This is a genomic window from Candidatus Polarisedimenticolia bacterium, assembly GCA_035764505.1.
Taxonomy (GTDB): Bacteria; Acidobacteriota; Polarisedimenticolia; order Gp22-AA2; family AA152; genus AA152.
This window is the reverse complement of record DASTZC010000281.1, coordinates 1-57,344: the sequence shown is the minus strand read 5'-3', so window position 1 is coordinate 57,344 and position 57,344 is coordinate 1. Positions and strand designations below refer to the sequence as shown.

The 57,344-nt window shown below is 67.4% G+C and carries 54 protein-coding genes (1 of these 54 running past the window's edge); 15 read left to right on the top strand and 39 right to left on the bottom strand.

The window, feature by feature from the left end; genetic code table 11:
• The 30 genes from VFW45_18450 to VFW45_18305 all read right to left on the bottom strand — a co-directional run.
• Positions 1–837, bottom strand: partial view of a radical SAM protein gene (locus VFW45_18450; protein ID HEU5182775.1) — the 5' portion only. The gene continues 654 nt to the left of window position 1, outside the view; only the first 837 of its 1,491 coding nucleotides appear in the window; its start codon is at positions 835–837; the stop codon falls past the left edge of the window.
• Between the two features lie 47 nt (positions 838–884).
• Positions 885–2,015: an NAD-dependent epimerase/dehydratase family protein gene (locus VFW45_18445; protein ID HEU5182774.1), complete on the bottom strand. Its 1,131-nt coding sequence runs from the start codon at positions 2,013–2,015 to the stop codon at positions 885–887.
• Complete coding sequence (locus tag VFW45_18440) at positions 2,012–3,028, bottom strand: glycosyltransferase family 2 protein (GenBank protein HEU5182773.1); 1,017 nt, start codon at positions 3,026–3,028, stop codon at positions 2,012–2,014. The genes VFW45_18445 and VFW45_18440 overlap by 4 nt, the downstream gene beginning before the upstream one ends.
• Entirely contained in the window at positions 3,025–5,247 is a 2,223-nt protein-coding gene (locus tag VFW45_18435) for a polysaccharide biosynthesis tyrosine autokinase (protein HEU5182772.1), read from the bottom strand. The genes VFW45_18440 and VFW45_18435 overlap by 4 nt, the downstream gene beginning before the upstream one ends.
• Positions 5,248–5,269: 22 nt before the next feature.
• Positions 5,270–7,006, bottom strand: a complete 1,737-nt coding sequence (locus VFW45_18430; GenBank protein HEU5182771.1) for a sugar transferase — start codon at positions 7,004–7,006, stop codon at positions 5,270–5,272.
• Positions 7,003–8,205, bottom strand: a complete 1,203-nt coding sequence (locus VFW45_18425; GenBank protein HEU5182770.1) for a glycosyltransferase family 4 protein — start codon at positions 8,203–8,205, stop codon at positions 7,003–7,005. The genes VFW45_18430 and VFW45_18425 overlap by 4 nt, the downstream gene beginning before the upstream one ends.
• Positions 8,202–9,683 (bottom strand): radical SAM protein, encoded by a 1,482-nt coding sequence (locus tag VFW45_18420; GenBank protein HEU5182769.1) that lies wholly within the window; start codon positions 9,681–9,683, stop codon positions 8,202–8,204. Before VFW45_18420 ends, VFW45_18425 begins: the two co-directional genes overlap by 4 nt.
• Positions 9,684–9,717: 34 nt before the next feature.
• The gene (locus tag VFW45_18415) at positions 9,718–10,668 is read right to left on the bottom strand and encodes a glycosyltransferase family 2 protein (protein HEU5182768.1); all 951 of its coding nucleotides are present in this window, start codon (positions 10,666–10,668) and stop codon (positions 9,718–9,720) included.
• A complete protein-coding gene (locus tag VFW45_18410) occupies positions 10,665–12,662 on the bottom strand; it encodes a hypothetical protein (protein HEU5182767.1) in 1,998 nt (665 codons plus the stop codon). Before VFW45_18410 ends, VFW45_18415 begins: the two co-directional genes overlap by 4 nt.
• Positions 12,659–14,332 (bottom strand): glycosyltransferase family 39 protein, encoded by a 1,674-nt coding sequence (locus VFW45_18405; GenBank protein HEU5182766.1) that lies wholly within the window; start codon positions 14,330–14,332, stop codon positions 12,659–12,661. Before VFW45_18405 ends, VFW45_18410 begins: the two co-directional genes overlap by 4 nt.
• Positions 14,329–15,813, bottom strand: a complete 1,485-nt coding sequence (locus tag VFW45_18400; protein ID HEU5182765.1) for a hypothetical protein — start codon at positions 15,811–15,813, stop codon at positions 14,329–14,331. Before VFW45_18400 ends, VFW45_18405 begins: the two co-directional genes overlap by 4 nt.
• Entirely contained in the window at positions 15,810–16,727 is a 918-nt protein-coding gene (locus tag VFW45_18395; protein HEU5182764.1) for a glycosyltransferase, read from the bottom strand. Before VFW45_18395 ends, VFW45_18400 begins: the two co-directional genes overlap by 4 nt.
• Before the next feature lie 10 nt (positions 16,728–16,737).
• On the bottom strand, positions 16,738–17,838 hold the full coding sequence (locus VFW45_18390; GenBank protein HEU5182763.1) for a radical SAM protein: 1,101 nt from the start codon (positions 17,836–17,838) through the stop codon (positions 16,738–16,740).
• An 11-nt stretch (positions 17,839–17,849) separates the two neighbouring features.
• Positions 17,850–18,653 (bottom strand): class I SAM-dependent methyltransferase, encoded by an 804-nt coding sequence (locus VFW45_18385; GenBank protein ID HEU5182762.1) that lies wholly within the window; start codon positions 18,651–18,653, stop codon positions 17,850–17,852.
• Positions 18,650–19,567, bottom strand: coding sequence for a glycosyltransferase (locus VFW45_18380; GenBank protein HEU5182761.1), 918 nt, complete (start codon positions 19,565–19,567; stop codon positions 18,650–18,652). The genes VFW45_18385 and VFW45_18380 overlap by 4 nt, the downstream gene beginning before the upstream one ends.
• Positions 19,564–20,565 carry a glycosyltransferase gene (locus VFW45_18375; GenBank protein HEU5182760.1) on the bottom strand — a complete coding sequence of 334 codons (1,002 nt, stop codon included), beginning with the start codon at positions 20,563–20,565 and terminating at the stop codon, positions 19,564–19,566. Before VFW45_18375 ends, VFW45_18380 begins: the two co-directional genes overlap by 4 nt.
• The gene (locus VFW45_18370) at positions 20,562–21,356 is read right to left on the bottom strand and encodes a polysaccharide deacetylase family protein (protein HEU5182759.1); all 795 of its coding nucleotides are present in this window, start codon (positions 21,354–21,356) and stop codon (positions 20,562–20,564) included. The genes VFW45_18375 and VFW45_18370 overlap by 4 nt, the downstream gene beginning before the upstream one ends.
• Positions 21,349–22,287: a glycosyltransferase family A protein gene (locus tag VFW45_18365; GenBank protein ID HEU5182758.1), complete on the bottom strand. Its 939-nt coding sequence runs from the start codon at positions 22,285–22,287 to the stop codon at positions 21,349–21,351. Before VFW45_18365 ends, VFW45_18370 begins: the two co-directional genes overlap by 8 nt.
• A complete protein-coding gene (locus tag VFW45_18360) occupies positions 22,284–24,038 on the bottom strand; it encodes a hypothetical protein (GenBank protein HEU5182757.1) in 1,755 nt (584 codons plus the stop codon). The genes VFW45_18365 and VFW45_18360 overlap by 4 nt, the downstream gene beginning before the upstream one ends.
• Positions 24,035–25,537 carry a lipopolysaccharide biosynthesis protein gene (locus VFW45_18355; GenBank protein HEU5182756.1) on the bottom strand — a complete coding sequence of 501 codons (1,503 nt, stop codon included), beginning with the start codon at positions 25,535–25,537 and terminating at the stop codon, positions 24,035–24,037. The genes VFW45_18360 and VFW45_18355 overlap by 4 nt, the downstream gene beginning before the upstream one ends.
• Positions 25,534–26,553, bottom strand: coding sequence for an aminoglycoside phosphotransferase family protein (locus VFW45_18350; GenBank protein ID HEU5182755.1), 1,020 nt, complete (start codon positions 26,551–26,553; stop codon positions 25,534–25,536). The genes VFW45_18355 and VFW45_18350 overlap by 4 nt, the downstream gene beginning before the upstream one ends.
• Entirely contained in the window at positions 26,550–27,071 is a 522-nt protein-coding gene (locus tag VFW45_18345; GenBank protein ID HEU5182754.1) for a hypothetical protein, read from the bottom strand. Before VFW45_18345 ends, VFW45_18350 begins: the two co-directional genes overlap by 4 nt.
• A 167-nt stretch (positions 27,072–27,238) precedes the next feature.
• Positions 27,239–27,757 (bottom strand): transcription termination/antitermination NusG family protein, encoded by a 519-nt coding sequence (locus tag VFW45_18340; GenBank protein ID HEU5182753.1) that lies wholly within the window; start codon positions 27,755–27,757, stop codon positions 27,239–27,241.
• A gap of 17 nt (positions 27,758–27,774) precedes the next feature.
• The gene (locus VFW45_18335; protein ID HEU5182752.1) at positions 27,775–28,008 is read right to left on the bottom strand and encodes a helix-turn-helix domain-containing protein; all 234 of its coding nucleotides are present in this window, start codon (positions 28,006–28,008) and stop codon (positions 27,775–27,777) included.
• 42 nt (positions 28,009–28,050) lie between these two features.
• Positions 28,051–29,316 carry a hypothetical protein gene (locus VFW45_18330; GenBank protein HEU5182751.1) on the bottom strand — a complete coding sequence of 422 codons (1,266 nt, stop codon included), beginning with the start codon at positions 29,314–29,316 and terminating at the stop codon, positions 28,051–28,053.
• Positions 29,313–29,915 (bottom strand): polysaccharide biosynthesis/export family protein, encoded by a 603-nt coding sequence (locus VFW45_18325; GenBank protein HEU5182750.1) that lies wholly within the window; start codon positions 29,913–29,915, stop codon positions 29,313–29,315. The genes VFW45_18330 and VFW45_18325 overlap by 4 nt, the downstream gene beginning before the upstream one ends.
• 691 nt (positions 29,916–30,606) lie before the next feature.
• Positions 30,607–32,640: an ATP-dependent DNA helicase RecG gene (gene recG, locus VFW45_18320; GenBank protein ID HEU5182749.1), complete on the bottom strand. Its 2,034-nt coding sequence runs from the start codon at positions 32,638–32,640 to the stop codon at positions 30,607–30,609.
• Entirely contained in the window at positions 32,637–33,527 is an 891-nt protein-coding gene (locus VFW45_18315; GenBank protein ID HEU5182748.1) for a DMT family transporter, read from the bottom strand. Before VFW45_18315 ends, recG begins: the two co-directional genes overlap by 4 nt.
• Before the next feature lie 34 nt (positions 33,528–33,561).
• Positions 33,562–34,710, bottom strand: coding sequence for a DUF362 domain-containing protein (locus VFW45_18310; protein ID HEU5182747.1), 1,149 nt, complete (start codon positions 34,708–34,710; stop codon positions 33,562–33,564).
• 100 nt (positions 34,711–34,810) lie between these two features.
• A complete protein-coding gene (locus VFW45_18305) occupies positions 34,811–35,722 on the bottom strand; it encodes a decaprenyl-phosphate phosphoribosyltransferase (GenBank protein HEU5182746.1) in 912 nt (303 codons plus the stop codon).
• A 97-nt stretch (positions 35,723–35,819) separates the two neighbouring features.
• Here VFW45_18305 and VFW45_18300 point away from each other — a divergent pair, with 97 nt between their 5' ends.
• Complete coding sequence (locus VFW45_18300) at positions 35,820–36,554, top strand: glycosyltransferase family 2 protein (GenBank protein ID HEU5182745.1); 735 nt, start codon at positions 35,820–35,822, stop codon at positions 36,552–36,554.
• 8 nt (positions 36,555–36,562) lie between these two features.
• On the opposite strand, the gene VFW45_18295 is transcribed toward VFW45_18300, so the two are convergent.
• The 3 genes from VFW45_18295 to greA are packed head-to-tail and all read right to left on the bottom strand — an operon-like array spanning position 36,563 to position 38,909.
• Positions 36,563–37,414, bottom strand: coding sequence for an XdhC family protein (locus VFW45_18295; GenBank protein HEU5182744.1), 852 nt, complete (start codon positions 37,412–37,414; stop codon positions 36,563–36,565).
• Between the two features lie 4 nt (positions 37,415–37,418).
• Positions 37,419–38,402, bottom strand: coding sequence for a HEAT repeat domain-containing protein (locus VFW45_18290; protein HEU5182743.1), 984 nt, complete (start codon positions 38,400–38,402; stop codon positions 37,419–37,421).
• A gap of 6 nt (positions 38,403–38,408) precedes the next feature.
• Positions 38,409–38,909: a transcription elongation factor GreA gene (gene greA / locus VFW45_18285; GenBank protein ID HEU5182742.1), complete on the bottom strand. Its 501-nt coding sequence runs from the start codon at positions 38,907–38,909 to the stop codon at positions 38,409–38,411.
• A gap of 398 nt (positions 38,910–39,307) precedes the next feature.
• Between greA and VFW45_18280 the strand changes: the two genes are divergently transcribed.
• From VFW45_18280 to lepB, 10 genes are all read left to right on the top strand, one after another.
• Positions 39,308–39,724, top strand: coding sequence for a cytochrome c maturation protein CcmE (locus VFW45_18280; GenBank protein HEU5182741.1), 417 nt, complete (start codon positions 39,308–39,310; stop codon positions 39,722–39,724).
• Between the two features lie 63 nt (positions 39,725–39,787).
• Positions 39,788–41,776, top strand: coding sequence for a heme lyase CcmF/NrfE family subunit (locus tag VFW45_18275; GenBank protein ID HEU5182740.1), 1,989 nt, complete (start codon positions 39,788–39,790; stop codon positions 41,774–41,776).
• Entirely contained in the window at positions 41,769–42,257 is a 489-nt protein-coding gene (locus tag VFW45_18270) for a cytochrome c-type biogenesis protein CcmH (protein ID HEU5182739.1), read from the top strand. Before VFW45_18275 ends, VFW45_18270 begins: the two co-directional genes overlap by 8 nt.
• Positions 42,257–42,595 carry a hypothetical protein gene (locus VFW45_18265; GenBank protein ID HEU5182738.1) on the top strand — a complete coding sequence of 113 codons (339 nt, stop codon included), beginning with the start codon at positions 42,257–42,259 and terminating at the stop codon, positions 42,593–42,595. The genes VFW45_18270 and VFW45_18265 overlap by 1 nt, the downstream gene beginning before the upstream one ends.
• On the top strand, positions 42,592–43,314 hold the full coding sequence (gene ccmA, locus VFW45_18260; protein HEU5182737.1) for a heme ABC exporter ATP-binding protein CcmA: 723 nt from the start codon (positions 42,592–42,594) through the stop codon (positions 43,312–43,314). The genes VFW45_18265 and ccmA overlap by 4 nt, the downstream gene beginning before the upstream one ends.
• An 11-nt stretch (positions 43,315–43,325) precedes the next feature.
• The gene (locus tag VFW45_18255; protein ID HEU5182736.1) at positions 43,326–44,009 is read left to right on the top strand and encodes a heme exporter protein CcmB; all 684 of its coding nucleotides are present in this window, start codon (positions 43,326–43,328) and stop codon (positions 44,007–44,009) included.
• Between the two features lie 6 nt (positions 44,010–44,015).
• A complete protein-coding gene (gene ccsA, locus VFW45_18250; protein ID HEU5182735.1) occupies positions 44,016–44,720 on the top strand; it encodes a cytochrome c biogenesis protein CcsA in 705 nt (234 codons plus the stop codon).
• 1 nt (position 44,721) lies between these two features.
• On the top strand, positions 44,722–44,862 hold the full coding sequence (locus VFW45_18245) for a CcmD family protein (GenBank protein ID HEU5182734.1): 141 nt from the start codon (positions 44,722–44,724) through the stop codon (positions 44,860–44,862).
• Positions 44,863–44,881: 19 nt separating this feature from the next.
• Complete coding sequence (locus tag VFW45_18240) at positions 44,882–45,409, top strand: LOG family protein (GenBank protein ID HEU5182733.1); 528 nt, start codon at positions 44,882–44,884, stop codon at positions 45,407–45,409.
• A complete protein-coding gene (lepB, locus tag VFW45_18235; GenBank protein ID HEU5182732.1) occupies positions 45,406–46,113 on the top strand; it encodes a signal peptidase I in 708 nt (235 codons plus the stop codon). The genes VFW45_18240 and lepB overlap by 4 nt, the downstream gene beginning before the upstream one ends.
• A 133-nt stretch (positions 46,114–46,246) precedes the next feature.
• On the opposite strand, the gene nadB is transcribed toward lepB, so the two are convergent.
• Positions 46,247–47,821 carry an L-aspartate oxidase gene (nadB, locus tag VFW45_18230; GenBank protein HEU5182731.1) on the bottom strand — a complete coding sequence of 525 codons (1,575 nt, stop codon included), beginning with the start codon at positions 47,819–47,821 and terminating at the stop codon, positions 46,247–46,249.
• A gap of 219 nt (positions 47,822–48,040) precedes the next feature.
• Here nadB and VFW45_18225 point away from each other — a divergent pair, with 219 nt between their 5' ends.
• The 4 genes from VFW45_18225 to VFW45_18210 all read left to right on the top strand — a co-directional run bounded on the left by VFW45_18225 (position 48,041) and on the right by VFW45_18210 (position 54,778).
• Positions 48,041–49,996, top strand: a complete 1,956-nt coding sequence (locus tag VFW45_18225; GenBank protein HEU5182730.1) for a DUF4388 domain-containing protein — start codon at positions 48,041–48,043, stop codon at positions 49,994–49,996.
• Positions 49,997–50,043: 47 nt separating this feature from the next.
• A complete protein-coding gene (locus tag VFW45_18220) occupies positions 50,044–51,537 on the top strand; it encodes a hypothetical protein (protein ID HEU5182729.1) in 1,494 nt (497 codons plus the stop codon).
• Between the two features lies 1 nt (position 51,538).
• Positions 51,539–53,032 (top strand): DnaJ domain-containing protein, encoded by a 1,494-nt coding sequence (locus VFW45_18215; GenBank protein ID HEU5182728.1) that lies wholly within the window; start codon positions 51,539–51,541, stop codon positions 53,030–53,032.
• 111 nt (positions 53,033–53,143) lie between these two features.
• The gene (locus VFW45_18210; GenBank protein ID HEU5182727.1) at positions 53,144–54,778 is read left to right on the top strand and encodes a serine/threonine-protein kinase; all 1,635 of its coding nucleotides are present in this window, start codon (positions 53,144–53,146) and stop codon (positions 54,776–54,778) included.
• A 24-nt stretch (positions 54,779–54,802) separates the two neighbouring features.
• On the opposite strand, the gene VFW45_18205 is transcribed toward VFW45_18210, so the two are convergent.
• From VFW45_18205 to VFW45_18185, 5 genes are all read right to left on the bottom strand, one after another.
• Positions 54,803–55,390: a CDP-alcohol phosphatidyltransferase family protein gene (locus VFW45_18205; GenBank protein ID HEU5182726.1), complete on the bottom strand. Its 588-nt coding sequence runs from the start codon at positions 55,388–55,390 to the stop codon at positions 54,803–54,805.
• A 21-nt stretch (positions 55,391–55,411) separates the two neighbouring features.
• A complete protein-coding gene (gene hfq, locus VFW45_18200) occupies positions 55,412–55,732 on the bottom strand; it encodes an RNA chaperone Hfq (protein ID HEU5182725.1) in 321 nt (106 codons plus the stop codon).
• A 29-nt stretch (positions 55,733–55,761) separates the two neighbouring features.
• Positions 55,762–56,724 (bottom strand): tRNA (adenosine(37)-N6)-dimethylallyltransferase MiaA, encoded by a 963-nt coding sequence (miaA, locus tag VFW45_18195; protein ID HEU5182724.1) that lies wholly within the window; start codon positions 56,722–56,724, stop codon positions 55,762–55,764.
• Entirely contained in the window at positions 56,721–57,032 is a 312-nt protein-coding gene (locus tag VFW45_18190; GenBank protein HEU5182723.1) for a hypothetical protein, read from the bottom strand. Before VFW45_18190 ends, miaA begins: the two co-directional genes overlap by 4 nt.
• A gap of 3 nt (positions 57,033–57,035) precedes the next feature.
• Positions 57,036–57,344 (bottom strand): hypothetical protein (locus VFW45_18185; protein ID HEU5182722.1); only part of this gene is annotated, 309 nt, incomplete at its 5' end.

Sequence of the window (57,344 nt, the reverse complement as noted above, 5' to 3'; positions counted from 1 at the left end):
CTGGATCAGCCGGCAGATCCGCAGGAGCCGCTCCCGATCGATGGTCATGGTGTCGTCGTCGAAGTAGATGTCGTCGACGCCGTGCTGGCGCACGAGGTACTCCATCTCGTCGACCACCGACTCCGGGTCGCGGGCACGGAAGTCGCGCCCCACCATCGTCCCCGGCCACAGGCAGAAGGTGCAGCGATAGGGGCAGCCGCGGCTGGAGAGCATGAAGGTCCCCTTTTTCCCCTGGTACTGCGCCGTCTGGTACTTCTCCATCAGGATCGATTCGCGATCGGGATAGGGCCAGCGGTCGAGATCACCCTCGAAGGGGCGATCCGGATTGACGCGGATGCCGCCTTCGCCGCGCCAGGTCACTCCGGCGACTTTCTCCAGATTCGAGCCGGCGCGGAGCGCCAGGGCCACCTCGCGCACCGTGACCTCGAACTCGCCGCGGATGATGGCGCCGATCTCCGGGTGCTCCCGCAGCAGCTCCTGGTGATAGTAGGTCGCGTGCGAGCCCATCAGCGCCACGAAGGTCTGCGGCCGCAGCTCCTTGATTCGTCGGATCGACTGGAGGTCGTGATCGATGGAGGGAGTCGAGCACTCCATGGCGATGAAGTCGGGCGCGATGCGCGCCACCTCGGCGGCGTAGCGCTCGATGTCCAGCTCGTCGCAGACGCCGTCCAGGAAGACGGTCTCCACCCCCTTCTCTTTCAGGAGCGCGACGGTGTAGGCGAGGAAAATGGGGAATTCGAGCTTCTTGTCCTTGCGTTTGTGCGGCCAGCGCACGGAGGACCGGGCGCCGTAGCCGTCCCCTGGCCAGGGTGGGTTGGTCACGAGAGCCTTGAACATGGAACTGCGCACTCCTTTCGGTGAATGAGATTCCCGGGCGGCGCGGGTCAGGAGACCAGCCCGCGCGCCTCGAGCTCCGCGACCGCCTCGCGGGTGAAATCCTGCGGCTTCTGGGTCCTGGCCCACTCGGCCAGGTCCTCGTAGCCGCGCTCCAAGGGCATTGCCGCCTCGAATCCGAGGGCCTTGCCGATCTTCGTCACGTCCGCGAAGCAATGTCGGATGTCGCCTTCCCGGAAGGTCCCCGCCACCTGGGGCGCCGCGTCTCCCTGAGGGCGCAGCTTGGCCGCCAGCGAGGAGGCCATCTCCAGCAAGGTCGTGCGCCGGCCGGTCCCCACGTTGAACACCTCGCCGTCCGCCTGCGGCTTCTCCATCGCCAGCAGGTTGGCGCGCACGATATCGGAGACATGGATGAAATCGCGGCTCTGCATGCCGTCCTCGAAGAGGATCGGGGCCGCCCCATTGAGCAGGCGGCTGGCGAAAATCGCCGCCACGCCGGTGTAAGGGTTCGACAGCGCCTGGCCGGGGCCATAGACATTGAAGTAGCGCAAGGCGACGGCCGGAATGCCGTAGGCGCGCCCCATCACCAGCACCGTCTCCTCCTGGCAGCGCTTGGTGATGGCGTAGATCGATGTGGGCGCAGGTGGCACCGTCTCCGCCGTGGGTAGAGGCTCCAGCGGCGCCTTGCAGCGCGGGCAGGCCGGCTCCCATTCGCCCGGCGACAGGCTGCGCCGGCTGCGCGGCTGCGGATGGACCGGGCCGCAGGAGGGACAGGAGTAGTATCCCTCGCCGTAGAGCGACATCGACGAGGCGACGACGACCTTCTCCACCTTCGAGCCCGGCGCCGCCAGGCGCTGCATGAGCAGCGCCGTCCCCAGGCTGTTCACCCGCGTATAAGCGGCCGCCTCGTACATCGATTGGCCGACGCCCACGCTGGCGGCCTGATGAAACAGCACCTCGATGCCCTCCAGAGCACGGCCGAGCAGCTCCTCGTCCAGGATGTCGCCGCGCAGCATCTCGACGTCCTCGGGCGTGCCTCGGTGCCGGCCGTCGCGGCCGTGCACCTGCGGATCGAGGACATCCAGGACGCGCACGCGGTGCCCGCGCGCTCTCAGCGCGGCGACCAGGTGCGAGCCGATGAATCCGGCTCCTCCCGTGACGAGGACGCGCCGCATCGTCATGACGGCTTCCCTCCGCCGCCCCAGGAGGAAGTCTTCCGTCGCGAGGCGGCGTGCTCCGAGTCGCTCTCCAGATTCTCCAGCTCCATCTTGCGCAGCCGGTACTGCACGTCCTCGACCAGCTGCCGGTTGGCCGCCATCAGGTCGCTGACGACGCCGAAGAGGATGGTCACCGCCCCGAGGATGGAGAGCGCCGTCCCCGCCAGGAACGACTGGGTGTGGCCGCTGGACCCCTCGGCGGTGAAATAGAAGTAGAAGAACCGGGCGATCAGCAGCCCGCCGCCGGCCAGCAGCGTCAGGCCGGCGTAGGCAAAGACCTTCAGCGGCTCGTAGAGCGCATAGATCCGCACCATCGTGCTCACCGACCGCTTGATGTAGAACCACAGGTTCGGGAACAGCCGCGATTCGCGCAGCTGTTTGTTGACACCTACCGGCACGTGCGCCACCGCCAGATGCTTCTTGCCGGCCTGAATCAGCGTCTCCAGGGTATAGGTGAAGCGCGAGAAGACATTCAGCCGCAGCGCCGCCTCCCGGCTGAAGGCCCGGTAGCCGCTGGTCGAGTCGAGCAGCTCCAGCCCCGAAAGGCGCCGCATCACGTGGTCCCCGAGGCGGTGCAGCATCCGCTTGACCCGTGAGAAGTGCCCGAGCGTCTGGACCCGCCGATCGCCCACGACGAGATCCGCCGTGCCCTCGAGGATGGGGGTGATGAGCCGCTCCAGATCGCGAGCGTCGTACTGGTTGTCGGCATCGGTGTTCACGATGATGTCGGCGCCGAGCTTGAGGGCCGCGTCCAGTCCCTGGGTGAAGGCGCGTGCCAGCCCCTGGTGGGTCGGCAGCACCACGACGTGATGCACGCCCAGGCGCCGGGCCACCTCCGCGGTGCGGTCGGTGCTCCCGTCGTCGATGACCAGAAGCTCGATGCGATCCACCCCGGGGAGGCTGCGCGGCAGCCCCGCGAGAGTGATCGGGAGGGTGGTCTCCTCGTTCAAGCAGGGGATCTGGATGATGAGCTTCACGCCTTTTTCTGCTTTCCCTTGGGTTTCTCGGCCGCGGCGTCCTGCGAGGGATAGCCCTCGTAGCCGTAGTAGCCGTATTCCGGATACCGGTAGCCCTGCTTCTTGAGATTCACCTTGTTCAGGACCAGCCCGATGACGTTGGCCTGGACCTCGTCCAGCCTTTCCCGCGCCCGACGCACGAGGGTACGCTCCGCCGCCCCGGGACGATGCACCATCAGCACCGCGTCCGAGCGCGCCGCCAGGATCACCGAGTCGGTCACCGAGATCAGGACCGGCGAGTCGACGACGATCAGGTCGTAGCGTGCCTTCAGCTGCTCCATGACCATGCGCGCGCGCTCCGAGCCCAGCAGCTCGGAAGGATTGGGCGGGATGCCGACGCACAGCAGCAGATCCAGGTTTTCCACGCTCGAGGTCTGGATCGCCTCCTCCAGCGTGCAGTCGGTGGTCAGGAGACGGACGATGCCGCGTCCCTGCTCGCGGTTGAAATAGCGGTGCAGGGCGGGGCGCCGCAGATCGGCGTCGATCAGCAGGACCTTGCGTCCGCTCTGGGCCATGACCGCGGCGAGGTTGGCCGCCGTGGTCGACTTCCCTTCACCCGCCACCGCGCTGGTGACCAGGACCGTCTTGATGTTCTGCTTCCCCGAGGAGAACAGGATCGAGGTTCTCAAATTTCGGTACATCTCCGCCACGTGCGAGCGCGGCTCGTTCACCGTCAGCAGCGGCATGACGCCGTTCACCTTCTCGCCCGGCCCGCCCGGCAGCTCGGGGACCACGCACAGGACCGGCAGGCCCAGCGTCCGGCCCGCGTCATCCGGCCCCTTCATCCGGCTGTCCAGGTGCTCGCGCAGCAGGACGAAGCCGATGGAGAACACCGGCCCGAGAACCAGGGCCATCATGATGTTGCGCCCTACGTTGGGCTCCACCGGTATGGTCGGGACCTCGGCCTTGTCCAGGACCAGCACGGCCGGGTTCTTGATCTCGCCCGACAGCTTCGTCTCGTTGAGGCGCTGCAGCAGCCCGTTGTAGGTCGTGCGATTGATCTCGACCTCCTGCTTCAGGAAGCCGTAGCGCACCCCCACGCGGCCGACGTTGCGCACTGCCGCCTTGTGGGACTCGAGGGTCTTGGCGAGGGCGTCTTCCTTGTTCTTGAGGATGTTGTAGTCGGAGGTCAGCTCGGCCAGGGAGGCACCCTTCAGCGACGGGTCGGCACTCGGCGTCCCCATGTCCGGGACATCCATGGTCTTCAGCTCCGCGCCGATCCGATCCACCTTGAGCTTGAGGGACAGGATGTCGGGATGGTCCGGGCCGTAGCGCTGCGACAGCTCGCGCAGCTGGATTTGGCCGTCGACATATTCCTTCTTCATCTGCTCCTTGACCGCGTTCTGAACCTCCGCGTCGAGAGCGTTGGTGGCGCTCTTCGCCCCCGAAGAAGAGGAGCTGCCGCCCTTGGTGGCGCGCTTGAGCGCCTCGATGCGCTGCTCGCGTTCCATGCGCTGGAAGCGGGTGGTCAGGTACTCTTCATTCAGCCGTCCCAGCGCCAGAGTCGAGAAGGGATCCTCCTCGTCGGAGGCCATGATGTTCTCCTGCTCCTTGAAGGTCTGCAGCGCCGACTCGGCCTCGCCCAGCTTCGCCTTCTGCTCGGCCAGCCTTGATTCCAGCCAGGTCACCCCCTGGTCCGCCATCTGCTGCTTCTTCTCCAGGTTGCTGTCGACGTATTCTTCGGCGATGGCATCGGCGATGCGCGCCACCCGGTCGGGGAAGCCGCCGCGCACGGTGATCTTGAGGACGCGCGACTGCCCGGCCGGCATGACGTTGATACGCGGCTCCATCATCTTGGCGAGCTTGCGCGACTTGTTCTCGACGTCCTTCTCGTCCACCTTGCCGTAGAAGCCCTCCCGGATGAGGCGCTTCACCGCTTTCTGCAGGAAGCTGCGGCTCCCGAGGATCGCCACCTGCGTCTGGACGTAGTTGAGGTCGCGGATCTGCTCGCCCGGCAGGACGTCGTCGAAGCTGAGCAGGCGGGGCAATTCGCGCCCCGCGAGGACGCTGCTCTGGGCCTCGTACAGCTTGGGCTGCAGGGACGACCAGACCCCCACGGCGACGCCGAGCACGATCGTGAAGGAGATGATGATCCACTTGTTGGCTGCGATCAGGCGGAGATAGGCCTGGATATCGAACTCGAGCTCGGAGGTCTGTTGCTGCTGCGTCTCTTCCCTCATTTCCCTCTCTCCTCTCAACCCCTCAGAAGGACCCGCGCGTGTGGAACACGATGAACAGGGTCCGCAAGAGGATTCTCAGATCCAGCATCAGGGACCGCTCCCGCACGTATTCGATGTCGAGGCGGATCCAGTCGTGAAACGACGTCTTGCTCCGGCCGCTGACCTGCCACAGGCCGGTGATCCCCGGCCGCACCTTCAATCGCGCGTCGCGCCAGGCCGGGCAGAACTGCATCTCCTTCTCGGCCAGGGGGCGCGGGCCCACCAGGCTCATCTCTCCCATCAGCACGTTCCACAGCTGGGGGATCTCGTCGATGCTGAAGCGGCGCAGGAGCTTCCCCAGCTTGGTCGAGCGGGGATCGTTCTCCATCTTGAACATGGGACCGTCCACCTCGTTCTTGGGGCGCAGGTCGGTCTGCATCGCCTCGGCGTCCTTCACCATCGTGCGGAACTTGACCATCTTGAACTCGCGTCCGTTGCGGCCGCAGCGCTTCTGGCGGAAGAAGATCGGCCCGGGAGAGGTCGCCTTCACGACGGCGGCGACCACCAGAATCACCGGCAGCAGCAGGACGAGACCGGCCAGCGCCGCCCCCAGATCCATGGCCCGCTTGAAGAAGCGGTACATGGCGCGCGCCGCGAGGCCGCGGGCGTAATGCCCGGCCGACGAGGCCAGCCCCTGGATGACCAAGTCGGCGTCGGAGAGATCCACCTCGCCGATGTCCAGACTCTCCGGGATCGCCACCACCCCGCGCAGGCTCTGGCCCGGGGAGACGACGGTGTCGGCCGCCAGGACGCAGCCGTCCACCCGCGAGTCGCGCTCCACGTGGGACCCGGGGAGCAGCAAGCTCTCGCGGATCACGGCGCCGTCCTCCACCACGCAGCCGTCACCGATGCACACCGGCCCGATGAGCTGCGTCTGGGAGCCGATGACGCAATCGCGTCCGATCATCACCGGGCCGAACAGGTGCGACATGTTGGACACGCGGCTGCCGCGCCCGACCCAGATCCGATCGGCAATCTCGCCTTCGAAACTGTAGCCGTTGACGTGCCCCAGCAGGACCGCCCGGTTGACCCGCAGATAGTCGCGCAATTCCAGGACGTTCTTGCAGTAGCCGTCCAGGTCCACCGCCTGGATGGCGCGGCCCTCCTCGCGCAGGCGCGGCAGGAGCTGCTCTTTGATGTCGAAGTAGACTCCCGGCTGGATCACATCGAGGACCCCGGGATCGAAGACGTAGACACCCACCGGCACGCGGGCCAGGCGGTCGCTCTGGGAGAGGTTGCGCACCCGCATGGAGCTGACCTCCCCCTCCTCGCCTACCTCGAGCTCCATGTGGTGCCAGTCGCGGGAGCCTTCCGAGTAGGGGCGCACCGCGATGGTGACCGCCGCCCCCTTGTCCTGGTGGAACGCGCCGAGCGAGCCGAGGTCGGCGTCCAGGAAGAGGCTGCCGTGGATCACCATGAAGGGCTCCGAGTCGATGAAGTCCTTCAAGGGGAGGAGGCACCCGGCCGTCCCGCGCGGCAGCGCCTCTTGCGAGTAGTGCAGCTGCATCCCGATGGCCTTTCCGTCGCCGAGGGTATGGCTGTAGGCATCTCCCGAGCCGCTTACCGCCAGGGCGACCTCGCGCACCCCGTTCGACTTCAAGAGGTGCAGCAGGTATTCCACCATCGGGCGGTTGGCCACGGGCAGCAGGGCCTTGGGGACCGTGCGGACGAGCGGCACCATGTGGGTGTCCTGGCCGCCCGCGAGAATGACTGCTTTCATGAGGCACCTCCCGCCGCCGAGGCCTCTGCGCCGGCCGCGCGCATCTCTATCCGACCCAGCATTCCCCGGTAGATTCCTTCCAGCTGCCCTGCCATCCGGCGCCGCGAGAAGCGGGCCTCCGCTTCGCGGCGGGCCGCACGCCCCATGGCGCGACGCTGCGCTCCGTCGCGCACCAGATCATCCAGGGCCGATGTCAGACCGGCGACGTCGCCGGGAGCCACCAGACGGCCCGTGACGTCGTCCCTCACGAGCTCGGGGATGCCGCCCACCCTGGTGGCCACGGAAGGCAGGCCGGAAGCCATCGCCTCCATGAGCGTCACGGGAGTATTGTCGGCCAGAGTCGGGAGGACGAACAGATCGGCGCGCCGGTATTCCTCGGGCATGCGCTCGCGCTCCACGCTGCCGGTCGCCTCGATCCCCTCGGCGGGCGCGCCGGGAGGGAGTGTCCCGACCAGGCGCAGCTTTACCTTCGGATGCGCCGCGCGCAGGGCCTGGAAGGCCTGCAGGAGCTCGGCGAGCCCCTTGGTCGGATCGTTCGGGCCGGAGACGAACAGCAGGGTCACGGCGCGATCGCCGGCCTCCTCCGAGGCGGGCTGGAAGCGCTCGAGGTCGATGCCGTTGTAGACGAGATGCATCTTCTTGCGTCCCAGAAGCGAGTAGCGGGTGAGCTCCTCGAGCCAGCGCGACGGCACCACCACTTCGAGGGGCGAGGCGGCGTAGACCGCCTCCTTGAGCAGCTTGCCCGCGATCGAAGCGCCCGGCCAGGCGCTGCAGAAGACGCACAGGCGCCGCATCCCTTCGCACGACGGCGGCTCGGGAACCGAGCGCAGGCAGAGGTGCCACTGATCGTGCAGCGTCCACACGGTCGGAGCGCGGCGCGACAGGAGGAGGGCGGCCAGCGAGAAGCTGCGCCTCTGCACGATGTGGAAGTGCAGGATCTCGGGCTGGAAGGAGCGCAGCGCCGCCTTCAGCTTGCGGATCATCGCCGGATTCCAGAACAGATGCCAGGGGCGGCGGTCCGGCTCGGGCGGCAGCGGCAGCGAAATCCGCCGCAGCCCTTCCTCCCGCAGGTCGAGCTCCTCGCTGCCGCCATGGATGAAAGCAACCTCGTGGGCGCGCGCCAGCTCGCGGGCCGCCTCGAAGGCGATGACCCCGGCCCCGCTATAGGGGTAATGGCCGCACAGCACCGCGATTCTCACGCCTGCTCTCCGCTCTCGAAAGAGGTGCCGATGGGACGCGGGAAACCGGTTGCCGCGTAGCGGCTCAGGAACGCCTTGAACTGGCGCCAGTTCTCCTTGACGTCGTAGAGGTTGCGCATGCGCGTCACCCGCTTGAGGATGCGCCGCGGCGTCAGATAGTGCTCGATGTAGATCCGGTTCATGGCGTTCTTCAGCTCGGGTGTCGGCAGGTCGCACCAGGAGCGCCCCGAGACGCCGTCGAAGTCGTGCCAGTCGGCTACCTCGTGCTTCACCTTCTCGTAGAAGGGGGTGCCGGGAATCGGCGTCATCAGGCTCACCTGAATGTCGTCGGGATCGGTCTTCTTGATGAACTCCAGGGTCTCGCGCATCGTCTCGCGCGTCTCTCCCGGAGCGCCGAGCGAGTAGGTGCAGTGCACGCGGATACCCGCCGACTTGGCCCAGCGGATCGTGTCCTCCACCTCCTTCAGAGTGATCTCCTTGTCGATGGTCTCGTCCAGGAGGCGTTGGGAGCCGCTCTCGACCCCCAGGAGGATCTTCGTGCAGCCGGCCCGCTTCATCAGCCGGAAAAGCTCGGGTGTGGTCTGGTCGGCGCGGAAGTTGGCGATCCAGCCAATGCGCACCCCGCGCCGCAGGATGGCGTTGCAGATCTCCTCTACGCGGCGCACCGTGACGTTCACGGTGTCGTCGTGGAAGAAGACCTCGCGCGCCCCGAAGCGCTTCTGCAAATCGACGATCTCGTCCACCACCTTCTCGACGTCGCGGAAGCGGACCTTGTTGTTGAACATCACCGGGACCCACAGGCAGAAGGTGCAGCGGAACGGGCAGCCCCGGCTGGCCATTACCATGTAGCAGGGATCCTGCGTCCGCAATCCGACGATGTACTGGTCGGCGGGGACCAGGCTGCGGTCCGGCCAGGGAAGGTGGTCCAGGTCTTTCAGGAGGGGGCGGTCGGGGTTCACCACCACCTCGCCGGCGCGCTTCCAGGTCACCCCGGGGATGCCGGAGAGGTCCGCTCCCTGCTCCAGGACCCGGGCGATCTCGCTCACCGCCACTTCGAACTCGCCCCGTACCGCCGCGTCGACGAAGGGCTCGGAGGCCAGCTCGCGGTGGAACACGGTCACGTGGGTGTCCACCAGCACGGTGAACGCCCCGATCTTCTCCTTGGCCAGCCGCGCCATCAGCAGGTCGGTGTGGATGGTCGGCGTGGAGGTGGCGACGATCACCAGGTCGGGGCGCAGGGTGGCATAACGCTCGACGGTGCCGTCGATCCCCAGATTCTCTGCGATGGCGTCGACATAGGTGACCTCGTGCCCTTCCGCCTTCAGCAGCGCGCCGCATTGGGCGAACCAGAACGGGTAGGCGTGCGGCACCTGCCGGCTGAGCTTGCGCGGCAGGCGGTGCGGCCAGCGATCGCCGCTCCGGATCATGACCGAATCGACGCGGTCGTCCGGGCCGTTCAGCAGCAATATCCTCTTCATGAAGTTCGACTCCCTCGCGCTCGAAGACGACGCATCAGGTCCATGCCTCCAGGCGCGGCGGGGGGACGCGGCCGCCGGCCTTGAGGAGGAAGTAGTAGAGATAGCCGCAGGCCAGGAGCGCACGGCGCTCCTGGGCGAAGCTCTGCCGCGCGAGCCCCGCGAGCCGCAGCGCCCCCGCTGCGACGGCGCAGGCGGGGCCCCCCGCCGCGAATACCAGGCAATTCGCCGCCCGGCGCGGCACCGATTCGGTGCCGTGCGCCGCGCGCGTGTAGCCGGAGTAGAACAGGCGCTCGCGAAAAAACTCCCGGGTCAGACGGCTGGCGGGAACCAGATGATCGACCACCAGCTCCGGGAGGTAGAGGAGGCGCTTGCCGCGGGCACGCGCCCGGATGAAGAACTCGGTGTCGCCGCCTCCCATGAGTGAGCTCCCCTTGCGATCCAGATCCAGTCGGAACAAGCCGATCTCCTGGAAGATCTCCCGCCGGAACGCGACGTTGGTCCCATACAACCAGGGCGGAGAGACGATCTCGATGACCTGTGTGCCATAGTCGCAGTGGATCAAGTAGCGCAGCAGGACGTCGCTGAACCAGATCGGCCGCGGCGCCTCCCAGACCAGATCCACCTTTCCCCCCACGATGGGCGCGTCGTGACGGGCGAAGCCATCGAGGATGGCGGCGGCCCACTCGGGACGTGCCCGCGCGTCATCGTCCAGAAAGGCGATGATCTCTCCCTTGGCCTCGCGCACCCCCCGGTTGCGGGCGGCGTCGAGACCCAGCTCCATCTCGCGGAACACGCGCACATCGAGTATCCCGCGGCGGGCGAAGCCGGCCACAACCTCCGGCGTGTCGTCGGTGGAGGCGTTGTCCACCACCAGGACCTCGAAGCGATCCCGCGGCAGCGTCTGCGCCTCCAGGCTGGCGAGCGCGTCGCGCAGGACGCCGGCACGGTTGTGCGTGCAAACCAGAATGCTCAGCGGCAGCCTCATCGCGTGCCTCCCGATTCCAGCAGCTCCAGATGGGAGCGCCGCCGGAACGGATCGTACGAATAGACCAGGGCCGGGCGGTCGGGATAAAGGGCCTGCAGCTGACGCCGGCTCTCCTGGCCCAGATCGCGCGCGTAGACGATCCCGGTGCGGAAATCGAGCGGGTTGCGCACCAGATCGCCCGGCGGCATGCGGCCGCTGCCGGTCTGCAGGAAGACGAGGGCCGATTTCAATCCGGTCGCCCGCACCGTGGCGTACAGGTCGCGGTTGTGGGCTACTTTGTCGCGATAGTGGTAGGCCAGCAGCGGCAGGGTCAGCCCGAAGGTCAGGGCGAGCGCCGCGGCGCCGGACAGGACCAGGCCGCGCCGGGCGCGTTCCCCTTCCTCGCCGCGCCGCTGGGCCAGCCACTTCTGCCATCCCGCGGTCGCCAGCAGGACGAGGTAGACGAAGCCGTCGAGGTAGTAGCGCGGACCATACTCGTTGCTCCCCTTGTTCTGGAAGATGAGGTGTCCCACCGCATCCAGGACGAAGGCGATGGCCGCCAGAGTCAGAATCCGCCGGCGCGGCGTCGCGCGCTCCCCCGCCCGTCCGCTCGCGAGGAAAGCGATCCCCACGAGGCTCCCCGGGACGACCCAGAGCATCAGCTTGACCAGCCACCAGGCCGTCACCATCAGATTCCCGGGGCCGAGCCCGGCCTGGATGTCGCCGGGATCGTAGGCCTGATATCCGGATCGCCAGGCCGAGCCATACAGCGTCCCATTGAAGAAGGCCAGCAGCGCCACGGAAGCCGCCAGCGGCATCACCAGCGCCGCCAGGTGCGCCCCGCGCCGCGCGGTCATGAACCGCCAGGCCAGATAGATCACGAAAGGCCCGGTGAGGAGCAGGGCCGATGCGGGCCGTACCGTCAGCGCCGCGGCGGCCGCCGCCGAGGCCGCCGCCGTCCAGCGCGCCGAGCCGGTCTCCTCCACCCTCCACACCGCGGCGAGAAAGGCGGTGACCAGCAGAAGGGTGAGAGGGTGGTTGAAATACGATGCGGCGTTGAACAGGAAGAAGGGTGCTGCCGCCAGGAGCGAGAGGGCCAAAGCCTCGCTCCGCGGTCCCAGGAGCCGGGCCGCCAGCCAGCCGAACAGCGCCACGGTCAGCGCGGCGAGGAGCGGGTTGAGGATCTGCGGCACTCCGAGCTTCACGAAGATGGCCAGCAGCGCCGACCAGCCGGGAAATGCCTTGGCGAAGAAGCGTCCATGCTCGACATCCATCACGAAGCTGCGGGCGCGGAAGAACTCCGGGTGAGGCGGCGCCGGCACCCACAGCCGGCCGTCGGCGAAGATGCGCGCCTGTGTCAGGTACGAGCTCTCATCCGAGGAGTTGGGGAAGTCCTGCAGCACGACCTGCCCCAGGATCACCGCCGTCGCGAAAACCAGAGCGGCGAGCAGCAGTCGCCGCCGCGCCGGTCGCATCGAGCGCCAGATCCGGCGCGCCGATTCCAGGAACCGCTGCAGCGCGCCCTCCACCTTGCGCGGCTCCGCGGCGAGCAGGGTCGGGAGCACCGCCAGGAAGAGGAGGAACAACCCGGCGACCAGAGAGATGTCGGCCAGTCCGCGCAGACGATACAGAAGGCTCTCCTCCAATCCTCTCTCCTGCGAGAGCAGCTGACTGCCCAGCGGATGGCTCAGGGCTGCCGCGGCCAGCATCGCCACGCCCGCGGCAGCCGCGGCGAGCCGGACCGAGATCAAGGAGGCGAGCGCCAGCAGCGACAGCAGCCCGCCGCACGCCAGGATCGACAGCTTGATCCGCTCCATCCGTCCCGCCGGATCGGCCAGGAGGAAGGTGAGCGTGTCGAAGCGGCCCAGCATCGGCTCGAGATGCATCGCCAGGTATCCTGCAGACAACCCGGTCAGGGCCAATGCGGCGGCGAGCAGGTGACGGCCGCGGGATCCCATCGGCTCTACCACGGGAAGCGCGTCCTCGGCGCGCATCGGAACGGGCACCGGACTCATCGGTCCTTCCTCCCGTACAGCGACACGATCGATCCGTCGGGAACCGCAAAAGTGGCGATCTCGTCCAGCTCGCTTCTGCGGCTCTCGACGTAGCGCATCATCTCGGGCACCACCCCTTCCCACGGCGGCACCGCGCTGTCGCCGGTCTTGGTGACCAGGTAGTCGTACTCCGTGAAGGACTGGTAGAAGTCGGGACGCCCGAAAGGGTCCAGCCCGACTTCCATGGCGACATGCGATTTCATCCGGTTCACCAGCTGTACGACGGTGACCGGCAGACCGCGGCGCGCCGTGAAGTAGGCGACCGTCGGGCCGTTGACCGACTGCATGTCGGCCACCACTCCGACCTTGCGGACGCGATCCGACGCCTTGTGCTCGGAGAGATCCTTCTCGATCGCCCCGGTCAGCGCCGCCATTTTCCAGTCGCCGCTACCGCCGGCCTCCCATCCGCCGCGCAGACCCGCCGCCGGCATCAGCAGCAGCACGGCGGCCGCGCCCGTGACCGCGACGTGCCGGGAGGCGGCGCGCCGCCAGAGATCGGCCAGGCCGATGGAGGCGGCCAGCAGGAGCACCGGGATCCAGGGGAGCAGGTAGCGTGATTGCTTGTTGGCGACGCCGAAGGTGAAAACGACGTAGAGGACCGCCGCCCAGCCCAGCAGCAGCCCGATCGATCGCCGCGCCGTGCCGCGCCACAGACCCGCTGCGATCCCGGCGGCGGTCGCCAGCGTGAGGGGCCACCCCATCAGCCTTCTCGGCAGCGCCTCGAGGTGGTAGCGCACCGAGAAGAGGGTGAAGGGAGACTCGAAGCCATCGGCGGCGCCCCCCGCGTGCACCCAGGTCTTGCGAGCCAGGATTGGCAGGATCGGCAGGTAATACGGTGCGACGAGCGCCGCCCCGACGAGCAGCGCCAACCCCAGGTTGGCCGCCCGGCGCCGCGGCGAGGCTTCCCTGCCGTCCGCAACCCAGCTGCGCGCAACGGCCCAGGTCATCGGGGGCGCCAGGAACAAGAAGAAGCTCCACTTGGCCAGCATGCCGGTACCGCACAGCGCTCCGAAGAAAAGGCTCCAGCGGCGATCGGCAAAGCCGCGTGTCTTCAGCAGGGCCCAGACCGCCAGGATCACCAGCGCCGCCAGCGGCAGATCGAGCATGTACTCCCGGGCGTTGGAGCGGATGCCGGGCGCGGCCAGCACCAGCAGGGCCGCCAGCAATCCGGCGGGCCGCGGCGCCAGCGCGTTGCCCAGCCCCCACACCGCGAAGGCGAGCACTCCGAGGAAGAGCAGGTTCGTCGCCATCGCCGTCTCGTAGCTGTGGCCCGCCGCGAGATAGAGCAAGGCCGTCACGGCGGGGACCAGCGGAGGGTAGTAGCCGGTCGGCGTGATCAGCGGGTAGTCCTCGGAGCCGTGCAGGATGGCGCGCACAACGGGCAGGCTCACGGTCCCCGGATGGGTCAGGATCCGCTCGACGACCAGGCTGTCGCGCAGATGATTCGCGGGATCCCAGCCGGGCGGCGTCCCCGATTCCCTCAGGGCGGGCGCGAGCGCCGCGGCGAAGGCGGCGAGCGCCAGCACCAGCGCAAGGATCTCGTGGCGCGCCGACCATCCCGGCAGGGCCCGGTCGGCGGCGGCGCGCAGCGGCAGAATCGACATCTCTCCCAGAGCACCCCGCACGCTCATGAGCGCCCTCCCGCGGCACTCGCTGCCAGCTCGGCCCGCGGCCGGTAGACGAACAAGCCGTCCACGATCCGATCCATGCGGTAGGCGCGGTCCATCGCCTCGAGCGTGGTGGGTGCCCAGTAGTTCTCTCCCTGGTAATGGCTGGGGTGCTCGAGCGGCGAGCGCAGCAGGATCGCTCCGAACTCGCGCGCCAGGATCCGCCGGTTCAGGGGCCCCGGATCCCACCGGCCTCGCTTCTCCATGTAGGCGAAGGCGAAGGGATCCATGATGGTGAGCGGCTTGCCGCACTTGAGGGCCACGTTCTCGTCCTCGATCAGGACGTCGCCCGGTGCCTCGGCGGCGATGCGCACCGCATCCTGGTTGGGGCGATAGCGGAACTCGGCCATCCTCCCGGTCATCCCGACCGAAGAGGCGATGCCGACGCAGAACAGCCCCGCCAGCAGGGCGGCCGGCGCCTGCTGCAGTGTGGCACCTTCGCGCCCGGCGAGTCGCGCCAACCCCGCTCCGGCGAGAATCAGAGCGGCGGCCAGCGGCTCCATGAAGTAATAGGTGTCGCTCCCCAGCTTGGTGGAGGCGGCCATGGAGACGGCCACGGAGACCAGCAGGTAGCAGGCCGGAAGACGCAGCTTCGGATCCGGTCCCGACAGAATTGCCGGCGCCGCCAGGATCAGCGGCAGGGCGGCGAGCGCCAGGAACATCGCCAACCCCCCCAGCGGCCGGCTGATGAAGCTCAGTGGCGAGGAGCCGGGAACCTCGAAGAGGTTCATCGTGGCCAGCCCCCCGGTGAGCCGATCCAGGCCCAGCAGGATGGCCAGGCAGGGAACCGCGACGGCCCCTATAAAGAGGATGGCCTTCCCGGGCTTCTTCTCCCAGATCAGATGCAGCGCGATTGCCAGCGTCGCCGCCAGGGCGGTCTGCTTGGTGAAGGCGGCCGCCACCAGCGGCAGAATCGCCCAGTACCGGCGGGGGGAATCGGCGTGCAACGTGTAGATCAGCATCCCGAGAAGCGAGAGCGCCACGGCGGGCACGTCGCTGCGCGATGAATAGGCCACCGGCAGGATGATGGGAGAGGCGAGGAACAGCGCGCCGGCCACTCGCGCTCCGAAACGATCGGCCCCGGCATGCCGCGCCAGGCGGATCAGGATCAGCGCGCTCGCGACGGCCGATGCGAGGGCCAGGATCCGGCCCAGCAGGTAAGCCCCGTCGACGCCGGCCCCGAAAAGCCGGGTCATCGCCCCCAGCGCCAGATAGAGCACCGGCCCGTACATGGCGGTCACGTAAGGTCCCTTGTGGATGTTCAGGAACAGGGGCTCGCCATGCGCCACCCGCAGAGCTGCGGCGACCACCGCTCCCTCGGGCTGCGAGGTATCTTGAGGATTGAACAGTCCGAAGGCAGCCGCCAGGATGAACACGGCCACCGCGGAGCCGACCAGGACCCCGACCAGCGTTCTCACTTCCATCTCCCCGATGCGGCGCGTCATCGGGCCCGTCCTTTCTCGAGTCCCGCCATTCCGGCGGAGATACATGCGAAGTAACGCGCGCCCCCCTGGAAAAGGCCCTTCAAATACTCGAGCTGTTCTTCCATCTTCCGGCCGTCGCCGCGCAGCGCTCCCGAAGCGAGCGACAGGCTGCGCACTCCGGCGCGCTGCACGAAGCGCCATCCGCTGATCAAATCGCCCGCGACGAAATGCTTGGCGAAATAGCCGCCCGCGCCCACGCCGTAGCGGCGGGCCAGGCGGCGGTTCTCCACCGGAGCCCGCCAGGAGCGGTGCTGCACCACCGCTTCGGGGACGTAGACGATACGGAAGCCGGCGCGCAGCAGGCGATGCACCATGTCCATATCCTCGGCGCTCTCGAGGGGGGCGCCGGGGCCGAAGCGCTCGTCGAACGGTCCGACGCGGCGCATCGCCTCGCGCAGCACCGCGAAATTTCCTCCCCCGCCGACCCGCCAGGGATGCGTCCGGGCCGAAAAGGAGCGGGCCTGCGGCGGCGCGTACATCGAGCGGGTCTCCTCGCCTCCGTCGCTCCCGGGCTCCGGCAGGGTCCGGCCGGCGACGGCGCCCGCCGTGCCGGCGGCAATCGGGCCGGTGATCGCTCCGAGCCAGCCCGCATCGACCCGGCAGTCATCGTCGGTGAAGGCGACGATGTCGGAGGTGCAATCGGCAATTCCCTGGTTCTTCGCGTGCGACAGCCCCTTGCCCCGGCTGCGCAGGTAGCGCACCGGCACCTTGCCTCCCTGCTGTCGGCAGACCGCCAGCCGGGTCGTCTCATCGGCGCTCTGGTCCACCACCACGATCTCGGTGGCCCCCGGCGCGCAGGCCAGCACCGAACGCAGGCACTCTTCCAGCATGGCGCTGCGATCGCGGGTGCAGATGAGGACCGATATGGAGCGCATCACGACGACCTCAATGAGACCAGAGCCCGCAGCAGCGGGAGCAGTAAGGGAAAAGCCCGTCCTCCCGCATGGCGCGGCGGAAGGTCTGGTAGGGCTCGTTGTTCCATATTTCACCGAAGCGCTGCCGGCGGACGTTGCCCATGATCAGATCGGGCCGATCGGAGCAGGGCGTAACGTCCCCGTTCGGCAGAATCTCGGCCTCCAGCCACGGGACCAGGCAGCGCGTCTTGCCGAAGGCCTCGGATGGCTTACGGTAATAGGCCGCGATCTGTCCGGGATGCAGGTCCGGGAGGAAGCTCAGGGGGAGCGACTTGTCACGGCGCGCCATCTCGCGCATCTGCGAACCGATGAGATCGGGGTCGAGACTCGACACGTCCATCACGAAGCCTTTCCATGACCCGGCGTGGGCGCTGAATTTCTCGCGGAAGTAGGCCTCGTTGGCTCGGCCGATCTCCTCGGTGGTGAACCAGAGCTGCGAAAGAATCATCCGATCTGCGCCCAGGGCCTCCACGGTCTCGTAGGTCTTCAAGAGAACATCCTGGTTGCCGGGGGAGACGGTGGTGTTGACGACGATCTCCGGCTTGGCGCCGCCGTTGCGCGCCGCGCGCACCGCCTTCAAACCGTCGGCAATCTTCTGGAACGAGCCGTCCATGCCGCGGATCCGGTCGTGCACCTCGCGCGGGCCGTCCACCGACACCATGATGGCGTCCACCCCCAGATCCACCAGCCGGCGGGCGTCGCGCGGCAGGTAGGTTCCGTTGGTGTTGATGCTGCAGTACATTCCCAGGGACTTGACGTGCTCGACGAAGGGGAGGAGGTCGCGGTGCAGGAAGGGCTCGCCGCCCCACAGGAAGACTCCCGTACCTTCCGCGGCGACATCATCCACCACCGCGCGCAGCGTGGCGAGATCCAGCTGCTGCAGCTCGTGCTCGCGCGGCATCTCGTGGAACAGACCCTGCTCGCCCCATTGCCAGCACATGGTGCAGCGCAGGTTGCAGCGGTAGGTCATCATGAAGGTGAGGACTCGCGGGGCCTGCCAGCGGTCCGCCATGAAGGCCGGAGCCGTCCGCAGCAGGATCTCCTTGAGCCGCGCTCCCAACTCGTACGACATTTCTCAGTCCCTCACTTCCGCGGCCGCAGCACGGCCAGATAGTTGATGGCGAGGTGCGTGTCGACATCCTGCATCGAGCGCGCCGTCCCGAGCCCCGCACGGGCAGCGGCGCGGATCATCCGCGACGCGGCCATCCCGAGGACGTTCACCGACAGGTAGAGCCCCTTCAGAGGCAGCGCCAGCAGCCGTCCGCCGCGCGGGTGCCGCTGCACCAGCGGCCCTTCCACTCCCATGGCGAGCAGAGCGTTGGCCAGCTGCGGCACCAGCTGCAGCAATCCGCCGCTCTCTTCCACGCGCGTCTCCCCGAACTCCGCCAGCGCCTCCTCCAGCTCGCGCCGGCTCCAGCGGTGCAGCCTCACCGCCGGCGGATAGGGCCAGATGCCGATCGTGGTCAGGAGAATCCTGCCGCCCGAGCGGGTCACCCGCACCAGCTCCGACAAGGCGCGGCGGAAATCGGTCATCAGGTAGAAAGCCTGGGTGCAGACCACCAGGTCGAAGGCATCGGAGCGAAAAGGGAGCGCCAGGGCGTCGCCGCGCACTCCGACCCCGTGGAAAGGGGCCAGATCGACGCCCACGTAGCTCGCCGCCCGCGCCTCGAACAGCTCCCGGTACGGCTGGTATTTGCATCCCACGTCCAGAATCTCCAGATTCCCGCCGCCGTTCAGCGCCCCGGCCTGGCGCCGCAGACCCGCGACGATTTCCCGCAGCATCAAGTAGTCGTACTGCCAGATCTTGGGATGCGCGATTCGCCGCACCACGCGGCGCGCCTCGCGCGCTCGAGTCGAGGCCTCCGCCTCGACTCCCTCCGGGCTCACGGCTTCTCCGTCTGCAGCGCCGCGGTCCGGCCGTTCCCCCCGCGCACGGCCGCTCCGAAAAAGCCTTGCAGCAGTCCTTTCGAGAATGAGATCGAAGCCCGGAAGTCATAAGCGCGCCCGAGAATGGCCGCGCCGCCCGCGTCGCGGCAGCCATCCCACAGGTTCTTGGCCATCCGGCCGAGCATGTGCCAGTCGCCGGCGCGGGCATGCTTGCCGTAGAACGCCCCCTGCCCCACCCCGTAGGCCCGGAACAGGTCGACCTGCTGCGACGCGCCCCTCCAGGATCGGTGCCGCACCGTCATTCCCGGCAGGTAGTGGATCGGGATCCCGGCCCTCAAGAGGCGATAGCCGAGGTCGTTGTCCTCGGCCGCGGGGAAGCGGGTCCCAGGTCCCAGCGATTCGTCGAACCTGCCGACCCGGCGCAGCGCCTCGGCCGGCAGCGCCATGTTGTTGCCGAAAAGCACGTCGCGGTAGAGGGGGCTGCGGTACTCGCGCGCCTCGGAATCCTCGCGCAGAGACGGGGCGCGCACCGCTCCCGGCTCGGCCTCTCCGGCGAGCACTCGTCCGGTCAGCGCCACCCCTGCCCCGGATCGCGCGAAGGCATGGTGCATCACCTCGAGCCAGTCGGGGGCAACCCGGCAGTCGTCGTCGGTGAAGGCCAGCAGGGAGCCGCACGCCTCCGCCACGCCGACGTTCAGCGCCGCGCTCTTGCCGCGCCGCGGACAGCGCAGATGGCGCAGCACCGGGCCCGTGTCATCCGGCAGCCGCAGAATCGACACGGCATCGCGGCTCTGATCCAGGACGATGATCTCGTCGGCACTCGTGGCGGCCCGGGCCACGTGCGCCAGGCAATCCTCCATCAGCTCGGGGCGGTCGGCCGTGGCGATGAGCACCGAGATGCGCGCGCGGCTCATGCGACGCTCCGGCTGCGCGCCTGGCGGGAAGAGGCGACGCTGGGCATCTCTCCGGAGCGGCTCCGGACTCCCATCCAGTAACGGCGCTCCCCCACCAGGGACTGGGCCATCCCCAGCCAGCGGCCGCGCGCGCCCCTTCTCTCGAGGCGCGACAATGACGACTCGAGCAGCGCCCACAGGGGCGCCAGGGGATCCGCGGCGGACAGGCCGCTGCGACGCGCCAGGCGGCGCAGCGGATGCTCCGGCAGCGCCGACAGGCGCAGGTGGCTCCTCAGGAGGGGATGCTTGGCGGCCAGGACCTGATCGGCCTCGCCGACGCACTGGCAGTCCCGCAGCCAGCGAGGCATATCCTTGTCGTAGATCTGGCGGGCCACGGCCTCTGGGAGAAAGCGCATCTCCGCGCTCGCCTGGATCAGTCGCCAGCCCAGGTCGTAGTCTTCGTTGCCGAACTTCACGTAGGTCTCGTCGAAGCCACCGCGGGAGCGCAGCAGGGAGCGCGATACCGAGGCATGGCCGAAATGGCAATCGTCGAAGCGGAAGCGATAGCCCGGTGCCGACAGCCGCTCGCGCACCTGTTCTCCCCAGACCTCGACCCCTTCCTTCAGGAAGGACCTGCGGGGGCCGGGCGCCAGGCCCAGGGATCCAAAGACCACCCGCTCCCCTTCGGGGGCATGCGCCGCGCGGTGCTGCGCCAAGGCGCCCTCGTCGAGCAGCATGTCGTCGTCCAGGAAGAGCACCGCCTCGGCGGCGGCGGCCGCCGTGCCGCGGTTGCGCGCCGCGGCCAATCCGCGATTTTCCTGGAAAATCACTTGAAGACCGGGATCATGAACGTATCCCGCGAGGATCTCGAGAGTCCCGTCGGCGGATCCGTCCACCACGACGATTACCTCGGCCGGCCCCTCTTCACGAGCCCGCTGAAGCAGAGCCGGCAGCGTCCGGGAGAGAAGCTCGCGGCGGTTGTAGGTCGGAACGACGATGCTGAGCGCCGGGGTGCTCATGGCCGCCCTCCGAGAGCCGCGGGCGTGCCGGGGATCCGCCGCCGCGAGATCCGGGTCGTCGTCCATTCCCGGATGCCGAAGCCGGTGCGCGCCTTGAACGAGAAGGACCAGCGGCTCTCATGGCAGGTGATCAGGCTGCGCTTCAGCAGGAAGGGATCGACTCCCGGCCGGTTGCCGCCACGCCGGTCGGAGCAGGCGCTGGCGTAGCCGGCGGCGCGCACTCGCCGCAAACAGCGCCCGTCGAGCTCCCCGTGCGGATAGGAGAAATGCCGCACCGCCATGCCGAGCCGATCCTGAAGGAGGGCTTTCGAGCCGGCGATCTCGTCGTCCAGCTCGGCATCCGACAGCGTCGGCAGCATGCGATGCGTCCGCGTGTGAGAGCCGAGCTCGAAGCCGCGCCGCGCCAGCTCCCGCGCCTCCGACCAGGAGAGGAGGCGGCGGGGCGGATCGCCGTGGCGCGCATCCCAGGAGTTGGTGGTGCCGACCCGGTCGGCGACCAGGAAGATGGTGGCGGTGAAGCCATGATCGAGCAGGACCTGGGAGGCGCCCTCCAGGAAATCGCGGTAGCCGTCATCGAAGGTGAGCGCCACAGCGCGCTCCGGCATGGGCGCCAGGTTGCGGACGATCTGGACCACCTGGTCCAGGGTCAGCGTGCGGTACCCTTCCTCGTGCAGCCAGCGCACTTGCGCCGCGAACTGCTCCGGCGTGACGCCCCAGTGCCGCAGCCGCTGCCCGGGATCGCCGCTGATCCAGTGGTACATGAGAATCGTCACGCCGCGTCGCTCAGACACTTCCGGCCTCCCGATCGACGGGCGCGGGAGAAGAAGCCATCAGCCAGCTCGCCGCGCCGCGGCACATCCCCGAGACATACGACCAGCCGGTGCGCAAGGCACCGCCGTCGCCACGCACGATCCCGCCCGCCACGCGGCGGGCCTGGGTAGCGAACACGCCCAGGGCGACGCGGGCGGGGAAGAAGTCGCGCACCCGCAGCCGCTTCAGTGCCCACACCGCGATGCCATGGCCATATTCCCATTCCACCGCCGACTGGACGGTGCCGTTGCGCCATGGGAGGTGGGCTACCACGACGGCGGGGTCGTAGAGGATTGACCCTCCGGCATGCAGGATGCGATGGATGAAATCGGTGTCGTCGGCGCCGCGGAACCGCGCGCCGGGGCCCAGGTCGGCGTCGAACCTCCCGATCCTCTCGGCCCACTCCTTGCGAAAGGAGAGATTGAAGCCGCCCCCCACCACCGCCGGATCCACGAAGCTGCGGTAGAGGCGGGGCGCCGCCGGATGCCAGGTGGCCGCCGCCAGGATGCGCGGATCGGCGTCGTCCACCCCGTCGGGAAGCGAGCCGCCGGTCACGGCCGCGATCTCGGGATGGCGGTCGAAAGCGCGCGCCACCGAGGCCACCCAGTCGCTGCGCACCAGGCAGTCATCGTCCGTGAAGCTGAGAATCTCACCGTGCGCCTGGGCAATGCCGAGGTTCCGCGCGCGGCTCAGGCCGCGACTCGATGAGGGGAGGTGGCGCAGGTTGGGCAGGCGGTCTCGATGGCGGAGCACGACCTGAGACGCGGCATCGTCGTCCCCCTGGTCCACCACCAGAATCTCCAGCGGCGCCGGGTCGAGGATCGCCAGGCGCGCCAGGCAGCCGTCGAGCAGGCCCGCGCGGTTGCGCGTGCAGACGACGACCGAGACCGAGGCAGGGGTGATCCGGCTCAAGGCAAAGGCTCCTTTTCCGGAAGGGTTGCGGTGCGCATGCCTCCCTCTCCCTCCTGCTTCACCGCGAAGATCTCGACCCCGTCGGCCTCGTAGATCCGGTGCAGGAAGCTGGAGGCGGACGGATCGTACGAGCCCAGCTCGCGCTCCGGCGGCCCGTACACCACGTATCCCACCTGGTAGTGCCTGAGGAGCGCCTCGCGCTGCGTGTCGTTCCAATGCGTCGAGTAGAACTCCCCCACGTCCCGTGCGCGAATCTCGAAAGCCTGCGTGAGCATGTCCTCGCCCAGGAAGACCCGCTGTCCCGACAGTCGCGGCACGTAGTTGCCGGTCTTGTAGGAGCCGAGGACCACCGAATCGAGCGACACGTTGCGGCTCATCCAGTCCATCGCCGACAGCTCGCCGCGGGTGAGGTAGGTAGGCGAGCTCATGTCCTGCACCTGGTATTTGTAATGGAGGAAGAGGTTCGCCACGCTCAGGCAGCAGATGATGCCGACCAGCGCCATGACCGCCATCTGCGGTGCCGGAGCCCAGATGCCGCGCGGCACAATGCGCCGCTTGCCGAGCGCCCGCCGCCGCCGCTGGATGCGCAGGAACACCGTGCGCCGCAGCCCCTGGGTCGCGAGAATGGACAGCGGGATCTGGATGCCGTTGAGCAGGTGCCAGCGCCAGTTGATGTACGGTACATAGGCCAGCACCAGAACCATGAGCACCCAGGCCTTCGCCATGCGCTCTCCGGATGGGCGGTCGACGCGCAGGAAGCCTTCGAAAGTCAGCACCGAGATGGCGAAAGAGGCCCCCAGGCCGAGGATCAGGCGGAAGGGCTCCGGCGTCTGGAACGACAGCCGTGTCACCACGTCTCCCCAGGCCGGCTCCAGGATCAGCATCCAGCGATTCACCAGCAGCATCCCCACCGGCATCCCGATGACCAGCGCGCAGCACTTCCAGCGGCTGGCCCCCGGCATTCGCCCGAGCCCCAGCGCGTCGAGCACCAGATAGGCGCCGGCGATCGGAATGAAAGCCACGGCCTCGAAGGCATGGCTGGCGGCGAGGATCGTCGCCACGCAGCCGGCCGCCGCCGCCGGCATGTAGCGCCGCACCCGCTCCGATTTGAGGTACATGACGAGCGAGCCGGTCATCAGCGCGGCGGCGAAGACAAAATGCGGATAGACGAGCATCGCGTGGAAGAGATTTACTTCCACGAGCCAGGCGGTGATCGGCTTGAGGTCGACACCGGTCATCCGCAGGATGATGCGCGAGAGCCACAGGAAGCCGCCTCCGAAGCAGGCGAGCACCAGGGCGAAGCGGCGGTAGAAAGGGCGACGGATGGCGGTGGCGATGAAGCCGTAGATGGTCAGCGTGAGCAGCAGAATCGACAGAGCGCCGAACGCGCGATGCGTCTGATCAAGGCTCATCCCGGTCCAGCGCGAGATCCGGCCGAGCGAAAGGTAGAGGAAGTTGAACAGCGCGGGCGGGTTCGGCTCCGGCGTGAAGTTGTTGGTGAACAGCACCCGTCCTTCGGCAGACTGGCGCATCAGGCCCAGGTAAACGTTGTTGTCATCGATCGCGTCCGTGCCCACCAGCCCCATGAAGCGATGCGTGCCGTCCTGCAGGCTGTAGCCCAGAGAGTAGGGAATCCACACGATGGCCATCAGGAGAGCGGCCACGCCGAGCGGGAAGAGCCACTCGCGAAGCGGTACCTCGCCGAATGGAGGCGGAGACTTGCGGGCTCGCGACACCAAACCGGGATTCATCGGAACACCTCCGCCCATGCGCGCACGACGAGACGCCGCTCCTCGCGGAAGGTGCCGCTCACGCCGTACATCAGGGCGAAAGCCCCGAGGCACGCCGCGGCCCTGGCCAGCAGGAGAGGCAGAGAAGGATCAGGAGCCCACGATTTCCAGGCGGCCATCAGGAGGACCACCGGGAGCCCGGTCAGGAGCGGGGCTCCCACCGAATGGATCAGGAAGCTTTTCGGATCGACGCCGCCCCAGGGACAGCAGCGCCGCAGCACCAGCCAGGCGTCGATTCCGAGCGTCGCCGCGAGCGTGCCCACCGCCGCGCCCGGCAAGTCATAGAGGCGGTATCCCACCACCACAAGCGCGAGGTTGAGGGCGTAGCGCCACGATTCCGCCCCCAGCAGGACTCCCACGCGTCCGGCTCCGAACAGCAGCGTCGTGGGTGCCAGCGAGGCCGCCGTGACCAGCGCCGCCAGGGCGAGGGCGCGCAGGATCGGGAGGCTGGAGGCAAAAGACTCACCGGCCCACAACCGCAGGAGCGCGCCACCGTCCACCATCAGGAGCGTCACCACCGGCAGGGCCAGCGCCAGATTCACCCGCGTGGCCACCTCGAGCAGGCGCGCCTGCGCCGTTCCCTGGGAATCGGCGCGCGAGGCGAGCGGGAACAGGACGTTGGAGACGGGCTGCAGCCCCTTGGAAACGAAGGAGGCGACCGTGGCCGCCACGGCGAACAGGGCCACCGCCTGCGGCCCCGCGAGCAGGCCGAGGATCAGCAGATCGGAGTTTTCGAAAAGCGTCCTCAGGCTCTCGTACCCGAAGGAAAGGGCGGAGAAGAGAAAGGCCTGGGGCACCAGCTTGCGGTAGGTCGGGCCACCGGTCAGATGAATCTCCGGCGCCAGGCGGCGGATCGCGCGCCAGCGGGCGAGGTGCCCGGCGACCGACGCGATCAGCTGCACCACCCCGAGCGAGACGACCCCCATCCCTGCCGCCAGCAGCGCCGCGGTGGCCGCCAGGCGGAAAAGCGCTGTGGCAACCTCGACGGTGTTGAGCAGCCCGAAATACTGCATCCCGGCCAGCGCACTGCGGGTCAGGCCGAAGGGAAAGGAGATCAGAAAGTTGATCCCGATGAGCGCGATCAGCCAGCGCATGGAGACCTTCAGCTCCGGGGGAACGCCGAACCGGTCGAGCGTGATGAAGCCGAGACCGATCAATCCGACGCATGCCAGGATTCCCAGGACGCAGTAGACGCGGAAGATGGACCCCAGCTCCCGGCTGGCCTGGTCGAAGCCCTCCCGCGCCGCGCCGGAAGCCACCGACCTGACCCCGGCGGCGCCGCTGCCGGCGTTGAGGGAGCCGAAGTAGCTCCCCAGCGCCGTCGCGGTCACCCAGAGGCCATACTCCAGGGTGCCGAGGCTGCGGATCACCAAGGGCGTCAGGATCAGCAGCGTCGCGCCGTTGACCGCCGCCCCGACATAGCCGGCTGAGATGTTGCGGACCACCCTGCCGATGCTCACGCCGTTCCCCCTTCACCGGAGAGGAACTCCGGCGGCGTGTCGAGAATCTTGCGCACGCCCGCGCGGGCGCGGGCGAAGCTGCCGGTCTCGTCCTGCTGCAGGTAACGGAACTTCTTCAGGCAGTATCCGGCCCAGGCCAGCGCCAGGACCTCGGGCAGGATGCGGGCCGGAAAGCGCATCTCGCGCGCGTACTCGCCCAGCGCTTTCCGCATCTCCTGCGCCAGGAAGTCCCGGCCGTTGAGCACCCGGTCGAGGGCGTTGAAGGGATCCCAGCGGCCGCTCCCTTCGGTGCGGAACGACAGCCACAGGCACAAGTCCAGGAGGTCGTACGCCGGCAGCGAGAGCTCGTCGCACAGCTCCCAGTCGATCACTCCGTGGCGCGGGCCGTCCTCGAGGATGTTCTCGCCGCAGAAATCGCCGTGCGCCAGGACCGCCGGGAAGGTCTTGCCAAAGGCCTCCCATACGTTGCGGGCGGCGGTTTCCAGGAGCGTGCGTGAGCGGCCGGTGCGGTCCAGCTTGACGCTGAACTCCTCGGTCCAGACCGGGACCAGGGCGCCGCCGTCGCAGCGGGTGGCGTTGCCCAGCGCCGCGCTGAACCGCGGGGCCCACTGCAGCAGCCTCGTGACCCGGCCGTTGAGACGTGCCCGGGGCGTGATCCAGGTGGCGATCTTGTCCCCCTTGAGCGCCGACTGCAGGAGGAGATAGTTGCCGGAGATCTCGCGATACAGGATCGGGCGGGGAACCGACTCGATCGGAATCGCCGGACCGCGACTCACCAGCGCCTGCAGGCCGCGGTGCTCGCGCTCCAGGTAGCGGGCCCCATCCCTGTCGAAGCCGACCTTGCCGACCACCGCGGGATAGCGCTGCTGGGGCAGAAAGTAGAAGTAAATCGACTGGTCGACGTAGTTCTTGTCCTCGTGGGGGCGGTGGATCATCATCACCGTGAGATCGCGCGGCGCGACACCGAGGCCCTCGGCCGCGAAGCTCCGGAACGATTCGGAGGTGGCGCCGATCATGGCGTCCTCCGGGCGACGACGATGCAGTTCGGCAGGAAACCGGCGTGGATGCGAAGGTGGACCAGGACCTGGAACACGGTAAGAATGAGCCAGCGGCGCAAGGAACCCCCCGAAATGGTCAGGCGCAGGAAGTAATCGAACGGCTCCCGCTGATCCAGGGGGACCAGGACGACGGGAGACCACAGGGCTGAATGGGCGTAATACGACTCCACTTTTCCCAGGCCGCGGCGGCGCATCTGCCGCCGGACCCACCATCCTCGGACGCCGATCGCCGGTGACCCTTTCAGGGCCACGACCCAGCGGCCTCGCTCGGAAAGGAACGAGGCCTGGTCGGGTCGCAGAGCATTGGCTTTCCAGCCGGGGCGCTCTTCGAGGATCAAATCGAATCGTCCCGTCTGGACCGGACCGCTCATCGTCTCGCCGCGCTGCATCTGGACGCCGGCTTCCCCCAGCATGCGCAGCAGGTCCGCCGGGACGTTCCCAATCACGAGCGCCTGCTGACCCGTCTGCGGTGACAACAGGCTTTTCCAGACCGGCGTCAGTCCTCTTCCTCTCCATCCGTTCGAGACCCCTGTCTCGGAAGGGAGGACGTTCTGAGCCGGGTTCTCAGACGACCCCATGATGATGTAGCTCCGCCATCGAGGCCCTTCATGGGCCATAATGCAATGCTTTGTGCCCAGAAGACTTAGGCCGCCCCGACTGCTGCCGCAATGGGCTGCAGGGAGTCGGGGTCGCAATCCAGCGCCGCATGCCTTCTGAACAATTCGAGCAGGATTCGGATCCGCTCGCCGCCGCTGAGGTGGGCCGTGACGCGCCCCTCAAAGCCGGTGAAGGGACCCTGTACCACGCGGACGCGTGACCCGGGGGTCAAGCGAAGCGCCGGGATTCGCAATCCTCCCGTCCTCTCCAAGGTGCGAATGCCTTCCACGATCTCCTCGCCGATGCGCGCCGGCGCGCCGGCATGGCTGACGATGCGCACCAGCCCCGGCGTCCAGCGGATGCCGGCATAGTCGCGCGGAAACTGCAGCCTGACGAACAGGTAGCCCGGGAAAAGAGGCACCGACTCCTGGACCCTCCTGCCCCGCAGGCGGCGCCGCCGCCGCGTGCGAGGACAGTAGGTTTCCAGCCCGTTGCGTCCCAGGGACGCCAGAACCGCCTCTTCCTTGCGAGGCTTGGTCTGAATCGCATACCAGCCGGATGTCATGCCCTTCCCCGTCCCTCTCAATGCCCGTCGCCTTGCCCATTCCCCGCCATCGGCCCGGTCGGCACGAAGCGGTGCTTCTCGAGCCACTTCAGCAGCTCGGAGCGCTTGTACCGGATCGTTGCGTTGCGCGAGCTCCCCAGCCGGTAGCAGGGAATCACCTGCTCCTTGGTGAGCTGCCATAGCTTGGTCCGTCCGATCTTCAAGTAGCGACGGGCCTCAGCGCTGGTCAGGATTTCCTCTCTTCTCGCCATCTGGCCTTGCCCCTCTCTGGATGCGATCCCCGTTCCGTCCGACTAGAAGGCCCTGCAGGTGATTCCCAGGTAATAGTTGTTTACGGTCTGACTTCCAATGTCCGGCTGCACGGTTTCCTGGCGGCGATAATTGGCACCCGTCACCAGCCCCCAGCGCTGCCCCATCGAGACCCTCGCCCTGAACGATCCACCCCATAGATCCAGGTTCACCTCGCTGGCCCCCGCCACCGATTCGCGCCTGCCGTAATCGGCGGAGGCCATGAGGGTGAGATGCCGGCCGGCATCCCCGGAGATGGTCATGAAAACGCGATCCCCCACGGAGGTTCCGTTGTTCCCGACGTCGGCGGTAAGGCTGCGCCTCCAGCCGCCGCCAAACTCCGCATTGCGCCCGAACCGACGGTAAAGTGCGGCGCTGCCCGAGAAGAAGCTGTCGGTCTCCGTCTGCTTGGCGACCGTCGCACCGCCCGAGAGCTCCACGCGGGAGCGATCTTGGACATGGCTCCAGTTGAGCGCGGCCGACTCGGACGTGACGTCGGGAACGTCGTCCTCGAACTGCAGCCGTCCCCCCGACAACGACATGCCGAGGGTGTCCTCGCGTCTTACCGCGAAGTCCAGACCTATCAGTCCGAGCAAGCCGTCCGAGTCCTGGAAGTTCTCATCCTCGTAACGGTTGAGGATGTGGGTCGCGCCGATGTTGAAGCGCGTCCTGCGGCTCAGCTCGCGGTCCATGTTGATCTCGGCACGGTTGCGGGTAACGCGCTGGTTGTTGGCCAGGATCGGGGAATCCCCTTCCTGGGGCGTCGAAACAATGATCGGATCATTGCTCAGGGTGAAATGCTCCTGCAGATTGAGCCCTCCCCTGACGCCCAGGCGATACCGGCCGGTGTAATTGAACGCATGGCTCGTCGAGTCCAGCTGGTCGTAGGTCTGATAGTGGTTCAGCACCGGCACGTAGGCCATCGTCCAGGCGGTGCGCGGCGAGGTGCGCGTGGCGCTCAGATCCATGACCAGGGTGCCGATGTAATCCTGCTGTGGGGAGCCGTCGTCTGGATCGAAAAAGACGTTCGAGCTCGAGCGGGCGCCCGCGTTGAAGTCGAGATGAAACTGGTTCGGGGTCGGGGCATCCTCGTTTCTCACGCTCGATCCTTCGCGGATCGGCAGGTCGGGACTCGTCCCTCCGGGAGGTTTCTGCGGAGGGGGAGTTTGCGCCAGGCTCGCGCCGGTCCCCGAGGCGCAGGCCAGCGCCACGATCAGCGCCCAGCCGGAGCGCGGCAAAGGGTGGGGGGTGGGATGGGCGTGGTCGATCATGGCACGACCACCGTATCCCCGGGCTCGAGCAAGAGATTCTGCTCGGGACTCTTGCCGGCCAGAATCTTGTCGTAGCTCACCGAGATCCTCTCGTCCCGCTTGCCGTTGTTCCGCAGGATCACGATGTCGTTGCGCTTGGCATAAGGCGTGAAGCCGCCCGAGAGCGATATGACCTGGAGCAGGTTGGTCTTGGATTTGAGCGTGAGGACGCCCGGGGTCACGACTTCGCCCATGACGTAGACCTTGTAGCTGTTGACTTCGTCGACGAGGACCGTGACGCGCGGCTCGCTGAGGAACTGCCGCAGCTTCTCCACCAGAATCGCCTTGAGCTCGATCGGGGAAAGGCCCGCGGCCTGGATGTCGTCCAGAAGCGGGAAGGAGATCTTGCCGTCGGGTCTGACCGGCACGGAGCGGGTCAGATCGGGCTCCTTCCATACCTGGATGTTGAGGATGTCGCCCACGCCGATGCGATAGTCGCCGGGGGGCTGCGGCGCCGACTCTTTCACTTTGGTTCGCGGTGGGTCGGCGAACACCAGAATCGGGGCCAGTAGAAGAGTCAGAGCAGCGGCCGAAAGAAAAGCCCGGTGACGCCTTACCATGGTCGAACCTCCCGCACGACGCTCAGCTTACAGCCGGCGCCGGATCGAACCCTGTAGGAAAAGACCCCTCATGCTGCCGAAACTAACGGGGGTGGGACATCAGGGAATCCATTCTCTTTTTGAAATGGAAGACCCTACACTCATCCCCCGGGCGCATGGGAGAAGCTTGATTACAATTTCAGGATTGACAACGCCGGTGGAGCGACCTACAGTTGACAGCCGGGTCGGGGAAAAGGACCCGTCTGCTCACTCTTCACTCCAGCAAGACTCCACCTCATCAGACAGCACACCCAGGGCGACGCGTCCGTCCTCGGACCCGAGCCGCAGCGTCGACTCGGACCCCTGACGCGGGCCTCGTCCGCCCGCTCACTAGCCTCGTCTAGCTTTATGTTGCTCCGGCAAACCGAAACCGGAATTTTATGGAACCAGCTTTATTTATGCTCGTCCGTGTGGCAGGTACGGTACGACGTAACTGCTTTCTTGTCAAGGAAAAAACCGCTTTCACTTTCGTCAGCGGTCATTCCGGAGCAGAGGACATTCTTGCTCTTAAGCATAGCGCGACGTGTGGATTACGCGATTCTCGGCGCGCTGCGCCCGATGACCCAGCATGAACCAGATGAAACAACTCGGAGGGAGTAAGAACACGAATTCAGAGTGCGAAGTTTTTCGGCCGGCAGTAAACGAAATGATTTCAGGAGTCCTTATCGGTCATTGCAACGCGCGATACGGCGAGACGCGCCGCTTCCAGCAGATCCAAATCTCTGGAGAGATCGGCCACGCGAAGATCCGGAACTCCGGACTGTCGCAATCCGCGCAGCTCGCCGGGTCCTCGCATCTCGAGATCTCTTCTTGCGATCTCGAAGCCATCGCTCACCTCCCGTAATATACGAATCCTCTCCAGAGCTTCCGGCGATGCTCCCTCGGTCGGGATCAGGATGCACCACGACGGACGAGAGCCCCGTCCGACGCGGCCGCGCATCTGGTGCAGCTGCGACAGGCCGAAGCGATCCGCCTGCTCCACGACGATCACCGACGCTTCCGGGACGTCGACGCCTACCTCCACGACGGTGGTGGAGACGAGTACGGGCGCCGCCCCTTCCGCGAACTCGCGCAGCGCCTGCTCGCGCGCCGCCGGATCGAGGCCGCCGTGCAGCAGACCCACCTTGAAATCCGGGAAGATGGAAGCCGCGAGCTTCTCACGGGCGGCCACCGCCGATCTCTCCGGGGCCTTGCCTGCCTGCACGGCCGGAAGCACGAATGCAGCGCGTCCTCCTCGCGCCACTTCTTCCCGGATGAAGCGGTAGATGCGCTCCCGATCGGCGTCGCGCCGCACCACGGTGCGTATCGGCACCCTTCCCGGGGGCAGCTCGTCGATCACCGAGACGTCCAGGTCACCGTAGCAGGCATGCGCCAGAGATCGCGGGATGGGGGTCGCGGTCATCAGGAGACGATGCAGATCGCGGCCTTTCCGCTCCAGCCGGTCGCGCTGTCGGACGCCGAAGCGATGCTGCTCGTCGATGACTACGAGTCCCAGTCGAACGAGCTGGACGCTTTCCTGGATCAAGGAGTGCGTCCCCACGACCAGATCCGCGTCCGGGCCGGAGCCCGCTTCCCATGACTCGCGCGTGCGCGACGTGAGAAGGGCGGCCCGAAACCGGGTGCCCCGCAGGAGCTCCAGCGTGCAGCGCATCTGCTGCTGCGCCAGGACCTCGGTGGGAACCATCCAGGCGACCTGCAGCCCCGCCTCCATGGCGGAGACGGCGGCGAGCAACGCCACGATCGTCTTGCCGGATCCGACGTCTCCCTGGAGAAGCCGCTGCATCGGAAAGGGGCGCTCCAGGTCGGCGAGGATTTCTCCCAGGGCGCGCTCCTGGGCCACCGTTAGATGGAACGCGCACATTCTCCGCAGGCGGTCCCGCAAATCGGCCGGGGCCGGGCACGCAACAGCGCGACGGCGGGATCGCAGCCGGCGCGCCCGCGCGAAGCTCCGCTGCAGGCGATAGAGCTCCTCCATGGCGAGGCGGCGCTGGGCCGCTGTTTTCTTCTCCTCGAGCTGATCCTGGGAAGTCCCGGGCGCGGGGAAATGCGCTTCGCGGAAAGCGGTCCCGCGCGGGCACAGGTCGGGGCGAGCGGAGAGAAACGGCGGCAGCGTCTCGGGCAGCTGGAGCGGAAGGGCGGCGAGAATGCGATGGATCAGGGAGCGCAGCGAGCGCGTCGAGAGCCCGGCGGTCTTGCGGTAGATGGGCACGATTCGCCCGGTATGAATGCCGGTCGGATCCTCACCGAGGACTTCGAATTGCGGGTTCTTGAGCAGGAGCCTTCCCGGGCGGGAGGCTGAGCTTCCCACCTCACCGTAGAGGACGATTTCGGTCCCGGGCTTGAGCAGGTTGCGCAGGTAGACCTGGTTGTACCAGGCGGCGAGCAGGCTGCCGGTGTCATCGCGCAGCTCCGCTTCCAGGACGGCAAAGCCCCTTTTCCTCGATCCCATGATGCGCAGCCACTCGACCTGCGCCCGGAGGGTGGCCCGATCCCCGCAGGAAAGCGACGCGATGGAAGCGCAGCGCCCGCGATCCTCGTAGCGCATCGGCAGCGTCAAGAGCAGGTCCTCGACGCGGCGCAATCCCGCCTCCGCCAGAGCCGCGGCGCGCGTCTCGCCGATGCCGCGTACGCCGGACAGCGGCGTGGAAAGCCGCAGCCGATCTTCCTTCACGCGCTTCAATCTCACGCCGGCTGCACCTTGGCGGCCGGGGCCGCCGCCAGCAGCATCCCGGCGAGGATCAGCGAGCCGCCGGCGAGAAGCCCGGCGGAAAGCGGCTCGTCGAAGAGCCATCGGGCGAGGAGCGTGGCGAGCACCGGCTCGCCCAATGCCGCCAGGCTGACCGTGAAGGCCGGCAGATGACGTACGGCATAGTTCAATCCGCCGTGGCCGAGGACGCTCGGAAACAAGGCCATGGCCGCCAGCGGCAGAAACTCGCGCGATGGGAATCCGATCAGCGGCTGATGGGCAAGAAAAGCCGCCACCGCCAGAAAAGCCCCGGCGGCGCCGTAGACCAGGAAGAGATAGGCGCCGAAAGGGACATCGGAGCGTACCGATCGGCCGAGAACGAAATAGGCGGCGCCGGCAGCGGCCGCAAGCAGCGCCAGGGCATCCCCGAGCAGGCGCGCGCGCGACGAGCCGAAATCGGCCCCCGTGAGCAGGAGCATTCCGGCCAGGCAGATGGCGATCCCCGCGTAGAAGCGCTTGCCGGGCCGCTCGCCGAGCCAGGCGCCCGACAACTGCGCCGAGAACAGCGGCTGAGTGGAAACCAGGAGAACCGAGCTGCCGATGCTGGTCAGGCGCAAGGAGGCGATCCAGGCCCCGAAGTGCAGCGCCAGGAAGCCCGCAGCCAGCAAGGTGCGCCAAGCGGCGCGTGGGCGCGGCGCAGCGCGGCCGAGACCCGGCAGGACGAACGGAGCCAGGAACAGGGTGGCGAAGGTGAGCCGCAGGCAGGCAATCGCCAGCGGACCGGCGGTGCAGTATCGGACCAGGATCGAGCCCCAGGAGATCGCCAGGACGGCGACGACCAGCACGGCGGCGGGAGGAAACGGGCGGCGGATCTCGGCGGAATGCACTCCGCTCCTCGTCTCTTTCAGGGTTCGGCGGTTTTCAGCGGGAAGCGCCGGGCGAGGAGGCTGGCATCGGCGCGGCCTGGCCGGCGCCCGCGCGCGACCCGCCCCCGTACCTGCCATCGAACAGTTGCCCCCACTTGCTGCCACGGAACCGGGCGATCTTCATTTTTCCGACCGTCGGGTACCAGAGCCAGTCGTGGTAGACGTTCGAGGCGAAGGGCGCCCAGACCACCAGCGGAGAGTGCAGGGCGATCTTCTCCAGGAAGCGCAGCGGCCCGAGACGCAGCATCTGGTCCCCCCAGATCACGAAGCTGCGCTTGGCGTGGAATCCCCATCCCGGCCCTTGGACCGAGGTGCCGACGATCTCGATGTCGCGCGGGTCGGCCGTGCCGAGCCCCCGGTCGTGGGCCATCCTCAGGTAAGGAATCGACATCGGATCGAACCCCATCAGCTTGGCGGCGACTGCGTCGATCGCGACCGAGTCGGCCGCCGCCAGCAGCGTATCCTTGACGATCGGCTCCATGGTGCGGGGCCCGGCGCCATTTCCGGCCACCGTGCCGTCCATCACCGTGAAAACGGCCGGATGAAGCTCCTTCTGCATCATCACCAGGTCCACGAGCACCTCGTGAATGTGCTTGTGGGCGTAGTGCCGCACCTCCTTGAGGAGCCCGCCGAAAGCGTTCTTGATCGATCCCGTCGTGGTGGAATGACCGTGGGTCTTGACGGTCGGCAGGTGCAGCACGTTGCGGCCCGGATAGATGGAAGGAATCTCGATCCCCTCCGGGAAAATCCGATTGAGCATCAGCAGGGGGGACTTGAAGCGATAGACGATCCATTCCACCTCGGTGAGGGGCTGGAACTTCAGCCCGAAGCGATCGAGCACCGGGAGCCAGCGGTTGTTGCGCGCTCCAGCCCAGGGCTCGGTCACCACCGTCTTGTTCTCGACCGGCGTCAAGAGGGATCCCGGATAGCCGTCCTCGCGCAGCGTCTGCAGGACCCCTTCCAGCTGCCAGGGCTGGCTCGAGCAGGCAGGGAAGTATTTCGTCCAGGAGAGGTTGAGCTTGATCAGCAGCGGCGACGCCGGGTCGAGGATGTCCCGGTAACCCGCCAGGCGCATCAGGCGAGAATAGTCCTGGAAGATCGTCTCGGGCTCTGTGCGGAGGACGGCGACTTTCGATTTAGGCAACGAGCGCTCCGGGAAAGGGCCTCTTGGCGGGCCTTTGAATGAACATTCTAGTGTCCGGAGCGCCACGGGGCAACCGTGGAGAACGGCGGAGGGGGATGTCTCAGTGGTAGTGATAGAGGATGGCGGCCACCACGGCCGCCCACAATCCGACGCACACCAGCAGCGGTCGATCGGCGAGAAGGGACGAGGCGGGGTTTCCGCCCTGCCCCTTGCGATGGACCAGGTAGAGGTAGCGGAAGATCCCATACAGGACGAAAGGGATGGTGATGAACAGATGCTGCGTGCCGAGCTTCTCCTCCACCTCGGGGGAGATGGTGTAGAAGGAGTAGCAGACCACGGTCGAAGCCGTGGTGATCGAGATCATCTGGTCCAGAAAGACCAGAGAATACTCCCCCAGCGTGATCCGATGGTTCGCCGAATCCTGCTCCAGCGATTCCAGCTCACAGCGCCGCTTGCAGAAGGCCAGGAATAGCGACAACAGAATGGTGCACAGGATGAGCCAGGGGGAGATTTCCACGTCGATGGCGACCGCTCCCGCCAGGGCCCTCAGCACGAACCCGAAGGCGATCGCCATGACGTCCAGGATGACCTTTTCCTTGAGATAGAAGGAATAGGCGAGATTCAGCAGGACGTAGGACAGGGCGGTCGCCGCGAAGGCCGGGGAGAGCCGCCAGGCAGATAGGAGACCTCCGGCGAAGAGGATCAGGAGCGCGGCGATCACCGTGCCCGGGCGCAGGCGGCCCGAGGCGATCGGCCGGCGCGACTTGACCGGATGGCTCAGATCCCTATTGCGGTCGAGCAGATCGTTGAGCAGGTAGACCCCCGCCGACAGGGCGCAGAAGACGGCGAACGCGGCGAGCGCCTCGACGATGCGGTGCCTGTCGGACAGCTTCTTGGCGAACAGGAGCGGTGCGAAGAGAAGAAGGTTCTTGATCCACTGCTGGGGGCGGGTGGATTCCAGGAGGTCGAGAAAGGTACGCTTGAAGCCGCTGGGCGTCCGGGGCTCCGGCATCGTGCTCCGCTGGGCGTCATGCGACGCGAGGCGGCGCGGATGTTAGCACCGCTGCGCTTTCCTGCAAAGGCCTGTCCTCTTCGCCGCTCGAGGAGCGATGTCCTTTCCCCTGTCCCGCGTCGCCGTAATCATCCCCGCTCTCAACGAGGAAGCCTCCCTGCCCCGGGTGCTGCAGGCGATCCCCGACGGGCTCGTCGAGCAGATCCTGGTCGTCGACAATGGCTCGACCGATAAGACGGCCGAGGCAGCCGCGGCGAACGGCGCAACGGTCGTTCGCGAAGCGCGGCGCGGCTACGGCTCCGCCTGCCTCGCCGGGCTGGATAGGCTTCGGGAGCATCCCCCCGATATCGTCGTCTTCCTCGATGGAGATTTCAGTGATCATCCGGAGGAGATCAAGTCGCTGCTGGCCCCGATCCGCGAAGCGGGCTGCGATCTGGTGATCGGATCGCGGGTGTTGGGAAGCGCCGAGCCGGGCGCCCTGCTGCCGCAGGCGCGCGCCGGGAATCTCCTCGCCGTATTCCTCCTGCGGGTGCTCTACGGCGCGCGCTACACCGATCTCGGTCCCTTCCGGGCGGTGCGCTTCGGCCGGCTGCTGGAGCTTGGAATGGAGGATCGTGCCTATGGGTGGACCGTAGAGATGCAGGCGCGCGCCGCGCTGGCCGGCTGGAAGACCATGGAGGTGCCGGTCAGCTACCGGCGGCGCATCGGCCGCTCCAAGATCACGGGAACGGTGCAGGGGACATTGAGGGCGGGGATTGCCATCCTGCGCACGCTAGTGCGGCTCAGGCTGGCCGCGTCACTCCGCCGGGAATCGCTTCCCGCCCGGCGCTGAGGCTCTGTTCAGAGCTCGCTGCCCAGGGGGCGCGCCGCGAACCGTTTTGCACTCAGGCGGCCCGGACTCCGCTCCTCTGCCGCCGAGCCGCGACGTACCTGGATCAGCTCGGCCGCGATGCTGACGGCGATTTCGGCGGGCGTGCAGGCGCCGATCGACAATCCGATGGGGGCGTGCAGCGCCTCCAGACGCTCGGGCGGTATCCCCTCTTCGCGCAGCCGCACCGACAGAAGTCGGATCTTGCGGCGGCTGCCGATCAGTCCGACGTAGCGCACCGGGGTCGGAAGGATCCGACGCAGCGCCGCCAGGTCGCTGCGGTGGCAACGCGTCACCACGGCCACGAAGGTCTCCTCGTCCAGCCGCGGCAGGCTTCCGGCGAAATCACGCCCGGCCAGGAAGCGGGCCACCTCGGCGGGAAAGCGGGAAGCCTCCAAGAATTCCTCCCGATCGTCGAGCACGGTGGCATCGAAGCCCAGGCCGGGCGCCAGCGCCGCGAGCGCGGCTCCGACATGTCCGGCTCCGAAGATCACCAGGCGCTCGGGCGGAAACTCGGATTGCAGGTGCACGCGCACGGCCCCTCCGCAGATCATCCCGGTGCTCTCCGGCTCCGAGCTCTCCTTCAGAGAGTATTCCCTCACCAGGGAACCACCCGATGCGAGAAGGGCACGCGCGTCCTGAACGACCAGGGCTTCCAAAGCCCCTCCTCCCACGGAGTCGACTATCGTTCCGTCGTCGAAGACTGCCATGCAGGCGCCTGGCTTGCGCGGGGCCGAGCCGACCGATTCGATGACCGTGGCGATCACCAGTCGCCGGCCGCGGCGCAGCGCGTCGACCACCGATGCATGAAAGCGCAGGGACATGACGCTACCGGGCCAGGGTGGTCTTGTTCTGCTCCCACCACTTCGCCCACCGGGCGGCGTCCTGACCGAAATCCTGTCCGGTGAGGCTCTGCAGGGAGGTCGCCGCCTGGTCCTTCATCTCGGGGGGCGCGTGTGGATCTTTCAGGAGGGAGAGGATCGGATTGAATGCCGCGTAGCCTGCGGCGTTCGGCAGCGCGCCGACGGCGGAGAGCCTGACTTTGGGGGAAGGATCCTTGTGCAGCGCGTCGAGCAGCGCTTTCGCCGCGTCCGGCTCCCCGAAGGACGAGAGCGCCGTGGCCGAGTTGGCGCGGATGGTCTCGTTCTGGTCGGCGAGCCCTTCGATCAGCATGCCCGCGATTCCCGGAGTGCGGATCTGCGTCAATCCTTCGAGGGCGGCGCGGACGACATCCATCTCGGGATCGCGCAGGGCCTTGTGCAGCGCGGGGACCGCCGCCTTGTCCTGCAGGGCCCCCAGGGCGTAGACGGTGGCGACGCGGGTGGCGGTGTCCGGCTCCTTGCCGTAGCTGTCCGCCAGGATCTCGACCGCCTTGGGATCGCCTCCCTTCGACTCCAGGATGTGCGCCACCATGATGCGGCTGTCGCTGGGCGTCGACACCGGAACGAGGCGGATCGGGTTGTAGAAGGTGTTGAACCGGCGCGACAGCTCCAGCTCGCCGACGAGCGGCTTCTTCGACTCGGGGGTGTGGATCGCCAGCAGGTGGAGGATCGACTGTACGCGGGTCTCGACGTTGGGGCTCTGCAGCCCTTTCGCGAAGGGCTCGACGCTGCCGCTCTCGATCAGCTCGGCCAGCCGCTGCCGCGCCTCGACGCGCTCCTCGTAGTCGTCGGAGTTGGACTGCACGAACAGCTTCTCGACGTCGACCTCCGCGGCACAGGCCGAAAGCCCGGCAATGAGCAGCGCCGAGAGGCACAGAGCGGCGCGGCGCGCGCGCGCCCGCCGGAGTCCTGTAGCGGTGCGCTCGGGCATGGGCCGCTATTCCTCCTCGTCGGGCCGGGCGGCCGCCGGCCGCTTCTGGTGCACCGTCTTCAAGGAGACGATCTCGAAGCGCTTCACGCCGCTGGGGACCTGGATCGAGACCTCGTCCCCTTCGCGCTTGCCCGAAAGCCCCTTGCCGATCGGCGAGGTGATCGAGATCATCCCGCGAGGGACGTCCGCGTCCTCCGCGAAAACCAGCTCGTAGTGCACCTCCTTCTCCTCCTTGAGATCGAACAGCACAACGCTGGAACCGAGCCCTACGCGGTCCTTGGGCAGCGAATCGAGCTTGATCATGGCGATCTCCGAGAGGCGCTTCTTGATCTGCCCCATCTTCGCCTTGACGTAGCTCTGGCGCTCGAGGGCCGCATGGTATTCGGCGTTCTCGCGCAGGTCCCCCATGGCGAGGGCCTTCTTGATTTCCTGGGGGAGGTCGTGGCGGAATTCCCTTTCCAAGGCGCGGAGCTCTTTTTCCAGACGCTCGATGGCCTGCCTGAACATGCGCGGTTTCCCTGCGTTTGTCGAATTTTTTGAAGTCTACGATCGGATCCACGGGATGTCAACGCATTGCGGCTCAAGGTTTAAGGCGAGTGCGCCGCAATTGGTGAAGAAAAAAAAGGAGGGGGGGACCTTTCGGTCCCCGATCGGGTTGTTGGGTTTGGGAGGATTTAAGACTGCCTGAGCTGTATATGCATGTTTTCGATGCAAAGGTAGGAGGTGCATCCAAAAACATATATATACTAAATCTGATTGTAATATAGGCTCGTTCGCGGGCCTGTCAAGCCCCGGCTCTGCAGCCGCACAGGTTGATCGGGATCCCCCGCTACGCGGGTTGACTTCCCTGCAAGTCTCGGGTTAGCATCAATTTGCATTTTGCAAAGGACGGGGAGAGCTTCCCGGTGCGCCTCCGGTTCAGTCCCAAGATCGTCATCTGCATCGTCATCTTACTGGCGGCCTTCACCGCTCTCGTCGGGCTCAGCTTTCGCAGCTCGATGGTCTACTATCTTACGGTCGGCGAGTTCATCGACCATCCACCCTCCGATCTCGACTCCCACTTCCGCGTGAACGGACATGTGGTTCCGGGAAGTATCGTCAAGACCAGCGGTCGCCTCGGAGCGCGGTTCGTGATGACCGATGGAACCCGCACGCTGCCGGTCGTCTTCGGCAAGGAGCTTCCGGACACCTTCGTGGACAATGCCGAGGTCGTGGTCGAAGGAAGGATGCGCGGCGAGGCGTTCGAGGCCCATACCCTGCTGGCGAAATGTCCTTCGAAGTACGAGAGTCAGGCCAAGGCAAAGATGGCCGCTTCCCCCTGAGCCCGGCCGCAAACCGCCTCCTCCCCCCCGGGCGAGAGCCGGCGACCGAATTCCGGAGTTGAAATGCCACAGTTCGGCGGCCTCTGTCTGATCCTGGCCCTGGTTCTCGCAGCCTGGTCCCTGGTGGCCTGCGCGCTGGGAGCGCTGACGCGCTCGCGCTCGCTGGTGCAAAGTGGCGAGCGCGGCTCGCTGGGCGTCACCTTCGCCCTGGTCGCCGCCTCCGTATCCCTGTGGACCCTTTTCCTGCGCGACCGCTTCGACGTCGAGTACGTCGCCTCGTACTCCAGCCGGGCGATGCCTCCGCTTTTCAAGTTCACCGCCTTCTGGGGTGGGCACGCCGGCTCGCTCCTGCTCTGGGTTCTCGTCCTATCGGTGTTCTCCGCCATTGTGATCGCGCAAAACCGCAGGCAGAACCGGGCCTTGATGCCGCACGTCGTGGCCACCCTCTCCGGCATCACCACCTTTTTCCTCATCCTCCTGAATTTCACGAGCAATCCGTTCGATCTGCTGGGATTCACCCCGCCCGACGGCAATGGGTTGAACCCGCAGCTGCAGACGCCACTGATGGCGATACACCCGCCGACGCTGTATCTGGGATACGTCGGCGTGTCGGTGCCTTTCGCCTTCGCCATGGGGGCGCTTCTGTCGGGCAGGGTCGGGGACGTCTGGATTCGCACCACTCGGCGCTGGACCCTGTTCGCCTGGCTCTTTCTGGGGGTCGGGCTGCTGCTGGGCGGCTACTGGGCCTACATCGAGCTGGGTTGGGGGGGCTACTGGGCGTGGGATCCGGTCGAGAACGCGGCGCTGATGCCCTGGCTCACGGCGACGGCCTTCCTGCACTCGGTGATGATCCAGGAGAAGAAGCGCATGCTGAAGGTATGGAACATGGGGCTGATTCTCCTCACCTTCTGCCTGTCAATCTTCGGAACCTTCCTGACAAGAAGCGGTGTGATCTCCTCGGTCCATGCCTTCGCCAAGTCCGGCGTGGGCACGGTCCTCGCAGTCTTCCTGGGGATCGTGGTGACGTTCTCCGTGACGCTGCTGGTCTGGCGGCTGCCGCGCCTGCAGAGCGAGGGAAGGCTCGACTCCTTCGTGTCTCGCGAAAGCAGCTTCCTGTTCAACAACCTGCTTCTTGTCGGGATCTGCTTCGCGGTGTTCTGGGGCACCATCTTTCCGGTAATCTCGGAGGCGGTGCGCGGCGTGAAGATCACCGTCGGGCCACCTTTCTTCAACACGGTCAATCTCCCCCTGGCGCTCGCCCTGCTCGCGCTCACGGGAATATGCCCCCTGATCGCCTGGCGTCGCGCCTCGGCACACCACCTGCTGCGCATCTTCCTCTATCCCGCCGCGGGGGCCGCCCTGGTTCTGGTCGTGCTGCTCGCCGGCGGATTGCGCGATTTCGCGCCGCTGGTGGCTTTCACGCTCTGTGCCTTTGTCCTGGGGACCGTGGCGTACGAATTCATCCGGGGCTCACACGCTCGACATCTCTCCACCGGGGAGCGGCTGCCTGCGGCCTTCGCGCACCTCGTCGGCAAGAACCGCCGGCGCTACGGAGGCTACACGGTTCACGTTGGCGTCGTGCTGATTCTCATGGGCGTAGTGGGATCTTCGTTCTTCCGGCGCGAGAGCACCTTCTCGCTGCGTCTGGGAGAATCTTTCGACATGTCGCCCTACCGGCTCACCTTCAAGGACACCTCCTCCACCAGCGACGCGAACATGGATTCGTTCATCGGCGTCCTCGGGGTGGAGCGGGCAGGACATCCGGTGGCGGTCCTGCGCCCGGGACGGAACTTCTACAAGGCCTTCAATCAGCCTTCGACGGAGGTCGACATCCACTCGACCTTGCGCGAGGATCTCTACCTGATCCTCATCGACTTCGATCCGAACAGCGGCCAGGCGACCTTCAAAGCCTATCTCAATCCGCTGATCAACTGGATCTGGATCGGCTGGATGGTGATTTTCGTCGGGACGCACGTCGCCGTCTGGCCCGACGCCAGGGAGCGCGCCCTCCTTGCGCGGGCCCGCCTGGTGGAGGAGCGCACTCTTGCGTAGCATTCGACGGCTGTTTGTCGCCGTGCTGCTTGCCCTGAGCGCGGCCGGCGCCTTCGCCGATGCACCCGACGGCGGTCCGGTGGATGAGATTACCGCGCAGATCGTCTGCGATTGCGGCTGCAACAATCTCACGGTCAAGAACTGCACCTGCGGCAAGGCGGATCAGGTGCGCGCCGACGTCGGCACTCGCCTCCGCTCGGGCCAGAGCCCCGCTCAGATCCTTCAGGCGTACGTGGACGAGTACGGAGAGCAGATTCTTGCGGCTCCCACGACCGAGGGCTTCAACCTTGTCGGCTGGCTCGCCCCCTTCGCCGCAGTGCTGGCGGGCGCGGTGCTCCTTCTCGTCGTCCTGAGACGCTGGTCGCGCGTTCCCTGGCGGGAGGCCCCGCTGGTGCAGCCGTTGCCCGCCTCAGGGATCAAGGCCCCCGATCCCTCCTATCTGAAACGCGTCCAAGCCGAGATGGAGCAGTCGGAGCGCTGATGGCAATCGTGGCGTTCCTGGCACTTTCCTTGGGCCTTGGATTCTGGATTCTCCTGCCGTTCCTGCAGAAGGAGGAATTCCAGGGGGGAGAATACGCCCTGGCCTCCGAGCTGAAGGACCTTCTCGCCCTGCGCAACGTCGCCTACGACACGCTGCGAGATCTGGAGTTCGACTTCCGCATGGGGAAGATGGCCGACAAGGACTATCAGGAGCTGAAGTCGCGCTATCAGGGCGAGGCCGCCGAGATTCTGCGCCAGATTGAGATTCTCGAAGCAAGGCTCGAGCGCTCTCCCGCCGGACCGCCCGATCCTCTCCAGCCGAGGAAGGCTGCTCTTTGAGCGCTCCCTTCGTCGAGGCGAAGGGACTGGAGTTCGGCTTCGGCCTGCGTCCGGTGTTGCGCGGGGTAAGCTTGACGATGCGTCCGGGGGAGTCGATGGCGCTGTTCGGACCGAACGGCGCCGGGAAAACGACCCTCCTGCGCATCCTGGCCTCCCTGCTCAGGCCCTTGAAAGGCGAGATCGCGGTGGATGGGAATCGTCTCGCCGGTCACGAGGATCGCCGACGCTGGCGGGCACGCATCGGCTTTCTTTCCCATCACAGCATGCTGTACGAGCGTCTGACCGGACGGGAAAATCTGCTGTTCTACGCGCGCATGTACGGCGCACGCGATACGGTCGACCGTTGCGGGAGCCTGTTCGCGCAGGTGGGCCTTTCGGGACGCGAGGACGATCTGGTGGGCAGCTACTCCCGAGGGATGCAGCAGCGTCTGGCGGTGGCCCGCGCCCTGGTCAACGATCCGGACCTCCTCCTTCTGGACGAGCCCTTCTCGGGGCTCGATCCGCAGGCCGCCGCTTCGTTGTCGATCCTTTTGCGGAAACGGAGCGCAGCCGGCAAGGCGATTCTTTTCACGTCGCACGATCTGCGCTCCGGGTACGAAGCCGCCGAGCGCGTCGCGATTCTCTCCGGCGGCGTGCTCGCCTACCAGTCGGCGCGCCACGAGGCGGGCTTCGAGACGCTCGAGGCGGCCTACGCCACGCACGCCCGCCGGGGCGCTTGAGGTCCTGCAGCTTGGAGAGCCGCTGGCCGGCGCTGACCATCTGCATGAAGGACCTCCGGCAGGAGGTCCGCACGCGAGAGAGCTTTACGGCCGCCTTTTTCTTCGCTCTGCTCGTCCAGGTGATTTTCAATTTCGCCTTCGACTTCCAGCGCCTCGGCCTCGGCTTCCAGGACGTCGGAGCCGGCGCCCTGTGGATCACGCTCACCTTCTCGGCGGTCCTGAGCCTGCAGAACTCGTTTCTGATTGAGCGAGAGAGAAGCTGCCTGACCGCCCTGGCGCTCTGCCCCTGCGATCCCAGCTCGGTCTTCCTGGGAAAGTTCCTGGCCAATTTTCTCTTCGTGCTCATCGTGCAGGTCTTCATCCTGCCGATTTCGGCGGTGTTCTTCGGCTATGATCTGTCCGGCGCCTGGCTGCCGTTGTCTTCCGTGATTGCCGTGAACGCCGCCGGATTCTCAGCCCTGGGGACCTTGTTCGCCGCCGTGTCGGTGCGCACGAGGCGCAGCGAGCTCATGCTGCCTCTGCTTCTCCTTCCGGCCGCGACGCCGGTGATCATCTGGGGAGTCAAGGCCACGCGGCTCTGCCTGGTCGGGCGCTCCTTCGCCGCCTATGGGCCGCTGCTGGGATTGTCCGCCTGCTTCGCGGCCGCCTTCCTGGCGGCCGGCGTCCTGGTCTTCGATCACGTCCTGGAGGAATGAGACGTCATGGAGCGCCTCGAAAAGACCGTCCACGCCATCGAGCGGATCCTGTTCTTTCCGGTGTTTCTCCTGATGATCGCCTGCTTGTACGGGGTCTTCCGGGTAGTGCCGAACGAAGTGACGATGGGAGTGGTGCAGCGCATCTTTTATTTCCACGTCCCCTCCGCCTGGGTGGCGTTCCTTGGGTTCTTCATCGTCTTCGTCGCCAGCATCCTCTATCTCGCCACGCGCAACCGCACCTGGGACACGCTGGCCCACGCCGCGGCGGAGCTCGGAGTCCTGTTCTGCGCCATCGTGCTTTTCACCGGGCCGATCTGGGCGCGCCCCGCCTGGGGCACCTGGTGGACCTGGGAGGCGCGGCTCACCACCACCCTTGTCCTCGAGCTGGTCTTCGTCGCCTATCTGATCCTGCGCTCGCAAGCCGAGACGCCCGAGCAGGGCGCTCGGCTGTGCGCCGTCACCGGAATCGTCGGTTTCCTTGACGTGCCGCTGATCTACTTCTCGGTGAAGATCTGGCGGGGACACCATCCCATCGTGTTCAAGGCGGGCGGCGGCGAGGGGCTGGAGCCGGTCATGCTTAAGGTGTTCCTGCTGTGCATGCTCACCATGACGCTGTTCTTCACCCTGCTTGTCTGTCTGCGATTCCGACTCGGCCTGCTGCAGGAGGCCCTGGCCGAGGCGAGGGAGCGGGAAGGCCTCCCGGGAGCCTGAGATGAAGAACCTGAACTACCTGTTCTGGGCCTACACGATTATCTGGGTCGCGCTGGCCGCCTACATCCTGACCCTGTCGGTCCGACTGCGCGCCGTCTCCTCGCAGCTGCGACGCCTCAAAGACAGGCTCCCTGAGCGCTGAGACCGCGAGGGAGGACCTCATGAAGTCGGTGGCCGTGTTCGGCAGCTCCGAGCCACGGGAAGGAGAGGCCCTCTACGAGCAGGCGCGGCGGTGCGGATGGCTGCTGGCGCGCGCCGGATTGCGCGTCGTCAACGGCGGCTACGGCGGCGTGATGGAAGCGGCGAGCCGCGGCGCCCGTGAAGGCGGGGGGACCTCGGTCGGCGTGACCACCGCGGCCTTCGCGCGCGGACCGGCGAACTCGTACCTCTCGGAAGCGCTCGACGAGCCGGACCTGTTCCTGCGCACCCGCCGTTTGATAGAGCTTTCCGACGCCTATATAATCCTGTCCGGCAAATCCGGAACTCTCGCGGAGCTCTCGTTTCTCTGGGCGCTGAACCGAAGCGGGCTTCTTCCCCGTACGCGGATCGTCCTGCTGGGGGACTTCTGGGACCGCTTCCTGGATTCGCTCAAAAGCCACCAGATGCTCGAAGCGCAACAACTGGACATCACCACGACGGCCCTCACGCCGGAGCAGGCGGTCGAGCAGGTCGCCGCGTTCCTGCGATGAGCGAGCCCTCCGCCGCCTCATCCGCCACCGAATCCTCCCCGCCCAAGGGGATCCTGCGGGACTATCTCGAGACCATCGTCACCTGCGTCATCTTCGTGCTGTTCGCCCGCACCTTCGTCTTCCAGCAGTCGAAGATCCCGACCGGCTCCATGATCCCGACGCTCCTGATCGGCGACTACATCATGGTCAACAAGCACGTCTATGCTCCCACCAGCTTCTCCTGGGAGCGCAAGCTGCTACCGATCCGCGACGTCCGCCGCGGCGACATCATCGTCTTCAAATATCCCGAGGAGCCTGAGAAGGACTACATCAAGCGGGTCATCGGCATTCCGGGCGACGTGGTCGAGATCCGCCATCGCCAGCTCTTCCTCAACGGTGTCCTGCAGAAAGAGCCCTACGTCCAGCACATCTACCCGCAATCCACCAACATCGACGCCGATGACTACGCGCCCACCAAGATCCCACCCGACAGCTTCTTCGCGATGGGGGACAACCGCGACAACAGCCGCGACTCGCGCGCCTGGGGGTTCGTCCCGCGCGACTACATCAAGGGACGCGCCTTCGTGATCTTCTGGTCCTACGAGGAAGAGCGCGACGCCTACCTGAAGACCGGGCTGGTGGATCGGGTGCTGGCGATCTGGTCGAAGATCACCCACCTGTTCACGCGCACCCGCTGGGCCCGCTCCTTCGATCTGATTCGCTGAAGCCACCCGCCGGCGTTTCGTACCCATGTGGCTACGCAAGCGAGACACAACGCCACAAGCCGGGACCGACAGCATCGCGCTGTCGCTCTGATGGACGGCGGCCGAAGGTAACGGGATTTCGGATGCGCGACATCTAATCGAGCCGCGGCAGGTCCTCCGCCGGCGGCGCGCTCCGGGCGAGGCGCCGTCGCCACGCGGACCGCTTCTCCGGAAAATCGATGCGAAAATGCGCGCCGCGGCTTTCCTCCCGCTCGCGCGCCGAGGCCACCACCAGCTCTCCGACCAGCAGCAGGTTACGGGCCTCCACTCCGGCGCGCCGGAGGGGGACCGACGCGAGTCGCACCGAGCCCTCGCGCAACCGGGCGAGGGCCGCCTCGAGATCGGCGCCCCGGCGCCGCACGCCGGCGTTGCCGCTCATGAGATCGGCAACCGACTCCCGCCGGCTCTCAGCCTCCTCGACGGGAATGGATCGAGGTGTCGCCAGCTTCGCCGCTGCCCGAGGAGCCGGGGCCGCGGCCTCCTGCAGCATCGCCTCCGCCGCGCGCGCGCCGAAGACGACCCCTTCCAGCAGCGAGTTGCTCGCCAGGCGGTTGGCGCCGTGCACGCCGGTGCAGGCCACCTCCCCGGCGGCGTACAGCCCCGCCACGCTGGTCCGGCCGTCCAGATCGGTCTGCAATCCTCCCATCATGTAGTGCGCCGCGGGACGCACGGGGACACGGTCGCGCGCCAGATCGAAGCCGAAGGCGAGGCAGGTCCGGGTAATGCTCGGAAAGCGCTCCTCCACGAACCGCGGGTCGCGGCCGGTGAGATCGAGATAGACGCACTCCTCGCCGCTTCGCGCCATCTCCTCGACGATGCCGCGCGCCACCACGTCGCGTGGCGCCAGCTCGGCGTCGGGATGATAAAGCCGCATGAAGCGCTCCCCTGCGCCGTTGCGCAGCACGGCTCCTTCCCCGCGCAGCGCCTCCGACAGGAGGAAGCGCGGAGCCCCCGGCGCGATCAGGACCGTTGGATGGAATTGCACGAACTCGAGGTCGCAGACGACGGCGCCGGCCCGATAGCCCATGGCCACCCCATCCCCGGTGGCCTGCGGCGGGTTGGTGGTGTCGCGGTACAGGCGCCCCGCACCCCCCGTGGCCAGAAGGACGCAGCCGGCGAGCGCCGCGTAGACGTCGCCGCTGGTCTCGTCCTGCAGGAGGATTCCGGCGCAGCGCCCGTCCTGCAGGACCAGATCGACGCTGAAGGTGGAGGCGCGAACCGTCAGCGCCTGCAGGCCGCGCGCGCGCGCGAGCAGGGAACGGACGATCTCCGCCCCCGTGGAATCGCCTCCCGCATGGATCACGCGCCGGCGGCTGTGGGCCGCCTCGCGGGCCAGCGCCAGCTTCTCGTGGTCGCGATCGAAGCGGGTCCCCCAGCCGATCAACTCGCGGATGCGCGGCGGTCCCTCCTCCACCATGACCCGGACCGCCTGCTCGTCGCACAGCCCGTCGCCGGCGCGCAGAGTGTCCTCGTAGTGCAGCTCCGCCCGGTCGTCCTCCGCCCAGGCCGCGGCGATGCCGCCCTGGGCATAGCCGGTGTTGCTCTGCGTCGGATCGTCCTTGGTCACCAGGAGCGTCTTCCTGCCGGCACCCGCCAGCTCTACGGCGGCCCGCAGCCCGGCGATTCCGCTCCCTACGATCACGGCCTCGAATTCCTCGTGCCGATTCATCCTGGTCCTTTCGAGCGCTCGCAGGTCGTCTCGTTCGCTCCGGATTCTACCATGACGAAACTGTTAGAACTTACTGTGTCCTCATCACTTATCAGAACCGGGCCGTCGCCGCGGAACGGTTGACACCCCCTGGAGGCGACACTATACTTCCCGGGTAGTGAACGACCAGCCCCCTTTCCTGCCGCGGCGGTCGCGTTCCATCCCGAGGACCTGCGATCGATGGAAACGGTGAAGAAGTCGGGCACTCTCTCCGAGATCTCCTGCCCGCGGCTGCTCGCCCGCCTGCACCGCAATCGATTCGACGGAACCCTGCGCCTGTCCCGCGGGGCGCTACTCAAGCTTCTCTATTTCCAGGGCGGTGAGATCGCCATGGCATCCTCCAACGACCAGGCGGACCATCTCGCGCCGATCCTGATCCGTGCCGGAAAGTTGAAGCCGGAGCAAATGGACCTGGCGCGCAAATCGACGCGGCCGGGCGTCTCGCTGGCCCGCGTCCTGGTCCAGATGGGCTTCCTGACCAGCGGCGAGCTGTTCGCCGGCGCGCGCCAGCAGCTGCGGCAGATCGTCGGCAGCGTGCTGCCGCTCACCGATGCCGGCTACGAAACCCAGGAGGGCTTCTTCCCGCGCGAGATCACCTCGCTGAACGTCGACACTCGCGAGCTGCTGCTCGATCTGATCCGAGATTTGACGGATCGGAGCTTCGTGCTGCTCGAGGTGGGAGCCCCGGACACCGTCTATGTCCCTGCGACGGGCGGGAACGGCGCCGACACCGCGCCCCTGCCGCGGCGATGGAAGGAGCTGATCGATCACTTCCCGCATCCCATGGCGATCCGGGATTTCGGACAGGCGGCGGGACTGGACGATTTCTCCGCCAGCAAGATTGTCTACGGCTTGTCGTTGCTGGGACGGCTGACCCCCGAGCACCCTCCGGTGGAAGAGACGCCGGAAGCGGCAGCCGTTGCGGTTTCGGAGGACGCCGAGGCGATGCTGTCCGCCGCAAGGCCGTCTCCGGAGCCGTACCCGTCCGAAGCTTCTTCCGGGGCCGAGCCAATCCGCGTCGTCTCGATACGCGATGACCCCGAAGACGCTGAAGCGCCGATGAGTGATGTCGTGGCTCCCCCTGAGCCGTCCAGGAGGGATCCTTTGCCGCCGCCGCTGACTTCACACCCGGCCGCATCCTCGATTCGCGACATGCCTGCCGAAAGCGCGTTCTCCATGTCCGCTTCTTCGGCTCAGGACGAGCAGGGCGCTGCTTCGGCGAGCTCTGCGGAAGAGGAAACGGCCCCGGAGGCTCCACACCCGGCAGCGGCAAGCTTCCCCCTCGAGCCGATCGGCGAAGAGGTGCCCATCCTGCGGACCGCGCACCTGCCGCGCAGCGAGCCTTCCCGGCCCTGGACCGTTCTGTCGATCCTGAGCGGCGTCGTCCTACTGGCGCTGATTTCCTACTGGTTCGTGTTCCTCCGCGCTCCCGCCCGCGCCTCCGATACCGCGGGTGTGAGCGAAACGGCGCCGCCGAGCGAGACCGCCGCTCCCGAGGCGAGCCCGGAGGATGTCTCCTCGGCGCCCTCCGGGACTCCGCAGGAAGCCACGGCCCAGGCACAGACTCCACCTTCGGGCGCCACCGATGCGGCGCCCTCCGCCGAGACCTCTGAGCCGGGTGCCGGCACGCCCGAAAGCGCTCCCGTCGAGACTTCCCCCGCCACGCCCGTCGAAACGACCGCGCCTCACCCAGCCTCTTCGGCGGCTTCGCCACCCGTGCCGGCGGCGTCTCCTGCATCCTCACCCGGCGTCGAGGCGCCGCGCGCCGGTGCCGTGACATCCGCTGCCTGGGCCAAGGCCCGGGCACAGCTGGATGCCGGCGAGCATGCGGCGGCGGCGCGCTCCTTCTCGCAGGCGCTCCGCCCCCACGCCGAATCATTCACCCTGCAGATTGCCATCGCCTGCCAGGAGGAGTCGCTGCGCAAGGCGGCACGCGGCACGCACCCCGACGATCCGTTCTTCGTGACTCCGTTTCTGCTGCAGGGACGGTCGTGTTTCCGCCTCTGCTTCGGCTTCTACCCCTCCATCGACCAGGCCGAGCGCGCCGCGGCAGCCATTCCCCCGGTCCTGGCGGAAGGCGGCATCCATCCCGTGGTCATCGCGCTGCGCCGGATCACCGCGACGGAGGGCAATTGACGCCGCCCGCCGCGCCACAGGGCGGACCGGGGTGCGCGCGAAATCTGTTGCTTTCCGCCTGCCTCCTCCTGTTTCCCGCCGCGGCATGGGCCGACATCCTGCACCTCAAAGATGGACGCAGCCTGAAGGTCGAGTCCTGGGAAATCCGCGGCGACAACCTGATCTTCGAGATCGCCGGCGGCAGCGTGACCGTCCCGAAGTCGCTCCTGGAGCGCGTCGAGAAGACCGTGGAGGCAACCCCCGCTCCGGCTTCGAGCGCCGCCAAGAGCTCGAGCCCCGCGCCGGCCACGCCGGCCTCCCCGGCGCCCGTGCCGCCCCCGTCGCCACGCGCGGCGACTCCGCCCATCCCGCCGGCGCGCACGCACGGCAACGCCAGACCCCCTGCCGCACCCAAGGTGGAGACGCTCGATGAGGACGACCTGGAGGAGATGTCGCCCGCCGATCTGGAGAAGCTCGCCGAAAAGCTGAAGCGCGCCGCCGGCTCCACCTCCGCCGATCGCGAGCAGGCTTCCCGCCAGGCGGCGCTGGTCCTGACGCTCCTGGGACGCGAGGCGGCCGATCGTAACGACCTGGCGACGGCGCAGGGACGGTTCGGCGAAGCCCTGACCTACGATTCGCGCTGCCTGCCGGCGCTCATCGGGCTGTCGGCCGCCTACTTGCGAGCGGGCAAGGACCAGTACGCCCGGGCCCAGATCGAGGAAGGCCTGGTGGCCTTTCCCAGGGACCCGTCGCTGCACTACCTGCTCGGCGAGGTCCACTACGAGCAGGAAAGCCTGCGCGAGGCGATCGAGGAATGGGAGCTCTCCCTGTCGCTGCTCGACGATCCGCGCGTCGCGGCCCGGCTGGAGAAGGCGCGCCGCGAGTTCTCCGTCGGCGGCGAGTACGCACGCAAGGAATCGCCCCATTTCACGTTCCGCTACGACGGATCCGGTCCGGTGTCCGAGGGGCTGGCTTCCTCCTTGCGCGACGCCCTCGAGGAGGATTATTCCGATCTCTCGAGCCGCTATCAGTTCGCCCCCTCCGCGCCCGTGGTCGCCATCTTCTATCCGTCCCGGCAGTTCCACGAAGTGACGCTGGAGCCGGCGAACGTCGCGGGACTGTTCGACGGCAAGATCCGCATTCCCCTCGGCGGCGTGAAGAGCCTGTCCCCGCCGCTGCGGGCCGTGTTGGTTCACGAGCTGACGCACGCCTTCGTGGCGGGCAAGAGCGGCGGCAATGCCCCTCGCTGGCTGCAGGAGGGACTGGCCCAGATCAGCGAAGGAAAGGCGATCTCCGCCGGCGAGGAGCGCACCCTGGCGCGCGACCTGGCGGCGACCCAGGGGAAATCCTGGTACGACAACTTCAGCTATCCGTCGGCGCTCTCCTTCACCCGCTACCTCGTCGACCGCTATCCTTTCGAGGTGATCCTCGAGACGTTGGATCGGATGAAGCAGGGAGAGCCGGACGAGGAGGCGCTGGCCGCAGCGACCCGCGAGAGCTTCGCCACCCTGCAGCAGGGATGGATGGATCGCCTGGTCCAGCAGTTCGCGGAGAGCCACTGAGGTGGCCGGCGGCAAGCTCGCGGAGCAGAGCCTGGTCCTGGCGCTCGGGCGGATCCTGCGCCTCGGGCGCTCCGGCGCCCTGAAGATCTCGCGTGGATCGACCGTGAGGCAGCTGTTCATCGACAAGGGACGGACGATCCGCTACGCCGCCTCGAACCTCATGGCGGAGAGCCTCAGCGAGCACCTCAAGCAGAAAGGGCGCTTCAATCCCGACCAGATGCGCCGCGCCACCGCCGCCAAGCAGTCCAGCGAGCTGCTGGGGTCCGCCCTGGTGCGCCTCGGGTTCCTGAGCGCGGACGAGCACAAGGCGATGGTGCGGGAGATGATCCAGAGAGTCCTCCTGTCTGCCTCGCGCTGGGAAGACGCCGCCTACGAGTACCAGGAAGGGGAGCTTCCTTTCTCCGACCCCGACGACGCCGGCGTCAGCCTCGGGATCGCCATCCTCGACCTGGCGCGGCAGGCGACCGACTTGAATCGTCTCAAGTCCGCCCTGGGGGAGGGCGACTCGCGCGTCCGGCTGAACACCGCTCCCCCGCTGCCGCTAGATCAGGTTCCGCTGTCGCCCGCCGAGGGGTTCCTCGTGTCGCGCGCCGATGGAACCCTGACGGTGCGCGAGATCGCGCTCATGAGTCCCCTCGGAAGCGAGGAGACGGAACGGGCGCTGTGCGCCTTGATCCTCTCGGGACTGCTCAGCCTGGACGGCGCCGAAAGCGAGCCCGGCGTGCCCGGTCCGACCCGCCCGGTCGCCGCCGATGCTCCGGTGCGCGTGCGACCTGCCCAGCGTCCGTCACCCGCCAAAGCCACGCGACCCGCGGGGCCGGTGGAGGAGGTACTGGAGCGTTTCGCCGCACTGACGGGGCAGAATCTCTATCAGATCCTCGGGATACAATCCGGAGCCTCCGAATCCGAGATCCGGCACGCCTATTATTCTCTGGCGAAGCGCCTGCACCCCGACAAGTTCGCGGAAGAGGAGACCAAGCATCGGGCCGAGAAGCTGTTCGCCGCCATCACCGAGGCCTACGCAACGCTGTCCAAGCCCGAGAGCCGCCAGGAATACGACCAGGTCCTGCAGCCCGTGGCCGTCAAGACAGGTCCCGAGACTTCCTCGAGCGATCTGGCGCGCCAGAACTTCCTGCACGGCAAGGCGCACCTGGAGCGCAGCGAGATGAGCCGGGCCTTGTCGTGCTTCGCGCATGCGGTCGAGCAAGACCCCGCGCGCGAGGAGTACCGCCGCTACCTGGCCATCACGCAGAGTCGCAATCCGCGGCTGCGCCGGGAAGCGGAACAGAACTTCATCAAGGCCATCGAGCTGAACCCCACCTGCGCCGAGAATTACGCCCTGCTCGGCCTGCTCTACCGCAAGCTGGGCCAGACCGCGCGAGGCGACGAGTTCCTGCAGAAAGCGCTGGGCTGGGATCCCTCCAACGAGACCGCTCTCCAGGCGCTGCACCCCGAATCCAAGAAGGGGATCCTGAAGGGGATCTTCGGCGGCTGACCTCCTGTTCCGGTTTGACTTCCCCTCGACGACGCCTAGATTCCATCCAGGCCCGGCGCTCCGGCCCCGGGGTCCGTGCGCCCGTGATTACGAAGTCGTAACGGAGGTGGGATGGCCCTCATCCGCTGCCCCTACTGCCGCAGCACCCAGGAGCTTCCGACCTCCCGGAGTGCGGCAACCTGCGCCTCCTGCGGGCGCGAGTTTCCGCTGCTCGCCGGCACGACCGATGCGACGCAGCGCATCGACTCCCCGCGCGGCGCGGCTCTCCCGGAGCCGGCTCCTCTTCCGGCGGCCCCGGCCACTCTGGGGCCTTACGAGATCCGCGGCCTGATCGGCGCCGGCGGAATGGGCATCGTCTATCAAGGCTGGGACGTTCGGCTGAACCGCGCCGTGGCGGTGAAGACCCTCAAGCCGGAGCTGGCCAAGGAGCCGGGGTTCTGCGAGCGCTTCCTGCGCGAGGCGCGGGCGGTCGCCGCCCTCTCGCATCCCAATGTGACGCAGATCTACGACATCGGTGAAGCCGAAGGGCGCCCTTTCTTCGCGATGGAGTATCTCGAAGGGCGGCCGCTGGACGCCCTCCTCAAGGAAGAAGGGAAGCTCGCCCCGGCGCGGGCGTCCGATCTCATCCGCCAGGCGGCGGTCGGCCTGAAAGCGGCCGCGGCCCGCGGCATCATTCATCGTGACATCAAGCCGAGCAACCTGGTGGTGACGCGCGAGGGGGTCGTCAAGGTTACCGACTTCGGCCTGGCCAAGATGGTCGTGGCCGACTCCGGGCTGACGCTGACCGGAGAGGTCCTCGGATCGCCGAACTACCTGGCCCCCGAGCAGGCTTCCGGCGCTCCCGCCGATTTGCGCTCCGACATCTACTCGCTGGGGGCCACGCTGTACGAGCTGGTCACCGGGCGTCCCCCCTTCGACGGCCCCACTCCCGTGTCGATCATCCTGAAGCATGTGCGCGAGCCGCTCCGCTCGCCGCGGCAGTTCAGTCCCGATCTCCCCGTTCCTCTGGTCACGCTGACCCAAAGGATGCTGGCCAAGCGCCCGGAAGATCGGCCGAAGGACTACGATACGCTGATCCGCGAGCTCGACCGGCTGCTCGCGCCCATCGGCCTCCCGACGCCCCCGGCGCGCCCGGCCAGGCCCGAGGCGGCGATGCCACCCGGGGCCGGCTCCTGGTCGGGGGTCTGGATTCTTCTGCCGATCGTCGCTCTTGGGGTGATCGCCCTGTGGGGTTTCCTGCGGCAATCGCACGGCGAGACGCGTTTGGCACCCGACGCGCCGCCGCTGGAAGCCTCCATCCTGAAGGCCACGTCTGGCGCGGCTTCCCCCCTCCCGCGGGAGGAAGCCGAGACCGGCGGCAGCGGCACGAAGATCCTTTCCACCAGCGCCGAGGTCTACTCACCCCAAGGACAGAGCCACCCGCGCGCCATCGAGATGGCGCCACGCCTCGAGCGGCTGCGCGAGATTGCGCGCGCCAACCTGCAATTCGTGGAGAACAGCCACGAAATCACGCTCGACGGCAGGCTGAAGGTGAAGGGCTCGGTCTACAACGCCGGGATGGGGCCGGCTGCCGACATCAAGGTCAGGATCACGCTCACCGATGCTTCGGGTGAGGTCGTCGCCACTTCCGAGGCGCCGCTCTCTCCTCCTTTCCTCTCCTCCCAGCAGGCCGGCACCTATGAGGCGCTCTTTCCCGATCCCCGCCGCAACATCAACATCAAGGCCGAGCTGAGCTGGAGCTCCTGATCGCAGCGCTGCAGCGGCGTGTCGCTAGCGCTCGGAAGCCGAGGCGGTGGCTGCCAGCCGCGCCGCATGCGGCACGTAATGCAGCCCCGAGAACAGCGTGCACCCCAGGGTCAGCAGGATCATGCCGGGCACGACCACCTCGGAGCGCACCCCGAGGGTGTTGTAGAGCAGGATGACCGACACGGTGGCGACCTGTACCGCCGTGGTGATCTTGCCGTACACCGTCGGCGGGAAGCGAGTGAGCCCGGTGGCGAGATGGATGCCGAGCGCGATCAGAACGATCAGGACGTCCCGGCTGATCGTCAGGATCGTCAGGAGTATCGGGAAGCGGTTCTGCAGGGTGAACTCGGGAAAGCTGGCCGGATGGTCGGGAAGCGACAGAACCACCAGGGCGGCCGTGATCAGGAGCTTGTCGGCCAGCGGATCCAGGAAGGCCCCCAGCGCGCTCCGCCCGAAGCGCCGGGCCACGAAGCCGTCCAGCGCGTCGCTGATGCCCGCCGCGGCGAAGACCCCGAAGGCCCAGCCCGGCTGGTTGGACACCACCAGGATGATGAAGGCGGGGACCAGAATCATCCGGCCGATGGTGACGACGTTCGCAGCGGTGAATCCCAAGGGACCTCCGGACGCTGAGGCCTACTCGGGAAGCGGGCCTTCGTCCGACGCGCCCCCTTCCGGTGCCGGCGCGTCCCGCGGACCTTCCTTGGGCCGCCCGGAGGCGGGATCGAACTTGATGAAGTTTCCGAACGTTTTGCTGCTGCTCACCGTGGCGATGGCGTGCTTGAAGATCATCTGCTCCCCCTGGGAGCTCTCCAGGATTACGGTGAACTTGTCGAAGCTCTTGATGCGCCCGGTGATCTTCCTGCCGCTGTTGAGAAACACCAGGACGCGCGATTTCTCCTTGCGGGCCTGATTGAAAAAGTCGTTCTGGATGTTCAGCGAGTCTTCTCGGTCCATGGAATCTCCTTCCCGCCCGACCGGGCGCCCTAACCCCGGCTCGTATCTCCGATGCGCTCGGCCACGTAATCGCCGATGCGCTGCGCCGCCGCGGAGGCCGGGCCCTCCAGGTCGAACCAGCGCACGTCCTGCTCCTTGCGGAACCAGGTCATCTGGCGCTTGGCGTACTGCAGGGTCGCCCGAACCATCGCCTCACGGGCCGCCGGCAGGTCGCACTCCCCGCGCAGGTGCGCCGCCAGCTCGCGGTAGCCGAGCGCCTTCAGGGCGTTTCCCGGCGCACCGGGTCGAGCCAGCAGACGGCGCGTCTCCTCCAGCATTCCCGCCCCGAGAAACCCTTCCGCCCGCTCCCGGATCCGGCTCGCCAGATCCTCGCGCCCGCGCCGCAGCCCGATCTTGACGCTGGGGAATCGATCGGGGCCCAGCCATTCGCCGCGCGGCTTGCCGACGACATCCGTGACGCCCGAGGCCGCCAGCTCCAGCGCGCGCGCCACCCTCTGGCGGTCGGTCGGGGCGATGCGGCGTGCTGAAGCCGGGTCCTGCCGCTGCAGCAGCCGGTGCAGCGCCTCCGTCCCCTCGGCCTCCTCCAGTTCCCGCAGCCGCCGCCGCACCACCGCGTCGCGGCGCGGCAGCTCCGACACCCCCTTCAGGATCCCTCGCAGGTAAAGGCCGCTCCCGCCCACCAGGATCGGCAGCACTCCGGCGGCGCGCATCTCCTCCAGAGCGGCATCCGCGGCGCGCACGAAATCTCCGACCGAGTAATCTTCTCCCGGCTCGGCCAGATCCAGCCCGCGGTGCGGGATCTCCCGGCGGACCTCCGCGGGCGGCTTCGACGTGCCGATGTCCAGCCCGCGATAGACCGCCATCGAATCGACGCTGAGAATCCAGCCCCCGAGACGGCGTGCGAGCGCCGTCGCGATCTCGCTCTTCCCGGAAGCGGTGGGACCCATGACAACGACGGCGATCGGCCGCTCCGGCGGCGCGCCGGAGCTCAACCCAGATCGCCTTTCTTCCGCTGGGCGTCGCGGAACTGGTTCACCGCTTCTTTCAGGTGGTCGGCACAGTAGATGTGCCCCTGCTGCACCGGCTTGCCGCACCGCGGACAGCGCTTTCCGGCCATCTTGCTACTGACCCGCGTAAACATCGAAACGGCGAAGCTGGACGCCAGCAGGAGGACTCCGGCGCCGAGCAGGAAGCGCACCTGGGAGCCGCGTCCCTCACCGAGGACCATCTCGGAGATGACCATCCACAGCACCGCGCCCACCAGAACGAGAATACCGGAAGTACGCAGCAGCGTGACCACGCGTCAGGCCTTCGCAGGCGAGGCCATGGGGGCCTCCGGGCCGGTGATGGGCTGCAGACCGAGCTCGCGCAGTCCCTGGACCGCCCGGCCCTCGTGCTGCGGGCCCAAGGTGCGGCGGATCGCCAGCAGCTCCGCATACAGGATCTCGTTAAGCCCGTCCACCAGTCCCTCTTCGGAACCCTCCCGCAGGCTGCGGGCCGCCTTGGCGATCAATCGATCGTCCAGCGTGCCGTCGCGCCCAAGCTTCTGCCCGCCGAGCAGCTCGGGACGCTGCTCGATCTGCTCCAGCAGGTAGCGCGACAGGATCGCCTC

What these genes read in the sequence shown, in the direction of transcription:
- lepB (HEU5182732.1), top strand. Translation starts at nt 45,406, where the DNA reads ATGAGCGAGCCCTCCGCCGCCTCATCCGCCACCGAATCCTCCCCGCCC.
- VFW45_18275 (HEU5182740.1), top strand. Translation starts at nt 39,788, where the DNA reads ATGCCACAGTTCGGCGGCCTCTGTCTGATCCTGGCCCTGGTTCTCGCA.
- hfq (HEU5182725.1), bottom strand. Translation starts at nt 55,732, where the DNA reads ATGGACCGAGAAGACTCGCTGAACATCCAGAACGACTTTTTCAATCAG.
- VFW45_18245 (HEU5182734.1), top strand. Translation starts at nt 44,722, where the DNA reads ATGAAGAACCTGAACTACCTGTTCTGGGCCTACACGATTATCTGGGTC.
- VFW45_18225 (HEU5182730.1), top strand. Translation starts at nt 48,041, where the DNA reads ATGGAAACGGTGAAGAAGTCGGGCACTCTCTCCGAGATCTCCTGCCCG.
- VFW45_18415 (HEU5182768.1), bottom strand. Translation starts at nt 10,668, where the DNA reads ATGAGGCTGCCGCTGAGCATTCTGGTTTGCACGCACAACCGTGCCGGC.
- VFW45_18295 (HEU5182744.1), bottom strand. Translation starts at nt 37,414, where the DNA reads ATGTCCCTGCGCTTTCATGCATCGGTGGTCGACGCGCTGCGCCGCGGC.
- VFW45_18300 (HEU5182745.1), top strand. Translation starts at nt 35,820, where the DNA reads ATGTCCTTTCCCCTGTCCCGCGTCGCCGTAATCATCCCCGCTCTCAAC.
- VFW45_18325 (HEU5182750.1), bottom strand. Translation starts at nt 29,915, where the DNA reads ATGGTAAGGCGTCACCGGGCTTTTCTTTCGGCCGCTGCTCTGACTCTT.
- VFW45_18380 (HEU5182761.1), bottom strand. Translation starts at nt 19,567, where the DNA reads ATGAGCCGCGCGCGCATCTCGGTGCTCATCGCCACGGCCGACCGCCCC.
- VFW45_18410 (HEU5182767.1), bottom strand. Translation starts at nt 12,662, where the DNA reads ATGAGTCCGGTGCCCGTTCCGATGCGCGCCGAGGACGCGCTTCCCGTG.
- VFW45_18360 (HEU5182757.1), bottom strand. Translation starts at nt 24,038, where the DNA reads ATGAATCCCGGTTTGGTGTCGCGAGCCCGCAAGTCTCCGCCTCCATTC.
- VFW45_18340 (HEU5182753.1), bottom strand. Translation starts at nt 27,757, where the DNA reads ATGACATCCGGCTGGTATGCGATTCAGACCAAGCCTCGCAAGGAAGAG.
- VFW45_18240 (HEU5182733.1), top strand. Translation starts at nt 44,882, where the DNA reads ATGAAGTCGGTGGCCGTGTTCGGCAGCTCCGAGCCACGGGAAGGAGAG.
- VFW45_18430 (HEU5182771.1), bottom strand. Translation starts at nt 7,006, where the DNA reads ATGAAAGCAGTCATTCTCGCGGGCGGCCAGGACACCCACATGGTGCCG.
- VFW45_18210 (HEU5182727.1), top strand. Translation starts at nt 53,144, where the DNA reads ATGGCCCTCATCCGCTGCCCCTACTGCCGCAGCACCCAGGAGCTTCCG.
- VFW45_18400 (HEU5182765.1), bottom strand. Translation starts at nt 15,813, where the DNA reads ATGACGCGCCGCATCGGGGAGATGGAAGTGAGAACGCTGGTCGGGGTC.
- VFW45_18350 (HEU5182755.1), bottom strand. Translation starts at nt 26,553, where the DNA reads ATGATCGGCGCCACCTCCGAATCGTTCCGGAGCTTCGCGGCCGAGGGC.
- nadB (HEU5182731.1), bottom strand. Translation starts at nt 47,821, where the DNA reads ATGAATCGGCACGAGGAATTCGAGGCCGTGATCGTAGGGAGCGGAATC.
- VFW45_18290 (HEU5182743.1), bottom strand. Translation starts at nt 38,402, where the DNA reads ATGCCCGAGCGCACCGCTACAGGACTCCGGCGGGCGCGCGCGCGCCGC.
- VFW45_18305 (HEU5182746.1), bottom strand. Translation starts at nt 35,722, where the DNA reads ATGCCGGAGCCCCGGACGCCCAGCGGCTTCAAGCGTACCTTTCTCGAC.
- VFW45_18405 (HEU5182766.1), bottom strand. Translation starts at nt 14,332, where the DNA reads ATGAGCGTGCGGGGTGCTCTGGGAGAGATGTCGATTCTGCCGCTGCGC.
- ccsA (HEU5182735.1), top strand. Translation starts at nt 44,016, where the DNA reads ATGGAGCGCCTCGAAAAGACCGTCCACGCCATCGAGCGGATCCTGTTC.
- VFW45_18375 (HEU5182760.1), bottom strand. Translation starts at nt 20,565, where the DNA reads ATGAGCACCCCGGCGCTCAGCATCGTCGTTCCGACCTACAACCGCCGC.
- VFW45_18335 (HEU5182752.1), bottom strand. Translation starts at nt 28,008, where the DNA reads ATGGCGAGAAGAGAGGAAATCCTGACCAGCGCTGAGGCCCGTCGCTAC.
- VFW45_18445 (HEU5182774.1), bottom strand. Translation starts at nt 2,015, where the DNA reads ATGACGATGCGGCGCGTCCTCGTCACGGGAGGAGCCGGATTCATCGGC.
- greA (HEU5182742.1), bottom strand. Translation starts at nt 38,909, where the DNA reads ATGTTCAGGCAGGCCATCGAGCGTCTGGAAAAAGAGCTCCGCGCCTTG.
- VFW45_18420 (HEU5182769.1), bottom strand. Translation starts at nt 9,683, where the DNA reads ATGAAGAGGATATTGCTGCTGAACGGCCCGGACGACCGCGTCGATTCG.
- VFW45_18265 (HEU5182738.1), top strand. Translation starts at nt 42,257, where the DNA reads ATGGCAATCGTGGCGTTCCTGGCACTTTCCTTGGGCCTTGGATTCTGG.
- VFW45_18435 (HEU5182772.1), bottom strand. Translation starts at nt 5,247, where the DNA reads ATGAGGGAAGAGACGCAGCAGCAACAGACCTCCGAGCTCGAGTTCGAT.
- VFW45_18395 (HEU5182764.1), bottom strand. Translation starts at nt 16,727, where the DNA reads ATGCGCTCCATATCGGTCCTCATCTGCACCCGCGATCGCAGCGCCATG.
- VFW45_18390 (HEU5182763.1), bottom strand. Translation starts at nt 17,838, where the DNA reads ATGTCGTACGAGTTGGGAGCGCGGCTCAAGGAGATCCTGCTGCGGACG.
- VFW45_18330 (HEU5182751.1), bottom strand. Translation starts at nt 29,316, where the DNA reads ATGATCGACCACGCCCATCCCACCCCCCACCCTTTGCCGCGCTCCGGC.